This window comes from Ruegeria sp. R13_0, from assembly GCF_017743995.1.
In the GTDB taxonomy this organism is placed as follows: domain Bacteria; phylum Pseudomonadota; class Alphaproteobacteria; order Rhodobacterales; family Rhodobacteraceae; genus Ruegeria.
On sequence record NZ_JAGHRB010000006.1, the window covers coordinates 1 to 57,671 of the forward strand.

Annotated in this window: 51 protein-coding genes, 1 tRNA gene and 1 pseudogene (1 of these 53 running past the window's edge); 30 read left to right on the forward strand and 23 right to left on the reverse strand. The window is 59.4% G+C overall.

Features of this window, described 5'->3' with window-relative positions; all coding sequences use genetic code 11:
• On the forward strand, nt 1-256 hold a 256-nt coding region (locus J7394_RS09060), incomplete at its 5' end, for a hypothetical protein (RefSeq protein WP_209252493.1).
• 249 nt (nt 257-505) lie between these two features.
• On the opposite strand, the gene katG is transcribed toward J7394_RS09060, so the two are convergent.
• Entirely contained in the window at nt 506-2,707 is a 2,202-nt protein-coding gene (gene katG / locus J7394_RS09065; RefSeq protein WP_209252495.1) for a catalase/peroxidase HPI, read from the reverse strand.
• Between the two features lie 358 nt (nt 2,708-3,065).
• Between katG and J7394_RS09070 the strand changes: the two genes are divergently transcribed.
• Nucleotides 3,066-4,682: a GMC family oxidoreductase gene (locus tag J7394_RS09070; RefSeq protein WP_209252496.1), complete on the forward strand. Its 1,617-nt coding sequence runs from the start codon at nt 3,066-3,068 to the stop codon at nt 4,680-4,682.
• On the opposite strand, the gene J7394_RS09075 is transcribed toward J7394_RS09070, so the two are convergent.
• Nucleotides 4,666-5,520, reverse strand: a complete 855-nt coding sequence (locus J7394_RS09075) for an SDR family oxidoreductase (RefSeq protein ID WP_209252497.1) — start codon at nt 5,518-5,520, stop codon at nt 4,666-4,668. The two genes, J7394_RS09070 and J7394_RS09075, sit on opposite strands and share 17 nt — an antisense overlap.
• Nucleotides 5,521-5,608: 88 nt before the next feature.
• Between J7394_RS09075 and J7394_RS09080 the strand changes: the two genes are divergently transcribed.
• Complete coding sequence (locus J7394_RS09080; RefSeq protein ID WP_209252498.1) at nt 5,609-6,241, forward strand: class I SAM-dependent methyltransferase; 633 nt, start codon at nt 5,609-5,611, stop codon at nt 6,239-6,241.
• A gap of 21 nt (nt 6,242-6,262) precedes the next feature.
• On the opposite strand, the gene J7394_RS09085 is transcribed toward J7394_RS09080, so the two are convergent.
• Together J7394_RS09085 and J7394_RS09090 are read right to left on the reverse strand one after the other, a co-directional pair.
• Complete coding sequence (locus tag J7394_RS09085; RefSeq protein WP_209252845.1) at nt 6,263-7,252, reverse strand: sterol desaturase family protein; 990 nt, start codon at nt 7,250-7,252, stop codon at nt 6,263-6,265.
• Nucleotides 7,253-7,275: 23 nt separating this feature from the next.
• Nucleotides 7,276-8,031, reverse strand: coding sequence for a class II aldolase and adducin N-terminal domain-containing protein (locus J7394_RS09090; RefSeq protein ID WP_209252499.1), 756 nt, complete (start codon nt 8,029-8,031; stop codon nt 7,276-7,278).
• Between the two features lie 121 nt (nt 8,032-8,152).
• Between J7394_RS09090 and J7394_RS09095 the strand changes: the two genes are divergently transcribed.
• The 5 genes from J7394_RS09095 to J7394_RS09115 all read left to right on the forward strand — a co-directional run bounded on the left by J7394_RS09095 (nt 8,153) and on the right by J7394_RS09115 (nt 13,940).
• Nucleotides 8,153-9,013: a LysR family transcriptional regulator gene (locus J7394_RS09095; RefSeq protein ID WP_209252500.1), complete on the forward strand. Its 861-nt coding sequence runs from the start codon at nt 8,153-8,155 to the stop codon at nt 9,011-9,013.
• A gap of 155 nt (nt 9,014-9,168) precedes the next feature.
• Nucleotides 9,169-10,971 carry an adenine deaminase gene (ade, locus tag J7394_RS09100; RefSeq protein WP_209252501.1) on the forward strand — a complete coding sequence of 601 codons (1,803 nt, stop codon included), beginning with the start codon at nt 9,169-9,171 and terminating at the stop codon, nt 10,969-10,971.
• Entirely contained in the window at nt 10,968-12,428 is a 1,461-nt protein-coding gene (locus tag J7394_RS09105; protein ID WP_209252503.1) for an AMP nucleosidase, read from the forward strand. The genes ade and J7394_RS09105 overlap by 4 nt, the downstream gene beginning before the upstream one ends.
• 130 nt (nt 12,429-12,558) lie before the next feature.
• The gene (locus tag J7394_RS09110) at nt 12,559-12,846 is read left to right on the forward strand and encodes an HU family DNA-binding protein (RefSeq protein WP_050605937.1); all 288 of its coding nucleotides are present in this window, start codon (nt 12,559-12,561) and stop codon (nt 12,844-12,846) included.
• A gap of 206 nt (nt 12,847-13,052) precedes the next feature.
• Nucleotides 13,053-13,940 (forward strand): DMT family transporter, encoded by an 888-nt coding sequence (locus tag J7394_RS09115; RefSeq protein ID WP_209252505.1) that lies wholly within the window; start codon nt 13,053-13,055, stop codon nt 13,938-13,940.
• Here the strand turns inward: J7394_RS09115 and J7394_RS09120 are convergent.
• The gene (locus tag J7394_RS09120; protein WP_209252507.1) at nt 13,916-14,437 is read right to left on the reverse strand and encodes a glutathione peroxidase; all 522 of its coding nucleotides are present in this window, start codon (nt 14,435-14,437) and stop codon (nt 13,916-13,918) included. The two genes, J7394_RS09115 and J7394_RS09120, sit on opposite strands and share 25 nt — an antisense overlap.
• Nucleotides 14,438-14,583: 146 nt before the next feature.
• Between J7394_RS09120 and msrB the strand changes: the two genes are divergently transcribed.
• Nucleotides 14,584-15,033, forward strand: coding sequence for a peptide-methionine (R)-S-oxide reductase MsrB (msrB, locus tag J7394_RS09125; RefSeq protein ID WP_170380153.1), 450 nt, complete (start codon nt 14,584-14,586; stop codon nt 15,031-15,033).
• Complete coding sequence (msrA, locus tag J7394_RS09130) at nt 15,030-15,539, forward strand: peptide-methionine (S)-S-oxide reductase MsrA (protein WP_170480172.1); 510 nt, start codon at nt 15,030-15,032, stop codon at nt 15,537-15,539. The genes msrB and msrA overlap by 4 nt, the downstream gene beginning before the upstream one ends.
• A gap of 30 nt (nt 15,540-15,569) precedes the next feature.
• Here the strand turns inward: msrA and J7394_RS09135 are convergent, their stop codons facing one another.
• The 6 genes from J7394_RS09135 to J7394_RS09160 all read right to left on the reverse strand — a co-directional run bounded on the left by J7394_RS09135 (nt 15,570) and on the right by J7394_RS09160 (nt 26,459).
• Entirely contained in the window at nt 15,570-17,573 is a 2,004-nt protein-coding gene (locus J7394_RS09135; RefSeq protein WP_209252846.1) for a hydantoinase/oxoprolinase family protein, read from the reverse strand.
• A 71-nt stretch (nt 17,574-17,644) separates the two neighbouring features.
• Nucleotides 17,645-18,682: a tRNA epoxyqueuosine(34) reductase QueG gene (queG, locus tag J7394_RS09140; protein WP_209252509.1), complete on the reverse strand. Its 1,038-nt coding sequence runs from the start codon at nt 18,680-18,682 to the stop codon at nt 17,645-17,647.
• A 75-nt stretch (nt 18,683-18,757) separates the two neighbouring features.
• Nucleotides 18,758-19,423, reverse strand: coding sequence for a glutathione S-transferase family protein (locus J7394_RS09145; RefSeq protein WP_170380156.1), 666 nt, complete (start codon nt 19,421-19,423; stop codon nt 18,758-18,760).
• 58 nt (nt 19,424-19,481) lie between these two features.
• Nucleotides 19,482-20,222, reverse strand: coding sequence for a monofunctional biosynthetic peptidoglycan transglycosylase (mtgA, locus tag J7394_RS09150; protein ID WP_209252511.1), 741 nt, complete (start codon nt 20,220-20,222; stop codon nt 19,482-19,484).
• A gap of 151 nt (nt 20,223-20,373) precedes the next feature.
• Complete coding sequence (gene gltB, locus J7394_RS09155) at nt 20,374-24,906, reverse strand: glutamate synthase large subunit (protein WP_209252513.1); 4,533 nt, start codon at nt 24,904-24,906, stop codon at nt 20,374-20,376.
• Between the two features lie 119 nt (nt 24,907-25,025).
• The gene (locus J7394_RS09160; protein ID WP_209252514.1) at nt 25,026-26,459 is read right to left on the reverse strand and encodes an NAD(P)-dependent oxidoreductase; all 1,434 of its coding nucleotides are present in this window, start codon (nt 26,457-26,459) and stop codon (nt 25,026-25,028) included.
• Between the two features lie 229 nt (nt 26,460-26,688).
• Here J7394_RS09160 and J7394_RS09165 point away from each other — a divergent pair, with 229 nt between their 5' ends.
• Nucleotides 26,689-27,492, forward strand: coding sequence for an undecaprenyl-diphosphate phosphatase (locus tag J7394_RS09165; RefSeq protein WP_209252515.1), 804 nt, complete (start codon nt 26,689-26,691; stop codon nt 27,490-27,492).
• Here J7394_RS09165 and J7394_RS09170 read toward each other — a convergent pair whose 3' ends face one another.
• On the reverse strand, nt 27,493-28,476 hold the full coding sequence (locus tag J7394_RS09170) for a complex I NDUFA9 subunit family protein (RefSeq protein WP_209252516.1): 984 nt from the start codon (nt 28,474-28,476) through the stop codon (nt 27,493-27,495).
• 201 nt (nt 28,477-28,677) lie between these two features.
• On the opposite strand from J7394_RS09170, the gene J7394_RS09175 reads away from it, so the two are divergent.
• Nucleotides 28,678-28,764 (forward strand) — tRNA-Leu (locus J7394_RS09175).
• Between the two features lie 171 nt (nt 28,765-28,935).
• Here J7394_RS09175 and J7394_RS09180 read toward each other — a convergent pair.
• The 4 genes from J7394_RS09180 to J7394_RS09195 form a co-directional block, all read right to left on the reverse strand.
• Nucleotides 28,936-29,352 carry a hypothetical protein gene (locus J7394_RS09180; RefSeq protein ID WP_170470608.1) on the reverse strand — a complete coding sequence of 139 codons (417 nt, stop codon included), beginning with the start codon at nt 29,350-29,352 and terminating at the stop codon, nt 28,936-28,938.
• A 192-nt stretch (nt 29,353-29,544) separates the two neighbouring features.
• Nucleotides 29,545-31,032 (reverse strand): heme biosynthesis protein HemY, encoded by a 1,488-nt coding sequence (locus J7394_RS09185; RefSeq protein ID WP_209252517.1) that lies wholly within the window; start codon nt 31,030-31,032, stop codon nt 29,545-29,547.
• Between the two features lie 10 nt (nt 31,033-31,042).
• Complete coding sequence (locus tag J7394_RS09190; protein ID WP_209252518.1) at nt 31,043-32,347, reverse strand: hypothetical protein; 1,305 nt, start codon at nt 32,345-32,347, stop codon at nt 31,043-31,045.
• Nucleotides 32,348-32,401: 54 nt separating this feature from the next.
• Nucleotides 32,402-33,115: a uroporphyrinogen-III synthase gene (locus tag J7394_RS09195; RefSeq protein WP_209252519.1), complete on the reverse strand. Its 714-nt coding sequence runs from the start codon at nt 33,113-33,115 to the stop codon at nt 32,402-32,404.
• A 97-nt stretch (nt 33,116-33,212) separates the two neighbouring features.
• Here J7394_RS09195 and tsaD point away from each other — a divergent pair, with 97 nt between their 5' ends.
• Genes tsaD through J7394_RS09215 form a run of 4 tightly spaced genes read left to right on the forward strand, consistent with a single transcriptional unit; the run spans nt 33,213 to nt 35,962 of the window.
• Entirely contained in the window at nt 33,213-34,310 is a 1,098-nt protein-coding gene (tsaD, locus tag J7394_RS09200; RefSeq protein WP_209252520.1) for a tRNA (adenosine(37)-N6)-threonylcarbamoyltransferase complex transferase subunit TsaD, read from the forward strand.
• Nucleotides 34,307-35,269, forward strand: a complete 963-nt coding sequence (locus tag J7394_RS09205; RefSeq protein WP_209252521.1) for an NAD(P)H-dependent glycerol-3-phosphate dehydrogenase — start codon at nt 34,307-34,309, stop codon at nt 35,267-35,269. Before tsaD ends, J7394_RS09205 begins: the two co-directional genes overlap by 4 nt.
• Nucleotide 35,270: 1 nt before the next feature.
• Nucleotides 35,271-35,540 carry a YciI family protein gene (locus tag J7394_RS09210; protein WP_170380168.1) on the forward strand — a complete coding sequence of 90 codons (270 nt, stop codon included), beginning with the start codon at nt 35,271-35,273 and terminating at the stop codon, nt 35,538-35,540.
• Nucleotides 35,540-35,962, forward strand: coding sequence for an EVE domain-containing protein (locus J7394_RS09215; RefSeq protein WP_209252522.1), 423 nt, complete (start codon nt 35,540-35,542; stop codon nt 35,960-35,962). The genes J7394_RS09210 and J7394_RS09215 overlap by 1 nt, the downstream gene beginning before the upstream one ends.
• Nucleotides 35,963-36,281: 319 nt before the next feature.
• Here the strand turns inward: J7394_RS09215 and J7394_RS09220 are convergent, their stop codons facing one another.
• Together J7394_RS09220 and J7394_RS09225 are read right to left on the reverse strand one after the other, a co-directional pair.
• A complete protein-coding gene (locus tag J7394_RS09220) occupies nt 36,282-36,623 on the reverse strand; it encodes a DUF2853 family protein (protein ID WP_170380170.1) in 342 nt (113 codons plus the stop codon).
• Between the two features lie 115 nt (nt 36,624-36,738).
• Nucleotides 36,739-37,629, reverse strand: a complete 891-nt coding sequence (locus J7394_RS09225; RefSeq protein ID WP_209252523.1) for a LysR family transcriptional regulator — start codon at nt 37,627-37,629, stop codon at nt 36,739-36,741.
• Nucleotides 37,630-37,720: 91 nt separating this feature from the next.
• Between J7394_RS09225 and J7394_RS09230 the strand changes: the two genes are divergently transcribed.
• A complete protein-coding gene (locus tag J7394_RS09230) occupies nt 37,721-38,797 on the forward strand; it encodes an L-dopachrome tautomerase-related protein (protein ID WP_209252524.1) in 1,077 nt (358 codons plus the stop codon).
• A gap of 35 nt (nt 38,798-38,832) precedes the next feature.
• On the opposite strand, the gene J7394_RS09235 is transcribed toward J7394_RS09230, so the two are convergent.
• The 3 genes from J7394_RS09235 to J7394_RS09245 all read right to left on the reverse strand — a co-directional run bounded on the left by J7394_RS09235 (nt 38,833) and on the right by J7394_RS09245 (nt 41,401).
• Nucleotides 38,833-39,579 carry an extensin family protein gene (locus J7394_RS09235; protein ID WP_209252525.1) on the reverse strand — a complete coding sequence of 249 codons (747 nt, stop codon included), beginning with the start codon at nt 39,577-39,579 and terminating at the stop codon, nt 38,833-38,835.
• A 13-nt stretch (nt 39,580-39,592) separates the two neighbouring features.
• Nucleotides 39,593-40,981 (reverse strand): adenosylhomocysteinase, encoded by a 1,389-nt coding sequence (gene ahcY, locus J7394_RS09240; protein ID WP_209252847.1) that lies wholly within the window; start codon nt 40,979-40,981, stop codon nt 39,593-39,595.
• A 105-nt stretch (nt 40,982-41,086) separates the two neighbouring features.
• Nucleotides 41,087-41,401, reverse strand: coding sequence for a hypothetical protein (locus J7394_RS09245; RefSeq protein WP_170380174.1), 315 nt, complete (start codon nt 41,399-41,401; stop codon nt 41,087-41,089).
• 201 nt (nt 41,402-41,602) lie between these two features.
• On the opposite strand from J7394_RS09245, the gene J7394_RS09250 reads away from it, so the two are divergent.
• The 3 genes from J7394_RS09250 to J7394_RS09260 all read left to right on the forward strand — a co-directional run bounded on the left by J7394_RS09250 (nt 41,603) and on the right by J7394_RS09260 (nt 43,701).
• Nucleotides 41,603-42,196: an HD domain-containing protein gene (locus J7394_RS09250; RefSeq protein ID WP_209252526.1), complete on the forward strand. Its 594-nt coding sequence runs from the start codon at nt 41,603-41,605 to the stop codon at nt 42,194-42,196.
• A 116-nt stretch (nt 42,197-42,312) separates the two neighbouring features.
• Nucleotides 42,313-42,867, forward strand: a complete 555-nt coding sequence (locus tag J7394_RS09255; protein ID WP_209252528.1) for a tetratricopeptide repeat protein — start codon at nt 42,313-42,315, stop codon at nt 42,865-42,867.
• A 345-nt stretch (nt 42,868-43,212) separates the two neighbouring features.
• Nucleotides 43,213-43,701 carry a CHAP domain-containing protein gene (locus tag J7394_RS09260; RefSeq protein ID WP_371811996.1) on the forward strand — a complete coding sequence of 163 codons (489 nt, stop codon included), beginning with the start codon at nt 43,213-43,215 and terminating at the stop codon, nt 43,699-43,701.
• Between the two features lie 37 nt (nt 43,702-43,738).
• Here the strand turns inward: J7394_RS09260 and J7394_RS09265 are convergent, their stop codons facing one another.
• Together J7394_RS09265 and J7394_RS09270 are read right to left on the reverse strand one after the other, a co-directional pair.
• The gene (locus J7394_RS09265; protein ID WP_209252532.1) at nt 43,739-44,293 is read right to left on the reverse strand and encodes an ActR/PrrA/RegA family redox response regulator transcription factor; all 555 of its coding nucleotides are present in this window, start codon (nt 44,291-44,293) and stop codon (nt 43,739-43,741) included.
• 81 nt (nt 44,294-44,374) lie between these two features.
• Nucleotides 44,375-45,001 (reverse strand): SCO family protein, encoded by a 627-nt coding sequence (locus tag J7394_RS09270; protein WP_209252534.1) that lies wholly within the window; start codon nt 44,999-45,001, stop codon nt 44,375-44,377.
• A gap of 90 nt (nt 45,002-45,091) precedes the next feature.
• Here J7394_RS09270 and regB point away from each other — a divergent pair, with 90 nt between their 5' ends.
• From regB to J7394_RS09320, 10 genes and pseudogenes are all read left to right on the forward strand, one after another.
• Nucleotides 45,092-46,489, forward strand: coding sequence for a sensor histidine kinase RegB (gene regB, locus J7394_RS09275; protein WP_170480122.1), 1,398 nt, complete (start codon nt 45,092-45,094; stop codon nt 46,487-46,489).
• Nucleotides 46,490-46,555: 66 nt separating this feature from the next.
• Nucleotides 46,556-48,064: a PAS-domain containing protein gene (locus J7394_RS09280; protein ID WP_209252535.1), complete on the forward strand. Its 1,509-nt coding sequence runs from the start codon at nt 46,556-46,558 to the stop codon at nt 48,062-48,064.
• A 41-nt stretch (nt 48,065-48,105) separates the two neighbouring features.
• Nucleotides 48,106-48,579 (forward strand): tRNA (adenosine(37)-N6)-threonylcarbamoyltransferase complex ATPase subunit type 1 TsaE, encoded by a 474-nt coding sequence (gene tsaE / locus J7394_RS09285; protein ID WP_209252536.1) that lies wholly within the window; start codon nt 48,106-48,108, stop codon nt 48,577-48,579.
• A complete protein-coding gene (locus tag J7394_RS09290; RefSeq protein ID WP_209252537.1) occupies nt 48,576-49,580 on the forward strand; it encodes an aminoglycoside phosphotransferase family protein in 1,005 nt (334 codons plus the stop codon). The genes tsaE and J7394_RS09290 overlap by 4 nt, the downstream gene beginning before the upstream one ends.
• On the forward strand, nt 49,577-50,263 hold the full coding sequence (locus J7394_RS09295) for a nucleotidyltransferase family protein (RefSeq protein ID WP_209252538.1): 687 nt from the start codon (nt 49,577-49,579) through the stop codon (nt 50,261-50,263). The genes J7394_RS09290 and J7394_RS09295 overlap by 4 nt, the downstream gene beginning before the upstream one ends.
• Nucleotides 50,256-53,180 carry a double-strand break repair protein AddB gene (gene addB, locus J7394_RS09300; protein WP_209252539.1) on the forward strand — a complete coding sequence of 975 codons (2,925 nt, stop codon included), beginning with the start codon at nt 50,256-50,258 and terminating at the stop codon, nt 53,178-53,180. The genes J7394_RS09295 and addB overlap by 8 nt, the downstream gene beginning before the upstream one ends.
• A complete protein-coding gene (gene addA / locus J7394_RS09305; protein WP_209252540.1) occupies nt 53,177-56,536 on the forward strand; it encodes a double-strand break repair helicase AddA in 3,360 nt (1,119 codons plus the stop codon). Before addB ends, addA begins: the two co-directional genes overlap by 4 nt.
• Nucleotides 56,537-56,575: 39 nt before the next feature.
• A pseudogene (gene trxA / locus J7394_RS09310) lies at nt 56,576-56,917 on the forward strand (thioredoxin); the annotation flags it as partial.
• Between the two features lie 69 nt (nt 56,918-56,986).
• Nucleotides 56,987-57,337, forward strand: a complete 351-nt coding sequence (locus J7394_RS09315) for a Lin0512 family protein (RefSeq protein WP_209252542.1) — start codon at nt 56,987-56,989, stop codon at nt 57,335-57,337.
• Nucleotides 57,334-57,671 carry the 5' portion of a Lin0512 family protein gene (locus tag J7394_RS09320; RefSeq protein ID WP_170680598.1) on the forward strand. It continues 25 nt past the right edge of the window, so only the first 338 of its 363 coding nucleotides appear in the window; it begins with the start codon at nt 57,334-57,336; the stop codon falls past the right edge of the window. The genes J7394_RS09315 and J7394_RS09320 overlap by 4 nt, the downstream gene beginning before the upstream one ends.

Sequence of the window (57,671 nt, forward strand, 5' to 3'; positions counted from 1 at the left end):
TACAGACATTCAATCCGTCGAAACGAACCAAACCGCCCACATATCTCTTCAGTTATCCATCAATGTCAAAGAACATAACACCCAGAGCCAAAAACCAGACCGTTGCGCCAATCCCTCAGCGCGCCCGGCTAATCACCTTCCCAAGATGCCCACCGCCTCTCCGATGCGTCCGACCGTCTCTCCAGTCCGTCTCACCGTCTCTCCAGTGCGTCTCCAGCGCCTCAGCAGCGCCGGTGAAGGGGTATTTACGGATTAGGTCTGGGACCTGCAACCCCCATTTTGCAAAAACTTCAAATTTCTCGGCGGAATCTTTCTAATCTTAATGAAAACAACAGGTTATCTTCAATCTACTGGCGGTTTTTCCGCCTATATCCGCGCGGGTGGCTGACAAAGAACAGCCAAGCGCCGGAATCGTACCCAAAGCTTGGTATGCGTTCAGGACACACTAACAAAAACGCCGCCCGAGTCTCCTCGGACGGCGCTTTTTCGTGAGTGGTGTAGGCCTTTACTTCAGATCAAAGCGATCCGCGTTCATCACCTTGTTCCAGGCTGAGACAAAGTCACAGACGAATTTGCCCTCGGCATCTGCCTGACCATAGACCTCGGCCAATGCCCGCAGTTGCGAGTTCGAACCGAAGACCAGATCGACACGGGTGCCCGTCCACTTGAACTCGCCGCTCGTACGGTCACGACCTTCATAGACGCCTTTGCCCGAGGGCTTCCATTCTGTGCTCATGTCCAGAATGTTGGTGAAGAAGTCGTTGCTCAGAACCCCGACGCGATCTGTGAACACACCGTGCTTGCTGTCACCGAAATTCGCGCCCAAGACGCGCAGACCGCCCACAAGGGCCGTCATCTCAGGGGCAGACAGTGTCAGCAGCTGCGCCCGGTCGACCAACAGCTCTTCGGGTGAGACGGTATAGTCGGCCTTCTGGTAGTTGCGGAACCCATCTGCGATTGGCTCCATCACGGCAAAGCTGTCCACATCGGTCTGCTCTTGCGACGCATCGGTCCGGCCCGGAGTGAACGGAACCTCAACATCCTGACCACCTGCTTTGGCCGCCTGTTCGATACCAACGGCACCGGCCAGAACGATCACATCGGCCAAGGACACTTTCTTGCCGCCCGATTGAGCGTCGTTAAACGCGGCCTGAACGCCTTCCAACGCGCTCAGTGCCTTGGACAGCTTCATAGGCTCGTTGACGTCCCAGTCTTTCTGCGGCGCAAGACGGATACGGGCACCATTGGCACCGCCACGCTTGTCCGACCCACGGTAAGTCGAAGCCGAGGCCCAAGCGGTTGAGACCAACTCGGACACAGACAGCCCAGTCGCAGCAATCTTGGCTTTCAGGTCGGCCACATCCGCGTCGTCGATCAGATCGTGATCCACTGCGGGCACGTTGTCCTGCCAGATCAGCTCCTCAGCGGGGGCTTCTTCACCGATATAGGCCGAACGCGGACCCATGTCGCGGTGAGTCAGCTTGAACCAGGCGCGTGCGAACGCATCGGCGAACTCTTCCGGGTTCTCGTGGAACCGTTTGGAGATCGGGCCATAGATCGGATCCATGCGCATCGCCATGTCGGCGGTGGTCATCATGGTTTTGACCTTTTTCGACGGATCATGCGCCTGCGGGGCCATGTCTTCTTCTTTGACATTCACAGGCTCCCAGATCCACGCGCCCGAGGGGCTTTTGGTCAGGTTCCAGTCATAGCCGAACAGCAGGTCGAAATAGCCATTGTCCCATTTGATCGGGTTCGCGGTCCACGCGCCCTCGATCCCCGAGGTGGTGGTGTCGTCACCTTTGCCCGAGCCAAACTTGTTGATCCAGCCAAAGCCCATCTCTTCAATCGGGGCGGCCTCGGGGTCCGGGCCAACCAGATCGGGATCACCCGCACCATGCGCCTTACCAAAGGTGTGGCCACCTGCGACCAGAGCGACGGTTTCCTCGTCATTCATCGCCATACGACCGAAGGTGTCGCGGATATCACGGCCCGAGGCCAGCGCGTCGGGCTGTCCGTCTGGACCTTCCGGGTTCACATAGATCAAACCCATCTGCACAGCGGCCAGTGGGTTTTCCAGATCACGCTCGCCCGAGTAACGGCTATGTGGGTTGTCCGTCGGGGCCAGCCATTCGGTTTCCGAACCCCAATAGATGTCTTCCTCTGGGGCCCAGATGTCTTCGCGACCACCGGCGAAACCGAAAGTCTCGCCGCCCATCGATTCAATGGCGCAGTTGCCCGCCAGAATGATCAGATCGGCCCAGGAAATCTGGTTGCCATATTTCTGCTTGATCGGCCACAGCAGACGACGCGCTTTGTCGAGGTTGCCGTTGTCCGGCCAGCTGTTCAGCGGCGCAAAACGCTGGTTCCCGGTCGAGGCCCCGCCACGGCCATCTGCCGTCCGGTACGTACCAGCACTGTGCCACGCCATCCGAATGAAGAAACCACCATAGTGACCGTAGTCCGCTGGCCACCAGTCCTGCGAATCTGTCATCAGCGCATAAAGGTCCTCTTTCAGCGCTTTGTAGTCGAGCTTCTTGAACTCTTCTGCATAGTCGAAATCTGCGCCCATCGGGTTCGATGCCGGTGCATGCTGGTGCAGGATCGAAAGCTTCAGCTGGTTGGGCCACCAGTCGCGGTTCGACCGCGTGCCAGCGCCATGCATCACAGGGCAACCGCCTGCTTTGGGGTTATCACTTCCGTCCATATCGATCTCCAATCCTGGCTCAGGTCTTGCGGCTCAGCGCGGTATTAACTGTAACGAACAAGATTACAGAAAGATGTAGCCCTGATGGATTTCAAGGGTCGCTCGCCGAAATTGGCGCAGCCCCCACTCATCAGGGCGACTCTGCGCCCTTGTGTCGAGGGAAATTTAGCAAACCAGAGACATAGAGATAAGTTTTGTTTTCTCATAATAACCATAATCAAAAACTATGATATTCGGTTCCTCCGACCCGTAACCTTGGGTCACAACGCCCTCAGGCAGATTGTCTTCTTCCCTGTTCGCTTTCAGTCTGGCCCGAACAAGCGACCCAAGACCCCGAGCAGGACATAAGGACAGCAGGATGGAGTTTGACTATGTGATCGTCGGCGGAGGCTCGGCCGGATCGGTTCTGGCCGGTCGCCTGAGCGAGGACCCGAACATCAGCGTCTGCTTGCTTGAAGCCGGAGGCCCCGGAAAACACATCGGCATCCGCATGCCTGCCGCCGTGGTGTCGGCCCTGCCCGGACGCCCAAAGATCAGCAATTGGGCGTTTGAGACGGTCCCGCAAAAGGGCTTGAACGGGCGGAAAGGATATCAGCCGCGCGGCAAAGCCTTGGGAGGCTCCAGCGCGATCAATGCCATGCTCTATATACGCGGACAGCGGCAGGACTATGACGGTTGGGCCGATCTGGGCTGCGCGGGTTGGGATTGGGACAGCGTTCTGCCTTACTTCAAACGCTCGGAAAACAACGAGCAGGGCGCAGATGATCTACATGGCGATAGCGGCCCCCTGCAGGTGTCGGATCAGAAAGAGCCGCGCCCGATCACCCACGCCTTCATTGATGCTGCCAGCCAAATGCAGCACCGCCGCGCCGAGGATTTCAACCGCGGCGATAACGAGGGCGTCGGCCTCTATCAGGTGACGCAATTCCACGACCCGACCCGAAACGGCGAGAGATGTTCAGCCGCAGCGGCCTATGTGCACCCGGTCATGGATCGTCCGAACCTGACCGTCATCACCCATGCCCATGCCAAAGAGTTGACCTTCGACGGCAAACGCGCGACTGGAGTGATCTACAAGAAGAGAGCAAGAGGCGCAGATATCTCGGTCACGGCCAGACGAGAGGTATTGATCTGTGCGGGCGCGCTTCAATCACCGCAAATTTTGCAGCTGTCCGGTATCGGCGACGGGGAGGAGTTACGCCAGCACGGAATCGCAGTCCGTCATGACCTGCCTGGCGTTGGCAAGAACCTGCAAGATCATCTGGATTTCATTCTGGCTTACAAAACCAGGGACACCGACAATTTCGGCATCGGCCTGACGGCAGGCATGCGCCTGATGGGGCACCTGTTGCGCTGGCGCAAAACCGGGTCGTCGATGGCCTCGACCCCCTTTGCCGAAGGGGCCGCGTTCCTGAAGACCTCTCCTGAACTGGATCGTCCCGACATTCAGCTCCATTTCGCCATTGCGCTGGTCGATGATCACGCCCGCAAGCTGCACTATGGTCATGGCTATAGTTGCCACATCTGCAAGCTACGGCCCGAAAGCCGGGGCACCGTTGGCCTGCGCATCGCCGATCCCTTCGCCGCGCCTGCCATTGACCCAAACTTTCTGTCGGATGACCGCGATCTGCAAACCATGATCAAAGGTGCGCGGATGATGCGCGATATCATGCAGGCCCCCGCCCTTGCCCCTTACCGTCATAAAGAGATGTTCGGGACCGAAACCGCTGAAACCGACGCGGATTGGGAACGCCATATCCGCGCCCGCGCCGATACGATTTATCACCCCGTCGGCACCTGCAAGATGGGGCTGGATGAGATGGCTGTGGTCGACCCAGAGCTAAAGGTTCACGGGATCGAAGGGTTGCGGGTCGTCGATGCCTCGGTCATGCCGACTCTGATCTCGGGCAACACCAATGCGCCCACGATCATGATCGCCGAGAAAGCGGCTGACATGATCAAGGCTGATCAGTGACCTTCATCAGGGCCTCAAGCCCGACGCGGTAATTGGGGTAGAGCAGTTTGACCCCAAGCTCATCCTTGATCCGGTTGTTTCGAACCCGCTTGTTCTCGCTGTAGAAGCTGCGCGCCATCGGCGTCATTTCGGCCTCTTCAAACGGCACGGCAGGCGGTAGGGGCAGCCCCTGAAGCTCGGCCGCGTAGCCGATCACATCCTGTGGCGGTACCGGCTCATCATCGCAGACGTTATATACAGCGCCGGGATTGGGGGCCGCCATCGAGGCTGCGAGAACCTGCGCGATATCCTCCACATGGATGCGCGAGAACACCTGCCCCGGTTTGATAATCCGCCGGGTCCCACCGCCCTTGAGCTTGGAGAACGGCCCGCGACCGGGGCCGTAGATGCCCGCCAGTCGGAAGATATGGATCGGCAGGTTGGGAATGGCCGACCATTGCTCCTCGGCCAGCAGACGCCAGCGCCCGCGTTTGGCTGTCGGCGCAGGTGGCGTGGTCTCATCGACCCAGTTGCCCTGATGATCGCCATAGATCGCCGTGGTCGACAGATATCCAACCCATTTGAACTGCTCCGCGCGCGCGGCGATCTCGGCGCCCAGCGCCGCTAGAACCGGATCGCCATCCTCCTTCGGTGCGGTCGAGATTAGCAGATGCGAGACGCCGTCCAGATCCGGTACGTCTCCGGGCCAGATCAACGGCACAGCGCCCGAAGCGCGAATGGCGTCAGTCCCCTCGGCATCCCGCGTGGTGCCGACAACGCGCCAGCCCTCGGGCGTCAGGCGGCGCGACAGGGCCTGGGCAGAGTATCCGTGGCCAAAGGAAAACAGTGTGTTCGTCATGCCCTCTAGATGATCCGAGCAGACCGGGGATGCAAGCACCACGTCGATACACTTGATTCGAATCTCGCGATGCGCCTTTCTTTTAGGCATGAGCGAGAAAACCCCAGACCTGCACGCAGCCTATGCGCTGACTTCGCCGGATGACAACAAGCGCCTCTATGCCGAATGGGCGGGCGATTATGATGACTGTTTCGCCGCGCGCGAGGATTATCAGCTGTATATCCACACTGCCCGCGCCTTTGTCCGATCCGGAGGGCAAGGCCCGGTGCTGGATGTCGGCGCGGGCACTGGCCTGTGTGGCGCGGTTTTGGCCGATCTGGGCGTAGGTCCGATCGATGCCACGGATATCAGCGCCGAAATGCTCGATCAGGCCATGCGCAAGGACACCTATCGCGACGCGATCGAGGCCGACCTGACCCAAGGTATCCCGGTTCCGCGCCACAGCTATTCGGGTATCGTATCCTCTGGCACCTTCACCCATGGCCATCTGGGCCCCGAGGTCCTGCCCGCCTTGCTGCGCGTCGCGCGTCCCGGTGCGCAATTTGCCGTTTCAATCAACGCCAAACACTATGAGAAACTGGGCTTTGCCGACGCCTTCAGGCAGCTTCAGCAGGGTCAGATCATCAACCTGTCCTTGCCCGAGGTCCGCATATACGGAGACCTCGCCGCCGGTCCGAACAAGGACGACACGGCCTATATCGGCTTGTTCGAGAGGACCTGATCAGGTCTTTGACCAAAAACGTTATGTGTACATCTGTTTCTTGAACGCCCGCGTGCGCGTCGTCGCCTCGGCCGAACCGTCGTGATAGGTGCCGAACCACTTGTCGAACGGGATTTCCGAGGTGCCATAGTTGCACTCAAAATAGCGATGATGCAGCTGGTGGAAGAAATCGCCAGCGCGGGCTGCATCCGTCTCTTTCGCCCGCAGCTTTTCGAAACCGGAATGGGACAGAACCGGGCTGATCTGCTGGAAATATGTATGGAACAGCAGGTGCAGCGGGTGCGATGGGATGATCAGGTGAATGAAATAGGTCGTGAAGTAGAGGATGTTCTCATACCAATGGTTTGAGATTCCCGACCAGGGCCCGATATTGACGTTGCGGTGGTGCACCGCGTGGACGTGTTTGTAGAGCTTCGGGTGATGCTCCAACCGGTGCACCCAATAGAAATGCAGGCCGGACCACATGGGGATCAGCAACATCCACAGGACAAACCAAACCGGCGCGCTGGACCATGTCACAGTCGGCACATAATCATTCGCCATCGCCCAAAAGATCACCCACTGATAAACGGTCGCAACTGTCATCGCGCTTCCCAAGGTCCACCAAATATTGTCGAGGACCTGATTGCGGAAGGTGAAGTTGCCGTTGTCCCGGGTCAGATCACGGCGATCGAACTTTTTGTACATGCCCTGCCCTTTGCGCATGTAAAGCCACCAATGCAAACCGCCCGCGACCAGAATCTGAGGCACCATATTCAGCAGCCAAATCCGGAACATCCACCCCGCCGAAAAGCTCTTCATTGCGTCCAATCCGGGGAAGAAGAGCACATAGGCGATCACGGCCAGTGTCATGCACAGGGTCAGCGAGGTGATCTGCAACCACGCCCCGCCATACCATTTTACAACCGCCGCCGGGCGGAGCGGCCAAGTGAATAGTGGGTTCAATCCCACCGGTCCTTCCGGGTGATAATTCCAACGGGCGGCTTCCGGGTCCTGAGCGGTGTCGGTCATAGCAGTCACTTCTGTCTGATTGGTCACGTTGCGTAGTCCGAGCCTTCGGCGTCGAGCAGAGCTTTGATCTCACGCAGATGCGCCTGGGCTTGATCGGGGTAGTCGTCCAGCTCTTGCGCGGTCTTCTCGGCGATCTCATCGGATAGGACGCGCAACGGTTGGCCCGTTTGCAGCGCACGTATGTAGGTTTCGGCGGCGCGCTCGAAATAATAGAGTCTATTAAAGGCATCTGCCGGGTCGCTGCCGATGATCAGAACTCCGTGGTTGCCCATGATCATGACCTTCTTTTTCGGGTCCGACAGCATTGAGGCGCAGCGTTCCCCCTCGCTCTCAAACGCCAGACCACCGAATTCCTCATCAATCACATAACGGTTGTAGAAAGTGGCGGTGTTCTGGTCGATGGGGGGCATGTTGCTGTCCGCCAGCGATGCCAGCACGGTGGCAAAGATCGAATGCACATGCATAACGCACCGTGCATGCGGGCAGTGGCGATGGATCGACCCGTGAAGCCCCCAAGCGGTCGGGTCCGGTGCGCCGGGTTGGCTCATGACATCCGGATCATTGGCATCCAACAGCAAAAGATCCGAGGCCCGGATTCGCCCGAAATACATCTGATTTGGGTTCATCAGGAACTGCGTGCCGTCCTCGTTCACCGCAAGGCTGAAGTGATTGGCAACGGCCTCGTGCAAGTTCAGACGCTCGGTCCAGCGGAACGTCGCGGCCATTTCCACGCGTTCAGACCAATGGTCGATATTGGGGCGAAGATTGGCGACACTCATCGGAACGCTCCTTTGGCCTTTGGGCAACGGATTTGAACAAAGCCTGCCTTGGGTCCCCGGATTTGACCAACGAAAAAAACGCATCTATCCCATTAGTAAAACTTATGGTGAGGTTATGAAGATGCAGAATTCGCTGCCTCCTCTGGGCTGGCTGCGCACATTCGAGGCCGCGGCACGCCATCTGTCTTTCACCGGCGCTGCCCGCGATCTGAACATGACGCAAAGCGCGGTAAGCCAGCAGATCAAGTCGCTCGAGGGCCATCTCGGCCAGCCCTTGTTCCTGCGACGCCCCAAGGCGCTGGAGCTGACCGAGGCCGGAATCACCTACCTGCCCGTCGTGCGAGAGGCATTTCGCACGCTGGTGCGTGGTACACAGGCCGTAACCGGCGCTCAGCAAAACGCGGTTCAGGTTCAGTGCAACATCACCTTTGCCGTAAACTGGCTGGCCCCGCGCCTGCCGGCCTTTCGGGCTGAGCATCCGGATGTGCAATTAAACATCTTCACAGAGCTCTGGGAGCCGCAGGAAATGGCCGAAGGCGCTGCGGTCGAGATTCGCTTTTCCCTCAGGCCCGCCGATACGGTCCGAACCGAGCTGCTGCGGCGTGAACACTACTATCCTGTCTGCGCGCCCGGTTTCAGTGTGGACTTGGAGACGTTGCAGGAAAAGCCTCTGTATGATTGTTCAAACCTACTTTCGAATTGGGCCAGTTGGGCGGATGATCAGGCTCTAATATGGGGAAAACCGAACATCACTTACGCCACGACCTATCTGGTTTGTTTGTCAGCGGCGATGGCTGGGGGCGGCTTGTGCCTCGCGCATGATACGATCGCAGACCGGTTAATCGAGCAGGGCTTGCTGGTGGCCCCTTTTGAGCATCGCGCAGAGATGCCCGAGGCGTATTACCTGTTGCTTTCCCCCCAGGCCGAGGAAACGCCTGGCGCGGTGGCCTTTGCCAATTGGATACGGCGCGAGATCGGGTGAGGGGACCTCTCCCGCCCATCGTCGCGGCCCCTTTTCGGGGCAGCTTCTCTGGTTGGGCCGGGCAGCGCTGGCGCGCTGCGGGCGGGATTTGTGATGATTTCATGATACCGGATTACCGGGGTTGCACCTGGCAACACATTCAGGAAAGTTGAGACATGGAATACTCACCCTTCCCAAGCTGGCCCGATGTCGCCCCCCGTTTAATCGCTGTTGCTGCTGGTCGCGAACCCGCGGATTTGGTGATCCGCGGTGGTATCTGGGTCAATGTTCACAGCCGAGAGCTGCTGCCCGATCACTCCGTCGCCATCGCTGAAGGGCGGATTGCCTTTGTCGGGCCTGATGCCAGCCACTGTATCGGTCCCGACACGCAGATCATTGACGCCAACGGGCGGTACATTCTGCCCGGCCTGTGCGACGCGCATATGCACATCGAATCGGGGATGCTGACACCGGCTGAATTCGCGCGGGCCGTGATCCCGCATGGCACGACCTCGATGTTCACCGACCCACACGAGATCGCAAATGTGCTGGGCCTAGACGGCGTGCGCATGATGCATGACGAGGCGATGATGCAGCCGGTGAATATCTTCACTCAGATGCCCTCCTGCGCGCCATCGGCCCCAGGATTGGAGACCACCGGCTATGAAATCTCGCCCGAGGATGTGGCACAGGCGATGAGCTGGCCGGGTATCATCGGGCTGGGTGAGATGATGAATTTCCCCGGTGTGATCAACGGCGATCCTAAGATGCTGGCCGAGATTGCAGCCACTCAACGGGCCGGGAAAACGGTCGGCGGACACTATGCTTCGCCTGATTTAGGGTCTGATTTTTCCGCTTATGTTGCTGGCGGCCCGGCGGATGATCACGAAGGCACCTGTGAGGCTGACGCCATCGCGCGGGTCCGGCAGGGGATGCGGTCGATGATGCGGCTGGGGTCTGCGTGGTACGATGTGGAGACCCAGATCACGGCTGTCACTGAGAAAGGTCTGGACCCACGTAACTTCATTCTGTGTACCGACGATTGCCACTCGGGCACCTTGGTCAATGAGGGCCATATGAACCGGGTAGTGCGCCATGCCATCGCCTGTGGGTGCGAACCTCTGGTCGCTTTGCAGATGGCCACGATCAACACCGCCACGCATTTCGGGCTGGAGCGCGAAATCGGCTCGGTCACGCCCGGGCGGCGCGCGGACATCATCCTCAGCTCGGATTTGACTGATTTGCCGATTGAGACGGTCATTGCGCGTGGGCAGGTGGTCGCTGAGAACGGAGCCATCACCGTCGAATGCCCGCATCTGAACTGGCCGGACAACGCACGCAATACGGTGCATCTAGGGCATGAGCTGACGGAAGGCGACTTTGAAATCCAGGCCCCCGCAGGCGCGAACCGGGTTCAGGCCAATGTCATCGGTGTTGTCGAAAACCAGGCCCCGACCAAGGCGCTCAAGGCCGAATTGCCCATCATCGGCGGTCTGGTCGAGGGGGAGGGCGAGGTCTGCCAGATCGCGCTGGTGGAACGCCATCGCGCCACCGGAGGGGTCACGAACGCGTTCGTCTCGGGCTTTGGCTATCAGAGCAACATGGCGATGGCCTCGACCGTGGCCCATGACAGCCACCACATGATCGTCGTCGGCACCGACCGCAAACAGATGGCGCTGGCCGCCAACCGTCTGGCCGAGGTCGGCGGTGGTATCACCCTGTTCCGGGACGGCCAGGAACTGGCGCTGGTGGAACTGCCCATTGCCGGGCTGATGTCCGACAGCCCTGCCGCCGAGGTCGCGGCAAAAGCCGAAAAGATGGTCGAGGCTATGGAGGCCTGCGGCTGTCAACTGAACAACGCTTATATGCAACACTCTCTGCTGGCCCTCGTCGTGATCCCCGAATTGCGGATCTCGGACCTTGGGTTGGTGGATGTCCGTACGTTTGAAAAGATAGAACTTCTGGAACCCCTGGCATGACAATAATAAAAACACCTGACACACCTGCTGCGGAAGACTTCTCCGACCCCGAGGCAGCCGTCGCGCGGCTTGAACTTCTCTACAATCAGGCCACCGATTTCCTGTGCGAGGGCTTTTCGACGGCCATGCAGGAGGGGGCACCTTCGGCTCGTATCAGAGCCTATTACCCGGAAATTCGTATCAAGACCTCAAGCTACGCGCAGGTCGATAGCCGCCTGAGTTTCGGGCATGTCTCGGAACCTGGCATCCATGCAACCACCGTGACGCGGCCTGACCTGTTCCGCGCGTACCTGACGCAGCAGATCGCGTTGCTGATCAAGAACCACGACCAGCCGGTGACCATCGGTGCCTCCGATACGCCGATTCCGGTTCATTTTGCAGTCGCCAACAACCCGGATCTAGTGGTGCCGCATCAAGGTGCTGCGGGTTTCACACTGCGCGATGTGTTCGACGTACCCGATCTGACAACAACCAATGACGACATCGTCAATGGCGTGCATGATCATACCGAGGTCGGGCCGCTTGCTTTGTTCACTGCCCAGCGCGTCGATTACTCTCTGGCGCGGCTGGCGCACTATACCGCGACGGATGCGGGGCATTTCCAGAACCACGTTCTGTTCACAAACTACCAGTTCTACGTGTCCGAATTCGAAAACTACGCGCGTGAACAACTCGCCGATCCGCATAGCGGCTACACCAGCTTTGTCTCGACCGGGAATGTCGAGATCACTGATGCAGATGCGCCACTGGAACAGCCGATGAAGCTGCCTCAGATGCCGACCTATCACCTGAAACGGGCGGATGGATCCGGCATCACTCTGGTCAATATCGGCGTCGGACCGTCGAACGCCAAAACCGCCACCGACCACATCGCGGTACTACGTCCGCATGCCTGGCTGATGGTCGGACACTGCGCCGGTCTGCGCAATACGCAAGCCTTGGGCGACTTTGTACTGGCCCATGCCTATCTGCGCGAAGATAAGGTTCTGGACGATGACCTGCCGGTCTGGGTCCCGATCCCACCGCTGGCCGAGATTCAGGTGGCGCTGGAACGCGCCGTGGCCGAGGTCACCGAACTTGAAGGGTATGAGCTGAAGCGGATCATGCGGACGGGCACTGTGGCATCGGTCGACAACCGCAATTGGGAGCTGCGCGATCAATCCGGCCCGGTGCAGCGGCTCAGCCAATCCCGTGCGATTGCGCTGGATATGGAAAGCGCAACGATCGCTGCAAATGGCTACAGATTCAGGGTCCCTTACGGGACTTTGCTGTGCGTCTCCGACAAACCTTTGCATGGTGAATTGAAGCTTCCCGGCATGGCGTCGTCCTTCTATACCACTCAGGTCAGCCGCCATCTGGCGATCGGAATAAAGGCGATGGAGCATCTGCGCGGCATGCCGTTGGAACGCTTGCACAGCCGGAAATTGCGTTCATTTGACGAAACGGCCTTCCTCTGACGTAAAAAAGCAACGTTTTCCCCATATTTTTAGGGTTTTCCGCGCTACTATTCGTTGTGTTCGTCCACAATATCCCGTTACAGTTACGCGGTGAGGCCCTATAGATCGGGCACGTTAAGGAGACCAAGAAATGGCAAAGCCTATGACAAAGACTCAGCTGGTGGCTGCTCTCGCTGAGGAAATGGGAACCGACAAGAAATCCGCGAACGCGGCGCTGGAGGCTGTGACCGGCCTGATCACCCGCGAAGTTTCGGCCGGTGGCGCAGTAACCCTTCCCGGTGTCGGCAAAATCTACTGCCGCGAACGCCCCGAGCGTCAGGTTCGCAACCCGGCCACTGGTGAGACTTTCACCAAAGAAGCCGACAAGGTTGTGAAGATGACCATCGCAAAAGCTCTGAAAGACAGCGTGAACGGCTAAGCCGCGACGTCATGTTGACAGAATGCGGGGCTGCCGGAAGGTGGCCCCTTTTTCTTGCTAGGCGACCCGTTCAAAGCGTTTTGCGTTTTATCTGAAACAAAGCTATCGAAATGCGCGTTCGACCGCAGGGAGAGGCAGCGTATTTCGATTCAAATCAAACGCAAAGCGATCTAAGAAAAGCACACCGCCCACCCAAGGAGATGGAAATGGATCTGCGCGCCATCGCAATGGGGCTCACCTTTGCCCTGATCTGGTCGTCGGCTTTTACGTCGGCGCGGATCATCGTTGCGGATGCATCGCCTCTGTTTTCTCTGGCGTTGCGCTTTTTGATTTCCGGCATCATCGGCGTTGCGATCGCGCGGGCCATGGGCCAATCCTGGCACCTCACACGTGAGCAATGGCGCGCGACCATATTGTTCGGAGTGTGCCAAAATGCCCTTTATTTGGGTCTGAATTTCTATGCGATGCAAACGGTCGAGGCCTCGATCGCGGCGATCATCGCCTCCACCATGCCGCTGCTTGTCGCACTGGCGGGCTGGGCCTTTCTGGGTGAGCGTTTGCGCCCCTTGGGGATTGCCGGGCTACTGGCTGGATTTGTTGGTGTTGCCCTCATCATGGGCAATCGCATCGGCGCAGGTGTCGATCTGTTCGGAGTGGCCCTTTGTGGAATCGCAGCCCTCGCCCTGACCTTTGCGACTCTGTCCGTGCGTGGGGCCACGTCGGGCGGCAATTTCATGATGGTAGTTGGTTTACAGATGTTCGTGGGTGCCGCGATTCTGTTTGTCGCGGCTCCGATTTTTGAAACGATCCGCATACATCTGACCCTGCCGCTGGTTCTGGCGTTCAGCTACACAACGCTGTTCCCCGGCCTTCTGGCGACGTTGATCTGGTTCATGCTACTCAACCGGATCGGGGCGACTCGAGCGGCCACGTTCCACTTCCTCAACCCCGTGTTCGGCGTCGCCATTGCCGCGGTTCTGCTGGGTGAGAAGCTGGGGCCGCTGGATGCGCTGGGTGTTGTGATCACGACGCTGGGCATTCTGGCGGTGCAACTGTCGCGTCAGCCTGGTCAGGGTAGCAGTGCATCGACCTGACGGGTTAGTTTCGGCGATGACGGCTTAACACCTGAACCAAAAGTAGCCACGATCTCACCTTCCGAATCCAGCAGAATTTTGTTGAAGTTCCACTGCGGCACAAAACCGGTTTGGTCCGCAACGGCCTTGTAGAACGCATGCGCCTTTGGCCCCTTGACCGGAGTGATATCGGCCATCGGCAGTGTCAGGCCGTAGTTCATCTCGCAGAAGGCTTTTACTTCGCTTGCTGTTTCCAATTCCTGATTGAAGGAATCCGACGGGACCGCAAGCACCACCAAACCGCGTTCACCGTAGGTGTCATGCATCTTCTGCAAATCCGCGTATTGACCAGTGAAGCCGCATTGCGATGCAGTATTGACCACCAGAACCGGCTGACCGCGCCATTCCTCAAGGGACAAAACACCCCCGTCGATCGACGCAAACTCGGCTGCCAAAGGCGCCGCTTGCACAGCACGGCCGATCAACAAAAGAACGCTCAGCAGCAACACACGAAACATCGCAAAACCTCCTTGGTAAATCGGATACGGTCAAAACCGCCTTCCGGATCAACCGCACATGCGCGCGAGGGGTTTGAAATATGATTTTGATTTCCAGAAAATTATGCCCAAATACTACTCAACCATTCCAATTGATCGGAGGAGCCATGTCCCGCTACACCAAGGACCCCGCGGTCGTTGCCGCTCTGTCCCCCGAGGCGTTTCACGTCACCCAGCGCAGCGGCACCGAACGGCCCGGAACCGGCGCATATCTGGGCAATAAAGAGCCCGGCATCTACGTGGATATCGTATCGGGCGAGCCTCTATTCGCCTCGACGCACAAATACGAATCCGGCTGCGGCTGGCCCAGTTTCACAAAGCCAATCATCCATGAACATGTGGAAGAGTTTCGCGACACCACCCATGGTATGATCCGCACCGAGGTCCGCTCAAAACACGGCGACAGCCATCTGGGTCACGTCTTCCCGGACGGCCCGCGCGAACATGGTGGGCTGCGCTATTGCATTAACTCTGCCGCCCTGCGGTTCATCCATCGCGACGAGATGGAGGACGAAGGTTACGGCGAATACCTGATTCATGTGGAGGACATCCAATGAGTATCGAACGCGCTGTTCTGGCCGGTGGCTGCTTTTGGGGCATGCAGGATTTGATCCGCAAACTGCCCGGCGTGTCCCGCACGCGTGTCGGGTATACCGGCGGCGACGTGCCGAACGCCACCTATCGCAACCACGGCACCCATGCCGAAGGGATCGAGATTTTCTTTGACCCCTCTCAGATCACATACCGCGATCTGCTGGAGTTCTTCTTTCAGATCCACGACCCGACGACACCGAATCGTCAGGGCAATGATCTTGGCATGAGCTACCGTTCAGCGATCTACTATGTAGATGACGCGCAAAAACAGGTGGCTCTGGACACAATCGCAGATGTGAACGCCAGTGGATTGTGGCCCGGCAAGGTCGTCACCGAACTGGAACCCGTGGGTGATTTCTGGGACGCCGAACCCGAGCATCAGGATTATCTGGAACGCATTCCAAACGGCTACACCTGCCACTTCCCGCGCCCCGATTGGGTCCTGCCCAAACGCGACGCGGCTGAGTAACGCTTGGCCCCCTTCGGGTTTCGAAGAGGGTTAACCCGTGGCGACACGCGGTCTCCCGCTGGCCTCGACGGTCAACATCGCCTCGACAAACACCTCACGCTCTTCCACGCGGGCGGTTCGGATATCGCGGTCGACAACCACTCGGATATCTTCGGCACCCGCCTCGCGCACGGCGCCTTCCGCCTCATCTCGGAGGATCTTTTCCAGCAACGCCAAAGCCTCATCCGAGGCGTTGAAGTCCTTCGGGCCGTCTTCCAGATGAGCGCGATACTGCCCCTCGGCGGGCGAGGTAATAGTGCCCGAGCGCCGCAGAGTCAGCCGCCCAACCACCGCCCCGATGGCGTTGGCCACACCAGCATGTTCGGGCAGTACCATTTTGCAACGCAACCGCTCCCCGACCGCTGGATAGTAGCTGGGGGCCGAGGCACCCAGACCCACCACATCCACATTCAACGCCGCATCCAGCGCCAGCAAGCCTCGGTGCTGTGCCAATCCGCGTTGGGTCAGGACATGCCTGGCAAGCTCCTTCGGAGGCAAACCGAAATCCTCGCACTCTTCGGCAAAAGCAGTCTCTAACAAGGTTAAACTGGTCTGTTCTGTCAGTTGGTCGATAATCATCTGCGCCAGTTGTTCCGGTGTCGCCGCCAGCATGTCACCCGACCCAACCCGTTTGCGCGCCACCAGTTCCAGCGCTTTGCGTGCGGCATCTGCGTCCCAGGCCTCAACCCGGCCCAGAACATGGCTGGCATCAGATGGCGTGATGCCCGAAACCTGTAGGATTCCGCGATCCACTAAGCGGGTCAGCGCGCCATTCTCCATCCGCGTCCGCAATAGTCCACTGAGAGCCAGGACCTGATCACCCAGCCGGTCCAGCAACGCCTCTTCCCGCACGCCGATCCCATCGGCATGCACCCCCGGAACGCGGCGTGCGAACCGTGTGTCATGCTCGCCCACCGTGGTTGAGCGCAGCTGCTCGTCGAGTATCGCATGCACCACTTCGGGCGCCTCGGACGCGATCAGTGAAACCGGCAGCACCCGCCGTGGCCCAAGGAAAACGCCGCCCTTCAAGCCTTCGGTCATGACATGAACCTGGCTGTCGCCGCCCAAACCATGAGTCCGCATCGCGACGGCCTCAACCATTGTGCGGAATCCACCAACCTGCGCGCCCGCCGGATCAATCGCGGGCTTCCCATCGCGGATCAGCGCCACATCCGTCGTCGTACCGCCGATATCAGAGACCAGAGCATTCTCTGCCCCCGTCAACCACCGCGCCCCGACGATCGAGGCGGCAGGACCACTCAGAATCGTTTCAATCGGCCGCTCCCGCGCCTGCTCCGCGCTCATCAATGCGCCATCCCCGCGCACGACCATCATCGGAGCGGTAATGTCCAAAGCCAGCAATTGATCCTGAGCCCGCCCGATCAGGCGATCAATCATCCCGATCAACCGTGCATTCAAAACGGCAGTGACGGCGCGCTTTGGCCCGTTCAACTTGGCGGACAATTGGTGCGAGCAGGTAACCGGCGCTCCGGTCTTTTCGGTTATGATCCGCGCCGCTTCCAGCTCATGCGTCGGGTTGCGCGTTGCGAACTGAGCCGCCACGGCAAAGCCAGAAACCCCTGTGTGAGAGTCTAAAAAGGCCTCTAAGGCTTCAACATCCAGCTTTGTGACCTCACCGCCCGCATGGCTGTGTCCACCTGCCACGACAAGCGCCGGATCGCCTTTCAAAGCATCCCTCAGACCATGCTTCTCAAGATCGCTTTCCTTGAACCCGATATAGATCAAGGCCACGCGACCGCCCTGCCCCTCGACCAGAGCATTGGTGGCCAGCGTCGTGGACAGAGACGCCATCGAGATCTGATCCGGCGTCACCTGCGCCTCGTCCAAAACGGCCGAGATCGCCTTACCCACCCCAATCGCCAGGTCCGCCCGAGTGGTCAGGGACTTGGCCGAGGCGATCACCTCACGCTCATCCCGGATCAACACCGCATCGGTATAGGTCCCGCCCGTATCTACCCCCAAAGCCAGCGCCATCGGGTCCTCCATCTGTTCGCTGCAGATGGGTGTAGCGGTTTGGACCGACACGTCCAGCCTATTTGCGGCATTTAACCTAGCTGTTCCACCGCCCAGCGCGCGGCATCGGCCACAGTCGGATCGGGATCATCCGCCAAGCCCTGCGCCACAGCCCGCAATTCGGCCCGACCCGAGTTGCCAATGGCATAGAGAACATTGCGTACGAACCGGTCTCGCCCGATCCGCTTGATCGGAGAGCCCGAGAATTTTGCCCGAAACGCGGCATCATCCAACACCGCCAGATGAGCCAGGGCCGGAGCCTTCAGATCATCTCGCGCCGCATATCGAATGTCGCCAGCCGCCACGGCAAACTTGTTCCACGGACAGGCGGCCAAACAATCATCGCAGCCGTAAATCCGGTTGCCCATCTTGCGGCGCAGTTCATCGTCAACCGGGCCTTTGTGCTCGATCGTCAGGTAGGAGATGCACCGGCGCGCATCCAGCTGATACGGGGCGGGAAAGGCATCCGTCGGACAACTGTCCAAACAGGCACGACACGACCCGCAGTGATCAACTTCCGCCATATCCGCCGGAAGGTCCAAAGTCGTAAAAACAGAGCCTATAAAGCACCAATTGCCCCAATCCCGACTGACCAGATTGGTGTGTTTACCCTGCCACCCTAACCCGGCTGCTTGACCCAAGGCCTTCTCGGGAACCGGGGCCGTATCGACAAACACCTTCACCTCACCACCCGCTTCCGCAATCAACCAACGGGCCAACCGTTTCAGCCGCTTCTTGACCAGATCGTGGTAGTCCTTGTTCTGCGCATAGACTGAAATCGCCCCGCGTTCGGGATGGGCCAAAACCTCGGTCGGATCATGCTCGGGCGTGTAGCTTTCGGCCAGCATGATCACCGATCGCGCCTCGGGCCAAAGGGCCGCCGGATCCCCACGCCAATGCGTGCGTTCCGCCATCCAGCCCATTTGCCCGTGATACCCGGCCTCCAAAAAGGCCTCCAACCGCGCAGGCACCTTTGGCACGTCCCATGGGCGACACACCCGGCACGAGACAAACCCCTCGGCCAAAGCCTGCGCCACCAGTTTTTCCTTTAAACCTGATCCGCTCTTCATCTGGCTAAAAATATCCTCGGGGGGAATCGCGCCTCTGGCGTGATGGGGGGCAGACAGCCCCCCTTTGCCACCCTATCAGAAATCCAGATCGGCGTAATGGGGCGGAGGCCGAAACCCCGGCACCTGATCCGCCAGAATCGACCGGAACGCCGGCCGCGATTTGATCTTGGCGTACCAATCCTTCACCGCCGCGCTGCGATTCCAATCCACGTCCGAGATATAGTCCAGCGCCGACAAATGTGCCGCCGCCGCGAAATCCGCCAGTGTCATCTGATCTCCGGCCAGCCAGCGACGATGATCCAGCAACCACGCCATGTAGTCCAAGTGATACTTGATCGCCCGCGCGCCTTCCTTGACGTTCTTACTGTCCGGATAGCCCTGCCCGGTCATCTTCTTGTTGACCCGCTCGTACAGAAGTTTCGAGGTCACCTCGTGATGAAACTTGTCATCGAACCAGCCCACCAAGCGCCGCACCTCGTACCGCGCCTCGGCGGTCTTGGGCATCAAGGGCGGTTCAGGGCGCGTGTCCTCGATATACTCACAAATCGCCGCGCTCTCGGACATGATCTGCCCGTCCAACCGCAGCACCGGCACTTTGCCAGCCGGGTTTCGACGCAGGAAATCCGGATCTTGCTCCCAATACCGCTCTTCGACCAGCTCAACTTCGATCTTCTTCTCGGCCAGTGACAGCCGAACCTTGCGACAGTAGGGAGAGAGGGGAACGTGAAACAAACGCGCCATGGACTTCCAATCAAACCAATGAGTACCCCTCAGCTTTAGCCTTGGCAGGGCGTGGGATTCAATCCTCGAAACAATCCGCGCGACCATCTGCGCGGATGGTAGCCGCCCCTTGCAGGATGGCCGCCGCCCGCCTGCGCGTGAAAACCGACGGGTCCGTCACCGAGCGCTTGCGGGGCGAGGGCAGGATCGCCGCAAGCCGTGCCGCCTGCGTCGGGGTCAGTTGCGCCGCGCTGACACCAAAGTTCCGTTGCGCCGCGGCCTCAACGCCAAACAAGCCCGTCCCGGTTTCCGCTACGTTCAGATAAACCTCAAGAATGCGCTGTTTGCTCCAAAAAATCTCGACCACTGGCGTGATCGTGGTTTCCATCGCCTTGCGCACCCAGCTGCGCCCCTGCCACAGAAAGACATTCTTCACCACCTGCTGCGTGATGGTCGAGGCCCCTCGGGTCCCGCCCCCCTCCAAAGCGTCGCGAATGGCTTCGACGTCAAAACCCCAGTGCAGACAGAAATTCGCATCTTCAGCCGCCACGACCGAACGCGCCATGATTGGAGCGATCTCATCCATCGTGACCCACTCGCGCTCGACCTTTCCTAGGCGACGCCATTCAGACCAGATCGTATGCGTGATCGGAGGGTTCACGACCGAGTACAGAACCACCAAAGCCGCCAGAAACGCCGCAACGCCCAGCGCGGAATAGATCATCCATCGCCGGATACGGGACCAGAGCGACCGTGTCTTTTGCCCCTTGCCTGCCTTACTTTTTCTGCCGCTTTTCTTGCGGGCTGCTTTCTTTGCCATGGTTTTGCTATACGCCGCCGCGCCGTTCTTGGGAACGGCGGAATTCCTGATAGGCGGATTGGGCCGCGCGACTGTGTCCGCCGCGAAATACAAAAAGACCCGCGTTCCACTTTAGAAACGCGGGTCCTTCTTATTAATGTCAGCGCCCAGCTTATTCAGCCGGAACCGCAGCCACTTCGTTTGTCAGAGGATGGCTGAGATTGTTCAGCATCTCTTTCGGGCAGACCTGCAGGAAGTTCGCCTTTTCCACATCCCAATGCTGCAGGATGTCCGAGGCTTTCCGGCTGAAGGTTTCCGCCGCATGACGCTCGATCAGGGTTTTCAACTGATCTTCCCAATGGTCGACAGTCACCGGGCAGGTCACCAGCGTTTCCATGTTCATCAACGCCTGCGCCTTGCCCTCCGGGTCATACAGATAGGCCATGCCGCCGGTCATACCTGCACCAAAGTTGGCCCCGATATCACCCAGAATCACCGCGACGCCGCCGGTCATGTATTCACACCCGTTCGAGCCACAACCCTCGATCACCACTTTGGCGCCCGAGTTTCGTACAGCGAACCGCTCACCCGCGCGACCTGCAGCAAACAGCTGCCCGTCGGTTGCGCCGTACAGAACGGTGTTGCCTATAATCGTGTTGTCATCTGCCTTCAGCGGGCTGACCTGCGGTGGGCGGACAACGATCATGCCACCCGACAGACCTTTGCCGACATAGTCGTTGGCGTCACCCGACACTTCCAGCTTCAGACCCGGTGCCGCAAAGGCCCCCAGCGACTGACCGGCCGAGCCCTGCAGTTTCACATGCAGGTGGTCGTCCTGGAACGTGTTCCGCATACCAAAGTTCTGAACGATATGGCTGGAGACGCGTGTACCAACGGTCCGGTGCGTGTTCTGGATCGCGTAAGACAGCTGCATCTTTTCGCCGTCTTTCAGGAACCGCGCCGCATCACGCACGATCTCGGCGTCCAGCGTATCCGGCACTGCATTCCGGTCCTTGCGACGGTCATAAACGATGTCATGCGCGCCATCGACGGTGATCAGCAGCGGGTTCAGGTCCAGATCGTCCAGATGCGCCGAGCCACGGCTGACCTGCGCCAGCAGATCGGCCCGACCGATGATCTCATCAATCGAACGCGCGCCGAGGCTGGCCAGCAGCTCGCGCACTTCCTGCGCGTAGAAGGTGATCAGGTTGACGACCTTATCCGCGTTGCCGGTGAACTTGGCGCGCAGGTCTTCGTCCTGCGTACAGACACCGACCGGGCAGGTGTTCGACTGGCACTGTCGCACCATGATACAGCCCATCGCGATCAGGGCGGCGGTGCCGATACCGTATTCCTCGGCCCCCATCATCGCGGCCATGACGATATCGCGCCCAGTGCGCAACCCGCCATCCGTCCGCAGGGTCACGCGGTCGCGCAGGTTGTTCATCGCCAGAACCTGATGCGCCTCGGTCAGACCCATCTCCCACGGAAGACCGGCGTATTTGATCGAGGTCGCAGGCGATGCACCCGTGCCGCCATTGTGGCCCGAAATCAGGATGATATCCGCTTTCGCCTTAGCCACACCGGCAGCAATCGTGCCAACGCCCGACGATGCCACCAGTTTCACCGTCACCTTACAGCGCGGGTTGATCTGTTTGAGGTCGTAGATCAGCTGCGCCAGATCCTCGATCGAGTAGATGTCATGGTGCGGCGGGGGCGAGATCAGCGTCACCCCCTTGGTCGAATGCCGCAGACGCGCGATGAGGTCGGTGACCTTCATGCCGGGCAGCTGACCACCCTCACCGGGTTTCGCACCCTGGGCGACCTTGATCTCAAGCTCTTCACACTGGTTCAGATACTCTGCGGTCACGCCGAACCGGCCCGAGGCCACCTGTTTGATCTTGGCCGACGGGTTGTCGCCATTTGGTTCCGGCACAAAGTGTGCTGGGTCTTCACCACCTTCACCCGAGTCGGATTTCGCACCAATCCGGTTCATCGCCACGTTCAGCGTCTTATGCGCCTCGGGCGACAGCGCGCCCAGTGACATACCCGGCGTGACAAAGCGTTTCCGGATTGAGGTAATCGATTCGACCTCTTCGATCGGCACTGGTTTGCCCAGCGGTTTGAAATCCATCAGATCACGCAGATGGATCGGCGGGTTCGACTGCATCTTGGCCGAATACTGCTTCCACAGTTCGTAAGACGCCTTGTTACACGCCATTTGCATCATGTGCATCGAGGTCGCTTCCCACGCATGGGTCTCGCCCGATTGCCGGGCTTTATAGAACCCACCGATGGGCAACACGTCTAGGCCGTTGTCCCATGCCTTGGCATGGATTTCCTCGACCTTGGCCTGAATACCGGTGACACCGATACCGGAAATCCGGCTGGTCATCCCGGGGAAGTATTCGGCCACCATGGCACGGCTAAGGCCAACAGCCTCAAAGTTCAGACCGCCGCGATAGGATGAGATCACCGAGATGCCCATCTTGGCCATGATCTTCAGCAGACCCTGATCGATGGCCTCACGATAGCGCGCGACGTTTTCCGTCAAGGTGCCGTCCAACAGACCACGGTCAATTCGATCGGCCAGCGAATCCTCAGCCAGATAGGCGTTCACCACGGTCGCACCACAGCCGATCAGAACCGCAAAGTAGTGCGGATCAACACATTCGGCCGAGCGCACGTTCAGCGAGCAGAAGGTCCGAAGCCCTTGCCGCGTCAGATGCGAATGCACAGCGCTGGTCGCCAGGATCATCGGCATGGCCACACGGCCCTCGCCCGAGTTCATGTCGGACAGCACCAGATGCCCAGCGCCCGAGCGCACAGCCTCTTCTGCTTCGGCTCTAACACGGGCCAAAGCGGCGCTCAGCGCGCCACGACCGGGCTCAAAGCTACAGTCGATTTCTGCCAGAGGAGAGCCGAAGGTCTCAACCAGTTTGTCCCACTGCGCGTTGCCAACAAAGGGGCTACCCAGCACAACAATTTCGGTCTGGCTGCTGTCTTCGTCCAGCACGTTTTTCAGGTTACCGAACCGCGTTTTCAGCGACATCACGCGGTATTCCCGCAGGCTGTCGATGGGCGGGTTTGTCACCTGGCTAAAGTTCTGGCGGAAGAAATGGCTCAGCGGGCGGTACTGCTTGGACAGCACGGCCGAGGGCGTGTCATCCCCCATCGAAGCCAGCGACTCTTTGCCGTCCTCAGCCATCGGAGCGAGGATCTGCTCCAGCTCTTCGATCGAATATCCCGCAGCGATCTGACGCTTGCGCAGCTCCTCCCCACGGAACTTGGCGGTCTCAGTCACGCCGGCCAGCGCGTCATCCAGATCGTTGATCTTGTTGACCCACTCACCAAACGGCAGAGCACGGGCCAATTTGTCCTTAATCTGTTTGTCGCGGTAAAGCTTGCCGCGCTTCATGTCCACGGCCAGCATCTGACCCGGACCCAGCGCGCCTTTTTCGGTCACGGAGGCCTCATCAATCGGCACCATCCCGGCCTCGGATCCCGCGATGACCAGACCATCGCCCGTCACCACATAGCGCATCGGGCGCAGACCATTCCGGTCCAGACCGGCACAGACCCAGCGGCCATCGGTCATGGCCAGAGCGGCAGGGCCATCCCATGGTTCCATCACCGAGTTGCAGTAGGAATACATGTCACGCCACGACTGCGGCAGCTCAACTGCCTGCTTGGACCAGCTTTCCGGCACCAGCATGGTTTTCGCCATAGGCGCCGAGCGGCCCGCGCGCACCAGAACCTCAAAAACCGAGTCTAATGCGGCCGAATCCGACGATCCACCTGCGATGATCGGCTTGATATCTTCGGCATAGTCACCAAAGGTCGAGGACGCCATGCGGATCTCATGGCTCTTCATCCAGTTGATGTTGCCCTTCAGCGTGTTGATCTCACCGTTATGCGCCAGCATGCGGAACGGCTGGGCCAGCCACCATTGCGGGAAGGTGTTGGTCGAATAGCGCTGGTGATAAATTGCAAAGGCCGACTCAAAACGTTCGTCCATCAGGTCGGGGTAGAAAACCGCAACCTGCTCGGCCAGCATCATGCCCTTGTAGATGATCGAGCGGCAGGACAGCGAGGCCAGATACAGACCGGAAATCCCAGCAGCTGCGGCCGCTTTTTCGATGCGACGACGGATGACATACAGCTCACGCTCGAACGTCTCTTCGTCCACACCTTTCGAGTTCGAGATCAGGATCTGTTCAATCTCAGGACGGGTCGCGTTGGCCTTGTCGCCCAGGCAGGTGACATCAACCGGCACGTGACGCCAACCGTAGATGTAATAGCCCATCCGCAGAACTTCAGTTTCCACGATGGTCCGGCATTGCTCCTGCGCTCCGAAATCGGTGCGAGGCAGGAAGACCTGACCAACGGCGATCAGTTCATCCAGATTGGGTTCATGGCCGGTACGGCGGATCTGGTCGTAGAAGAACGGAACCGGGATCTGAACATGGATACCCGCGCCGTCACCTGTTTTGCCATCCGCATCGACAGCGCCTCGATGCCAGATCGCTTTGAGCGCGTCGATCCCCGCATCAACAACCTTGCGCGAAGGCTTACCATCGACGGACACCACAAGGCCCACACCGCATGAGGAATGCTCTTCCTCTTCGGAATAAAGACCGTTTTCCGCCATCCACTTGCGCTTGGTTTCCTCGGCGCGCACCCAATCGGCATCAAATTTGGTCATTCGCTGTCTCCTGCTTCCAAGGGGGCACGGATTGCCGGATCCCTGGTTTGGTCTTTGGCTGGCGTTCTGGATCGAACGCGTATCCCTTAGGGAAAATGTTGAACTTCGATGATGGGCGGTTATTCGGCCGCGACCACCGCCTTGGCATTGAACCGCTCGATGATGGCGTCGGCACAATCACGGCCATCCCGGATCGCCCAGACGACCAGAGAAGCGCCGCGCACGATGTCACCAATGGCGTACACGCCATCCATCTCGGTCTCACCGGTCTGGAAGGCCGCTTTGATGGTGCCCCAGCGCGTGACCGGCAGATCGGGCTGACCGAACAACGTGGGCAAGTCTTCGGGCTCAAAACCCAGCGCCTTGATCACCAGATCTGCGTCCTCGACATAGTCGGCACCTTCGATCACCTCAGGGGCCTGACGGCCCGACGCATCCGGTTGTCCCAGGCGCATCTTCTGCACCATCACGCCGGACACCTTGTCATCACCGACAAAACCTTTTGGCGCGCTGAGCCATTCAAACACCACGCCTTCTTCCTCGGCATTCTGCGTTTCTCGCTGCGAGCCGGGCATGTTGGCACGGTCACGGCGGTACAGACATTTGACCGAGGTCGCGCCCTGACGGATCGAGGTGCGCACACAGTCCATCGCCGTGTCGCCACCACCGATAACGACAACTTTCTTGCCGTCGGCGTTCAGGCGACCATTGTCGAAATCTTCGACCGCGTCACCAAAGCTTTTGCGGTTCGAGGCGGTCAGGAAGTCGATCGCTTTCTCGATACCCGTCAATCCGCTGCCCGGCATGGACAGATCGCGCGACTTGTAAACGCCGGTTGCGATAATCACGGCGTCATGCTTGGCGCGAATTTCGTCAAATTTGGCGGCGTCCACGTCGCAGTTCAGAACGAACTCTACCCCGCCATCGGCCAACAGGTCATTGCGGCGCTGGACGATATCTTTCTCGAGCTTGAAGCCGGGGATCCCGTACATCAACAGGCCGCCCGCTCGGTCATAGCGGTCATAGACTGTGACTTGGATACCGGCACGACGCAGCATATCGGCTGCGGCCAGACCACCCGGGCCTCCGCCGATGATGCCAACACTTTCGCCGCGTTCAGCAGTCGGAACAACGGGCTTCACCCAGCCTTTGTCCCATGCGGTGTCGGTGATGTATTTCTCAATCGTCCCGATGGTGACCGTACCGTGACCCGACTGTTCGATCACGCAGTTGCCCTCGCACAAGCGATCCTGAGGGCAGATACGACCACAGATTTCAGGGAATGTGTTGGTGGCCTGACTGGTCGCGTAAGCCTCTTCCAGACGGCCTGTCGCGGTCAGACGCAACCAGTCGGGGATGTTGTTGTGCAGCGGGCAATGCGACTGGCAATAGGGCACACCACATTGGCTGCAGCGGCTGGCTTGCTCTTCCGCCTTGGCCGATGCGAATTCCGCGTAGATTTCGTCAAAGTCTTCTTTGCGGTCATCGGCGGCACGCTTTTCAGGCATGACACGATCAATCTGCACAAATTTCAACATCGGTTGCTTTGCCACGGGTCTGACTCCATGAATTGGCTTGGAAGCACCTCTTTATGAGATGGCATTGGATATGAAAAGTCATACATGCTGACCTAATACTGGAAAATATCCATTGGTCGACCAAAATTTTGCAATTCTTGGGTTATTTTTATGTCCGATTCGGACTTATATCACGACTTTCCTTTTCGACACCACCAGAATACCCATAAACCCAAAGCAATTTGACGGCAGTGCGGCAGGGTAAATGAGTCTCTTTCACTTGATTCTCGTAGCGATCATTCAGGGGCTTACTGAATTTCTGCCTGTCTCCTCGTCCGGCCATCTGATCCTGCTGCCCAACCTGACCGGGATGCGGGATCAGGGCCAAACCATCGACGTCGCCGTTCATGTGGGCACGCTGGGCGCGGTTGTTTTGTACTTCTGGTCCGACGTGAAACAAGCAATCCGAGGGCTGCCTGCGGCGCTGACCGGGCGCACCGACACAGCGCAGGCGCGGCTGGCGCTGGGGTTGATCGTGGCAACGATCCCGACAGTCCTCGCCGGGCTGGCCCTTTACCTGACCGGCCTGACCGAGGCACTGCGATCCATCGCTGTCATCGGCTGGACCATGCTGCTGTTTGGGCTGCTGCTCTATTGGATGGACCAGAAAGGTCCCCAGACCAAGATCGCCGCCGATTGGAGCCTGCGTGACGCGGCCATCATGGGCCTGTGGCAGGCCATCGCTCTGATTCCGGGGACATCCCGGTCGGGCATCACGATCACCGGGGCACGGCATCTGGGCTATACAAGGGAAGAAGGCGCACGCATCGCTATGCTGATGTCGATCCCAACCATCATCGCCTCTGGCGTGTTGCTTTCCCTTGACGTAGCCCACCAGGCCGACGCGCAACTGGCCAAAGACGGAGCGATCGCCGCCCTCTTTGCCTTTGTGTCGGCCCTGTTAGCACTCAGCCTGATGATGCGCCTGCTGCGCAGTGTCAGCTTCACGCCCTATGTCATCTATCGCGTCATTCTGGGCGCGATCCTTCTGGTGATCGCCTATAGCTGATCAGGTCCGCAGGTTTTTAGCCGAGTTCTGAATGTCGTCATACTGACCTGAGGGGCGGAATTTCCACAGGTATTCGTGCAGAACAGCATCCAACGTGGTGGGCACAATCCCCAGATCCGCAAAGCCCTTGGCGCTGTCACCGGCTACATTGTCTTGTCGAAGGTTCTTCAGCTGATCCCGCGTCAGGATCGGGTTCGAGAACAGCTGGAAGCTGACGAACTTCAGAATGTCCAACACGCCGGCCATGATCTTGGCGACAAAGAACGGCACACCCAGAATCACCCGGCGCCGATGAATGACCTCCAGCATTTGCTGCATCAAAGCCCGGAAGGTTTTCACCTCTGGGCCGCCCAGCTCATAAATGCCCGAGGCCGCTTGCCCCAAAACACCCTGCTCGGCCGCTTGCGCTACATCATCCACATAGACCGGCTGAAACCGCGTCTCGGCCCCGACAAGAGGCAAAAACGGCCCGAACCGCGTCATCGCGGCGAACCGGTTGAAGAACTGATCCTCGGTCCCAAAAACGATCGAGGGGCGCAGGATTACTGCATCGGGCATATGAGCCAGAACTCCGGCCTCGCCCGCCGCTTTGGTGCGGGAATAGGCGCTGGACGACTCGGCATCCGCTCCAATGGCCGAGATATGAACCATCCGCTCCACGCCATTCTCGGATGCCAGACGCGCAATGCGTTCGGCCCCTTCGGCCTGCACCGCATCAAACCCGTTCTTGCCCAGTTCGTTTAGAACACCCACGCAATTCACAACCGCATCCGCACCTTGCATGGCCAACTGCACCGAGGCATCATCCCGGATATTGCAAAACACCGGCTCGACCTGACCCACAACGCCATAGGGTTTAACGAACATGGCCTCGTTTGGGCGTCGCACGGCGACTCGGACACGCCATCCCTTGGCCGCCATACGGCGCGCGATGTAGCGCCCGACAAACCCTGACCCTCCGTAGATCGTGACCAGTTTCGACATTCGATGGCTCCTGCTGCATGGCTCTGACGTAGAAGTAGCGCCCGAACCCCTTTGAAACAAGGCATCAAATCGCCGCGTGTGTTGCATCGAGACCCGCTGTGAAAAGGGGCCGAGCAGCGTGGTTCAAAAAACTTTCAAAAATCTGTCCGAATCTGGTTGACCCTCCCCGCCGCTGGGCTTAAACGCCCCCTCACGACACCTGCCCAGGTGGCGGAATTGGTAGACGCGCTAGCTTCAGGTGCTAGTGTCCGTATGGACGTGGAGGTTCGAGTCCTCTCCTGGGCACCAAATCCCCCTAAATTGTATTGATTACTCGCATTTGAGGCGTGGAAATAGCCCGTGTGTTTGGGGAATTTAGTCTCAGATTCCAACCACACGCACAGCATTTCATGCCTTGAGCGATGACGTCAGGGCCTCGCAAAGCACTTCTCTGCGTAGGCCCCGTACTTTGTCCCAGACTTACTTGGCTTTCTTTTCAAGGTTTTGCCAGAACTTCAGCTTTTCGTCGAAGGTCTTTTCCATTTGCTTCGGCTTCGCTTTCGGGACGGCCTGTTGCACCACATGCGTTGCCTCGTGACCGATCAATTTCTTGGCCGCCGATGCAGTCTTGGCAGCTTTCGACACCTGAACCAGAAGGTCTTTGTTGGCCTTTTCGTCCATACATTTTTTCTTCTTCGCAGTCGAAATGGCCTTCTGCGCAGCTTTGCCTTGCTTCATCGCCACTGCAATCGCCTTCTTCAACGGTGCAAGTGTTTTCTTCGCGACCGGAGACGCCTTTTCCGCCTGATCAATAATTTTGGACTGCTGGACAATCGCCGCCGCGAGCTTGTCCGCTTCTTTCTCAAATTTATCCAGGCCTTTTTCATCAATTTTCATTTGGTTTCTCCTCAATCTAAGACGCTTGGTCGATTCATCGAGAGAATGCCGCAAATGCTGCCGGAGAGTCAGTGAAACCCGTCACACTGGCGTTAAATACCCCAGAACTGCGCCGTTTTGAGGGGCGCCACAGACTCACACTTTCATCTTTTGCAAAGCTGATGCGGGCCGGAAAAGATCAGGCCGTTTGGGTTAGGCCTGCTTCTCTGCGGTCTCATCGACCGTATCGGCGTTCAGCTCGATCACCTCAGCAGGGACATCCTCTTCGGTCTCGGGTTCTTCTTCGGCAGAGGCTTTGTCTTCCAGCGCGCCCACAATCAAAGGCAACATATGCACACCTGTGGCCGTGGCGATCTCGGGAGTCTGAGGCGTCTGCCAGCTGAGCGTATCGAAGCTGCCGCAATTCTGGCAGACCGGGGCCCATTCGGGCTGAATGTCGTGACAGTTCTCGCAGACCCATTGCGGCCCACGCGGTGCGGTCAAGGCCTTGGCCAGCCAACCCTGAACAACAGCGTCCGAGGCACCTTCGCCGCGTTCGATCGCCGCCATCAAGGTGTATCCACGCGCGTCGGCCTGTTTTTCGACCAAATCGCCCAAAGCGCGACGCGCTTCGGGAAAGTCCTCGGCGACGATATTCAGCTCGGCCAGAATCAGACGGGTTTCCATGTTCTCAGGGTGGATACGGGTCAGCGCGGTGAACCGCTTGATACGGTCCTGAGCCGACTCGTCCGGTGCAATCTCGGCAAAGGCATGGGCGAGGTCGGGGTGGGGCTGAACCTCCCACGCTTTCTTGAGGATCTTGGTGGCCGCGCGTGGTTTGCCTTTTTCGATATAGGCCCGCGCAGCCATGGCGGCGGCAGGCACCAGATCGGGTGACAGGCGGTTGGCCTCGATGGCTTGTTCTTGCTGCTCGACGCTCGCGCCATCGTCCAGAATACCCTTGGCCTCGGACAGGGCCAGAACCGCGTCGCGTCGTTTGAACACATCGCGCGGCAGGTATCCGGCTTTCAGCTTCGACGTCAGAGTCGACCGTGCTCCGGCCCAATCCTGTGCCTTGGTCTGCAGGTTCAGCAAAACATCCTGCGTTTCCTCATGGCGCGGCTTCAGCGCCAGGGCTTTCTCGGCCAGTTTGCGCGCGGTTTCGTCATCGCCCTCGACCAGCTTCTGTTTCATGATACCGCGCACACCGACAAAGCGCGTGGCACTATTGGTCACCAGCTTTTTGTAGGTTTCCGAAGCCTTTTTGGTGTCGCCCGTCATCTCGGCCGCTTGCGCGACCAGCAAGTTGGTCAGTTCCGGCTTGTTCAGCAGTTTCTCGGCCTTAGAGGCCTTGGCCATCGCCATGCGACCTTCGCCCGATGCCAGCGCCATGAGACCGTCGGACAGCGCCTCATACCCGCGCCGTTCGCGGCTGCGGTCGAAATGGCGTGACAAGGCGGTTTCATCGCCGTTGAGGAATTTCAGTGTCGCGATCAGCAGGCTCAGCAGCTTGAAGAACAACCAGACGCCAAAGACCAGCACGCCGAGCGCGATCACCGATTGCAGCGGCCCCAGCGTGTATTCCACTCCGGCGACGGTGATCTGAACCCCGCCACTGGTTTGCATAAGGAAGTGACCACCCAAAGCCAGAAGGCCGATAATCGCAACAAAAACAAGGATCTTAAACAATGACCACAGCATGGCAGGTCCTTCAGTTCGAGTTCAGGTTGGAAGCAAGCGTATCGGCGGCCTCAACCGCCGCGACCCGGGTCTGGGCGGCTTGTTCCCAATCGGCCATTGCGGTCTGCGCCGCTTCTGGCAGAGATTTCAATTCAGTCAGGGCAGAGGCGACATCACCATCGGCCAAGGCCGCCTGAGCACGCGACAGCACGGCATCCGGGCCATCCCCATCCTGAGGGGTCACCGATCGCGCGCCGGTCTGGCGTTGCAAAAAGGCGATCACGCCCGTGCCTTTGTCCGCATCCCGCGCATCCGCCAAAGCGGTGCGCGCCGCCGCAGGGAATGAGGCCCGCAAGGACGACAGCGTCTCAACCCCTTTGTCTGCAGGCGTTGAAAGCGCATCCGGCACCGTCACACCCCCCGCTTGCAGTTCACCTACAAGGTCCGAATAGGGCTGACCGGCATCCAATTGCCCGTGCAGGCGGGACAGGATGGCAAGGTTGGTCGCGGCTTGCGCTTCGGCCGTTGCTTTCGCCTCAAGCGCCTGCGCATCGGCGACCATTTTTTCGACCTCACCGCGCTGCGCCGCAAGTGAGTCCTGCAGCTTTTTCAATTCAGCTTCAAAAGCAGCGGTCGCTTCGGGCGAGGCGTTTGCCGCAATGGGCGCCTTCTCAAGCTCGGTCAGCCGGTCGGCCAGAGGCGCAATCTGACCCGTCAGAGATTCGACGCTGGATTTCACGGCGGTGAGATCTGCGTCAACAGGGTCCAGCTTTTGCGACAGCGCCTGAACCTGATCCGTCAGGCCCGACACGTCCGGCGCATCCGAGAGTTGCTTCGTCAGCGCTTCGATCTGATCGGATTGTTCCGAAACCTTCGCCTCAAGCGCCGCAATCACCTCCGAGTTATCCGACCCACCAGACGAGATCAGCCCCGTTTGAGCCGCCGCAAATCCAAGACCCGCGGCAATCACACCACCTATCAAGGCCGGAACAAATCCGCCGCGTTTTTCCTCGGTCGGTTCAGCAGGTGTCTCTTTCGCTGGCTCAGGGTCCGATGGTTCATTGGCCGCTTCGGCTTCGGCTTCGGCTTCGGCTTCGGCTTCGGCTTCGGCTTCGGCTTCGGCTTCGGCTTCGGCTTCGGCTTCGGCTTCGGCTTCGGCTTCGGCTTCGGCTTCGGCTTCGGCTTCGGCTTCGGAAATCAGCTCCTCATTCGGCGCTTCTTCGTCAACAGGCGACCCTTCGGTTTCACCACTGGGTTCAACGCTTTTATCTTCGACCACATCGTCTGTTTTCGGGGTTTCCACCGGTTCCTGATCGGATTTCTTTTTTCCCGCCACCGTCAAATTCCCCTTATCGATTCTAAAATCACCAGAACTACAGACTGGTCCAAGTTAATCTGCACCCGGCTCTCTCTCAACCCGCAACGCGTGTTTCACAAGCTTTTTAACGGCCTTACGCATCTTCTTGGGCGTCGGTTCCTTGGCGATCTTCAGGCGCTCATATCCCAAGGATTTAAGGGGTTCCGCCGTTGCCTCGCTGATTGCGGCCAGCCATAGCGGGGCAGTGCCCGCCCAGATGTCGGCAAATTGTCGCGCGGTGCGAGGTGAGAAAATAGGCGCGATCACTGGCCTGTCGCCCTCGGATGCGGCCTTTGCCTCGGGGCTGAGCGGCAGCAGAAGTTGCTGATACACCGCCTGTTCGCGCGTGGTTACGCCCATCTCGGTCAGACGCTCGGCGATGTTGCCCCGGCTGTGTTCGCCGCGCAGATGCAAAAGCGGGCTGTTTGGTCTGATCTGCAAGAGACCGGCCACAAGCTCTTCTGCCGTGCCACCGACCATGTGCGCATCCCAACCCGCGCCTTCGGCGGTCGCAGTCGTGGTCGAACCCACGCAATAGGCGGGCAAATCCCGGCGCACACCCGCCGAGGCCGCCGCATTCACCGCATTGGAGGACGTGAAGATCAGCCCCTGCGTCTCGGCCGTACAAATCGGAGCCGCCAGCGGTTTGATTTCCAGAATGGGGGAATGGATGACCTCAACACGCGATCTGACGCGGGTGGGAAGCTGCGCAACAAACCTCTCCGAGGCGGCGCGAGGGCGGGTCATCAACAAATACAACTATCGGCGCCTTCGGCCTTGGGATTGTTTGCGTCCGCGCAGGGTGGTACCCCGCTTGGCAATCATGATGCAACGGATCACGCCAATGGTGCAAACACTTACCGTCCTTGGATTGGAAAGCAGCTGTGACGACACAGCCGCCGCCGTCGTGCGCCAAACCGACGGCGAAGAGGCCGAAGTGCTGTCGTCGATTGTCCATGGCCAAACCGAGCTGCACAGCGCGTATGGGGGCGTCGTCCCCGAAATCGCTGCACGTGCCCATGCGGAAAAACTAGATATCTGCGTCGTACAGGCGCTAGAGGTTGCGGGTCTAACCTTGGCCGATATGGACGCCATCGCGGTCACCGCCGGGCCCGGCCTGATCGGAGGGGTCATGTCCGGCGTCATGTGCGCCAAGGGGATCAGTGCGGCGACCGGCCTGCCTCTGATCGGGGTAAACCACCTGGCCGGTCACGCCCTGACCCCGCGCCTGACGGATGGAGTAGCCTTTCCGTACCTGATGCTGCTGGTCTCGGGCGGGCACTGCCAATATCTGATCGCCCACGGACCCGAGCAATTCACCCGTCTGGGCGGCACTATCGACGATGCCCCCGGTGAGGCTTTTGACAAAACCGCCCGTCTTCTGGGCCTGCCGCAACCCGGTGGACCCTCTGTCGAGGTAGAGGCGCGCCAGGGCGATCCCAAACGGTTCCGCTTTCCCCGGCCCCTGCTGGACCGGCCCGGATGTGACCTGTCTTTCTCGGGGCTGAAAACCGCGCTGATGCGAATGCGGGATCAGATCGTTGCGGAAAAAACCGGCCTGACCCGACAGGATCGCGCCGATCTATGTGCCGGGTTTCAGCAGGCAGTCGTGGATACTTTGGCCGAGAAAACACGACGCGCCATGGATCTGTATTTGGCCGAGACCCCCTCGGACCCTGTCATTGCCGTCGCGGGCGGTGTGGCTGCCAATTCGGCCATTCGCACCGCGTTAGAGTCTGTATGTGCCGAAAAAGGCGCGCGTTTCACGGCCCCGCCCCTTGCACTTTGCACCGACAATGCCGCCATGATCGCCTATGCGGGGATGGAGCGTTTTCGCACCGGCGCGCGCGACGGTTTGGATCTGACAGCGCGACCTCGTTGGCCCTTGGACCAGACCAGCCCCGCCATGCTGGGTAGCGGTAAAAAGGGCGCAAAGGCATGAGCGTTTCGGTTCTCGGATCAGGGGCGTTCGGTACGGCTCTGGCGATTTCGCTGGCCGGAAACGGGCCTGTCACCCTGTGGTCGCGCAGCGCCGAGCAAGCGAAAGCTATGCAGAATAGTCGGATCAACAAGAGCCGATTGCCCGATGTGATCTTGCCCGATGCCATCACCGTCACCTCTGATATCGAAGTAGCGGCGGCAAAGGATGTCCTTCTTGTGTCTGTGCCGATGCAACAGCTGCGCCATGCGCTTCGGGAACACGCAGCGGTGCTGGCCGGAAAAACGTTAGTTGCGTGCTGCAAGGGGATTGAACTGTCGTCGGGCCTCGGCCCGATTTCCGTAATCCGCGAAGCCATTCCGGATGCACGACCAGCGCTTCTGACTGGTCCTAGCTTTGCGGATGACATCGCGCGTGGCCTGCCGACCGCGCTGACCTTGGCCTGTGCAGATGCTGATCTGCTCGAAACACTGCAATCCGAGCTGACCACCGCCAATCTGCGCCTCTATCGCACCACCGATGTGATCGGAGCGGAACTCGGCGGCGCATTGAAAAACGTTATGGCTATCGGATGTGGCGCTGCCATCGGGGCCGGTCTAGGCGACAGCGCACGCGCTGCACTGATGACGCGCGGATTTGCTGAGATGCAGCGCTTTGCCCTCATGCGCGGCGCACAACCAGAGACGCTGATGGGGCTCTCTGGCCTGGGCGATCTGGTACTCACCTGTTCGTCCGAGCTGTCCCGAAATTATCGTTTTGGCTTGTGTTTGGGTCGAAATGAGCCCTTCGACACCACAACAACTGTCGAAGGCGTCGCCACCGCCCGGGCCATGGCCGACATCGCCAAGGCCGAACGATTGGACATGCCCATCAGCGCCACTGTGGCCGACCTGAGCCAAGGCGCCTACAGTGTGGCGCAAGCCATCGAAACCCTGCTCAACCGACCCCTCAAGGAGGAATAACATGCTGATCGCCCTCATCGCCCGTGACAAACCCGGCGCGCTGCAAACCCGGCTGGACAACCGCTCGGCCCATTTGGCCTATATCGAAGAAACCGGCGTTGTATCGCAGGCCGGCCCGCTGTTGGACGGAGACGCGATGATCGGCTCGCTGGTTGTTCTCGATGTCGAAGATTTGGCCGCTGCACAAAGTTGGGCCGACAATGACCCCTATGCTAAGGCAGGCCTATTCCAGTCCGTTGAACTCATCCCATGGAAAAAGGTGATTGGCTGATGGCATTCTGGCTGTTCAAATCCGAGCCATCGACCTGGAGCTGGGATCAGCAGGTTGCCAAGGGCGAGGCGGGCGAAGAATGGGACGGCGTGCGCAACTATCAGGCGCGCAATTTCATGCGGCAAATGGCAATCGGTGATCGCGGATTCTTCTACCACTCGCAAAAGGACAAGGCGATCGTCGGCATCGTAGAGGTGTGCTCCGAGGCCCATCCCGACAGCACCACCGATGACGAACGTTGGGAATGCGTGGACATCAAGGCGGTAAGGCCGTTTGAAGTTCACGTGACGCTGGACCAGATCAAAGCGGATGAACGTCTGGGTGAGATGGTGCTGGTCAAAAACTCTCGTCTGTCGGTGCAGCCGGTCACCGAGGCGGAATGGCAAGTGATCTGCGCCCTGGGCTCGACTGAGGCCGACTAGATCGCTTTGCGTTTGATTTGAATCGAAATACGCTGCCTCTCCCTGCGGTCGAACGCGCATTTCGATGACCTTGCCTAGGGCAAAACGCAAAACGCTTTAAAATAGAGGGAAGGCCCTGCACGGTGCAGAACCTTCCCTACCCCACGTGCTCCCTACTCACCACACGCGTATTGGAATCTGTTGGTTCTGACCGTCCTGGCCACATAAGGACCCTAGCCTGTTTTCTCAGGCCGCTTCAAACACCAAGTCCTTAAAATATAACTCAAAACAAAAACGCCCGCCGATGGGGAGGCGGGCGTTTGGGTGGAAAACGTAACGTTTAGCCGTAGACGGATTCTTTGCCGAAATGCTTGGTCAGCATGTAGTAGACCACGGCGCGGTACTTGTTGCGCTCGGACATGCCATAGGTTTCCAGCACCGAGTTGATGGCCTCCATCAGCTCAGGACCGTCGGCCAGACCCAGCTTTTTGATGAGGAAGTTGTTTTTGACGGTCTCCAGCTCTCCGTCCTGGCTGGCCGCCACGGTCGACGCGTCGGCGTCATAGATCGCCGGGCCACAGCCGATGGTGACCTTGGTCAGCAGGTCCATATCGGCATCCATGCCGCATTTGTTTTTCAGATCATCGGCGTATTTGGCGATCAGATCGTCGCGTTTTCCCATAAAACAGTCTCCCTATCAGCAGTCCTGGCTGCGGTTACTCAAATCCTAAAAACAGGTGTCGGAAGCCTAGCCATTCCTCCTTTTTCCACAAAGGGAAAAATTCCGCGCTTTCCCCCTAAGCGGAGGAGCGCCTTTGCCGCGCGCCTTGAAAGGCTCGATCTGCAAGGTCCGAAAACGCGCGCACCTTGCGCCCCGGCGTGCTGCTGCCCGCGTGAACAAAGGCAATCGGTGCAGAGGGGGATTTCATCACACCCGGCAAAACCTCGACCAGCGTACCCTGCTGCAACTCTCGCTGAACGGCCAGACGGGATTTGACCGCCAACCCCAGCCCCTGCACTGCGGCTTCGGTCAGCATGTCCGAGTTGGAAACGGCAATACGCCGCGTGACGGACAGTTGCCCCTCATGGGTGTCGAACCGCGTCTGCCAAGGCAAACACGCCCAGCGCATCTTGCGCAGGTCTTCGACGGAACTGGGCATTCCGTGTCGCGCAACGAAGCCTGGCGCTGCGCAGATGATCCGGTCATTGTCGCAGAGCTTGCGCGCCTTCAGTGTGCTGTCGGCCAACTGTCCGACGCGAATGGCGCAATCAACGCCCTCATCGACCAGAGAGACATAGCGGTCGACGGCCAGAAACTCGATCGTCAGGTCCGGGTGATCCTCCTGAAAGCTGTCCATCAACGGCATGATAAACCGAGACAGGATCCACGGGGATAGGGTCACACGTAGATGGCCGCGCAACGCACCCTTGCCGCTTCCGGCCTCCAACTCAGCCTCACGCAGATCGGACAGCACAGGCTCGATCCGATCCAGAAAGATCAGGCCTTCTTTGGTCAGCTGCACCCGGCGACTGTTGCGGTGAAAGAGTTCGAGGTTCAGCACCTCCTCGAGCTTCGCAATCCGGTGGCTGACCGTCGCCGCCGAAATACCCAGCGCCTTTGCAGCCGATCCAACCCCTCCGGTTTTGGCGACAGAGACAAAGGTCAGCAGGTCATTCACATGGTACATTCGAAAATTCCTAACACTGGTTTTGAAATTGAGACAGTTATCCGCGAAAATTTCAAATGATATCTGATCTGGTACATCAGAGGAGGACCCGATGAAATCGCTCTATGCAGCTACATGCGCCTTGGCGCTGGCCTTGCCCGCCGCGGCAGCCGAATTGGAAACGTATCTTGAGTTCGAGAAGGCCATGCCTCCGGGCAATCTGGCGATCGGACCAGATGGGCGCATGTTCATGTCGGTGCATGAATTCTACGGGCCCGAGTTGCGCGTGGTCGAAGTGATGCCCGACGGGTCAACCAAGCCCTACCCGACCGAGGACTGGGCCCGCGCCCCGCAAGATGATGCGGATGGATTGAACGGCGTTTTGGGCCTGCGGGCGGATCGGGACGGTATTCTATGGATGCTGGACGGTCAGGGTGAAAACCAGACCGGGCGCATTGTAGGTTGGGACACCAAGACTGAGACGCTGCACGCGATCCACTATATCGGCGCCCCTGTGGCTCGGCCGACCTCATTCCTGAACGATCTGGCCGTGGACCGTGATCATGGGGCGATTTACATCTCGGATACGGGTGACGGTCAGAACTCGGCCATTATCGTGGTTGATCTTGAAACGGGCCGCGCGCGGCGCGTTCTGGAGGGGTCCCAATACACGATCCCCGAAGATACCCCCATGGTGATCGACGGGCGCGAGATCACGCTGGGCGGTAATCCGGCCAAGATCGGCATCAACCCGATCACTGTCGATCCGACCAATACCTGGGTCTATTTCGCGCCGATGACCGCAAGTGCGATGTACCGCATCCCCACGGCGGCATTGCTGGATGAAAGCCTGTCTGATGCTGATCTTGAGGCGCAGGTCGAACGCTATGGCGACAAGCCGATCTCGGATGGTTCGACCGTGGATACCGGCGGCAATGTCTATATCACCGCGATGACGGATAATGCACTGGGCGTCACCAAGCCGGATGGCAGCTATGAGGTTCTGTTCCAGTCGGATGATGAGTTGCCGTGGCCGGACGGGTTCTCGATCGGTGCGGATGGGTATGTCTATGCCACGATTAACGAGTTGCACCGCTCACCCGCTTTGAACAATGGCGAGGATGCCTCGAAGGGGATCTACAAGATCGTCCGGTTCAAGTCGCTGGCGGATGCGGTCAGCGGACGCTGATCCTGGCCCGGCCCTGTTCTGCGGGGCCGGGATACCTATCTGCAATAGCCCCAACCGGGGCCTTGCAGGTGAAAATGATCCGCGTGCAGTCGGTTGAAATTGGGGCCCAAAACCACGCGGAACCAGTCACAGGCCCCCTGCCCGATCCGGTGTAGAAACGCAGCCTCAGCCCCCGGCGTGGACCAATCCTGAAGCAGGCTGAGCGTCCGCCCATCCGCCAATTCCACCCCGGTGATATCTATCGAATCCGCAGTTGCGTGGCTGCTCCAGCCGCTGTTTTGCCCCTGCGCGGTCCGCATGCGGCGGCAATTGTAGCTGCCCAAATGCCGCAGGGCGCGCACTTGTGTACCCAACAAGTCCTGCGCGGCGGGTTGGACCACGTGATACTCCCACATCGCCAGACGCAGGGCGGTTGTACAACGGGTCTCGACCCCGCCCACCCGGGCACGGACCAAGCGGGACAGCTCACCCCGCCCGGAGATGCCGCAGTTCTGGTCGACCACCAGATCCTCCATCTCTGAGAACGCGACACCGGCCTCAGACAGCGTGGCCCGGCACTGCGCCTCATCCGCCAATGCCCGGTTCAACTGATACTTGGTGACGAGCGTAACCGGCGCGGTCAGGGTCAAATCCCGAAGAGGATTCCAGTGGTCGGGCAGCGGCGATTTGGGATGCGACAGCAGCACATACCCGGCCGATCCAACAAGAAATAGAAATACGATGATCGAAAAGAAAGACGCCGCCAGATACATGATCCGGCGGCGTCCTGAACGTTTGGTCATACCCGATCCGCGATCAGTAGCGGTAATGCTCGGGCTTGTAGGGGCCTTCGGGCTTCACGCCGATATAGGCCGCTTGCTCATTGTCCATCTTGGTCAGTTTCACGCCGATACGATCCAGATGCAGACGGGCCACTTTCTCATCCAGATGCTTGGGCAGGATGTAGACCTTGTTTTCGTACTGGTCACCCTTGGTGAACAGCTCGATCTGCGCCAGAACCTGGTTGGTGAACGAGGCCGACATTACGAAGGACGGGTGACCGGTGGCGTTGCCGAGGTTCAGCAGACGGCCTTCGGACAGCAGAATGATACGGTTGCCCGAGGGCATCTCGATCATGTCCACCTGTTCCTTGATGTTGGTCCATTTGTGGTTCTTTAGGCTGGCCACCTGAATTTCGTTGTCGAAGTGACCGATATTGCCGACGATAGCCATGTCCTTCATCGCGCGCATATGCTCGATGCGGATCACGTCCTTGTTGCCGGTGGTGGTGATGAAGATATCGGCTGTCGCGACTTCGTCTTCCAGCAGGGTGACTTCGAACCCGTCCATCGCGGCTTGCAGCGCGCAGATCGGGTCAACTTCGGTCACTTTCACGCGGGCACCTGCGCCACGCAGCGAAGCAGCCGAGCCTTTGCCCACATCGCCATAGCCGCAGACCACGGCAACCTTACCAGCCATCATGGTGTCGGTGGCGCGGCGGATGCCGTCGACCAGCGACTCTTTACAGCCGTATTTGTTGTCGAATTTCGACTTGGTGACCGAGTCGTTCACGTTGATCGCCGGGAATGGCAGGTGGCCGTCTTTCACCAGTTGATACAGACGGTTCACGCCGGTGGTGGTTTCCTCGGACACGCCCTGGATTTGGTCGCGCATCTTGGTGAACCAGCCCGGGCTAGCCGCCATACGCTTGGCGATCTGCTTCTTGATCACCTCTTCCTCTTCCGAACCCGGAACAGGGATGATGTCCTCACCCGCTTCGGCACGAGCGCCCAGCAAGATGTAGAGCGTCGCGTCGCCGCCATCGTCCAGTATCATGTTCGGGCCGTCTTCGAACAGGAAGGACTTGTCCAGATAATCCCAATGCTCTTCCAGCGTCTGGCCTTTGATGGCGAAGACAGGGATACCCGCCTCGGCAATCGCAGCGGCAGCGTGGTCCTGGGTCGAGAAGATGTTGCACGACGCCCAGCGCACATCCGCGCCCAGCGCAACCAGGGTTTCGATCAGAACGGCAGTCTGGATGGTCATGTGCAGCGACCCAACGATCCGCGCACCGCTTAGAGGCTTGCTTTCACCATATTCCGAACGCAGCGCCATCAGGCCCGGCATTTCAGTTTCGGCGATATCCAGTTCTTTGCGGCCAAACCCGGCCAGCGAAATGTCTTTGACGATATAGTCCCCGGCCATCAGGCGCTCCATTTTTGCGGTCAATCACAGTTCCGGCTGCCCCTAGCATCCCTTGGGGCAGGTGGCAATGTGGATGACCGAAAACGGGGTTATACGCCGCAAAAATCAGCTGGGCGTACCGTCAACCTTGACCTTCGGAATCGCTTCGAAAAAATCAGTGCCAACGGCGACAATACAACTTAAGCCGTTCGCATGGGTCACCAAAACGGTGTAGCTACCCGTTTCTCGTGAGGTCCAGACCTCCATGACCGACTGCGCGCCGCGTGTTTTTTGCAAACCCCCAAAAACCAGCTCTTCCGAGTAGCTTTTCTGCAGTTTATCAACCACATGCTCGCGCTCTGCACAATTCTGGGCAAAGGCGGGCGGGGCCGTGGCGGCCATACCAAAGGTCAGGGCGACTGCGAATATACGTTTGAACATAGCAAACTCCTTTCGTTTCACTTTGTGAGAGGAGCGCACCGGGAGAAGCCAGTGCCCCCCTCGGTTTAAATGTCGGGATCAGTTGGTGTGGTTTCAAAGCACGAATGCTCAAGAAAACGTTGGCAGCTGGTGATCCTGACAGGTACATCATAGCAGAAACAATTTGGTTTTATTGTGTCCCACTTCACAAGGCATGGCAGAATGGCAACACAACCCCGCGCATGGCAGAGGATGCTGTCGGGCCGCAGGCTGGACCTGCTGGACCCGACCCCGGTCGATATCGAGATCGAGGATATCGCCCATGGTTTGGCCTTTGTGGCGCGTTGGAACGGTCAAACGGCGGGGAACTTTGCCTATTCCGTGGCCGAGCATTCCCTTCTGGTCGAAGAGCTGTTTGGTCGTATTGCACCCAAAGCGCCCGTGAAATGGCGGCTGGCGGCTTTGCTGCACGACGCGCCGGAATACGTAATCGGAGACATGATCTCACCCGTCAAATCCGCCATAGGCCCGGACTACGGCGCACTGGATGACCGTCTGGCGGCAGCGATCCACATTCGCTTTGGGCTTCCCGCCGAGGTGCCAAAAACGGTGAAACGGCAGATCAAGAAGGCCGACAAGATCAGCGCTTGGATGGAGGCCACTCAGATCGCCGGGTTTTCCGAGGCTGAGGCGACGAAGTTCTTTGGTCGTCCAGATCGAGCGGTGATGGAGGGGTTGACGATCAGGCTAAGGCCGCCAGTTGAAGTAAGGACGGCTTACACGGAGCGGCATGCAGCACTGATAGGTGAGCTTTGATGCGATATTGACTGTAGCCGCGCGGCTTTCTCGGCGTGTGGCTCATGCTACCTACGACCATAACAGTAGTGATCGGAATCAAGACAAATGGTATCCTCATAGAAGGAGGACCCGGGATGAGACACCTTGCACTGGCGGCATGTTTGGTATTTTGCGCAAACTTGGTTCTGGCGGAACCGCCTGAAACCGTTGAAGACGATCTTGGTATTCTCAACCCACAGGATACGGGTCGTGAGATGCTAACCCGCAAAATCGAGATGGGCGTTATCGACTCAATTACCTGCTCGCTCGGTATCAATGTCACAAAGAACGACAACCACGAGTTGGCGAGACGGCTGACGAAGCAATGCGCGGATGCGGGCTATACCAAAGCTATGACCTGGATGAGTCAACTGGAAAACAATGGGTTGGGCGGCGAATACAACCCTGATGCCTCAGCCCAATGGGATCGCAAGGCGGCAGAAGCGGGTGACCCGGTGGGACGCTTCAATCACGGGCTGAACCTAATGCGTGGACATGGTGTAGTTCAGAACGAGGCTTTGGGTCGTCAGTATGTCGATCAGGCCGCAAGGGAAGGCCTTGCAATTGCAAAGCGTCTTCAGGATGCAGGCTACGATCTGGACGAGGTGACCCCGGATGCCGACAATTGGAAATACGCGCCGCTTTTCTAAAGGCAGGGTGACAAATGACTACCGGTGGCAGTGTCTCAACAGATTCTGCTGCGATGTCCGGCGGTTCATGATCAGACCCCGTACGGATTCGGACAATCTCCCGACGCGCAGAGACCAATACTTCGGTTGCAGATACGACTACAATCTCAATTGATTGTCCTACCGATGAAGCTGAGGACAGGCGAAATCTTGCCGTGTGCTTGCAAGCCTCTTTTCACAACACATCAGATGCCCCTAAAACTTGCATGTCTTCAAAATGGGCAGTGAAGATTCTTGAATACGGGCAAACGCAAAACGGACACGACTTGGCCGCGCTTATCCGGCGGCGCGCGAACCGCAGTTGCGGTGGGGCTTTTGACTCTGGTCTCTGCTTGTGCCCATGGCCCGACCGACGCACAACTTGATCCGGAACGTCAGTCAATGGCGTTGCAAGAGGTCTCGCAAAAGCAGGCTCGAGGGCAACGGGTTTGGTGCGTGCCTTACGCTCGTGACCTAAGTGGTATCCAAATTCGCGGCAATGCCAAGGACTGGTGGGGCAAAGCGCGCAGTGCGTTTGAGCGCGGCAACGAACCGGCTGTCGGTTCCGTAATGTCGTTTCGGGCAACGCGCGGAATGCCGCTGGGCCATGTAGCTGTCGTGTCCGATGTTGTGAGCGACCGAGTCGTCATCGTGAACCACGCCAATTGGCACCGCAACAAAGTGTCGTTGAAAATGGGCGTGAAAGATGTCTCCAAGAACAATGACTGGACACTGGTCCGGGTCGAGAGCGTGCCGGGGCAATATGGCAGCTTGTACCCGGTAAACGGGTTCATTTACCCTAAGTCTGGCGAATAACACTATCCTCTGAACAGACCAGTCAAAGCTCTGCCTGCTAACGCGGGCTACGTTTCGCCAAAATTCGCTGCAATGTCCGACGGTGCATGTTCAGCCGCCGTGCGGTTTCCGAGACATTGCGATCGCACAGCTCATAGACCCGCTGGATGTGTTCCCAGCGCACACGGTCGGCACTCATAGGGTTTTCCGGCGGCGGGGGCAGTTCGTCGCCCTTGGCCAGCAGCGCGCTCGTTATGTCTGTGGCATCAGCGGGTTTGGACAGGTAGTCCGTTGCGCCGATCTTGACGGCCGCGACGGCGGTGGCAATGGCCCCGTAGCCGGTCAGCACCACAACCCGGCTGTCCGGGCGCTTTTCGCGCAGCACTTCGACGACATCCAGACCGTTGCCATCCTCTAGCCGCAGATCGACAACCGCATAGGCCGGCGGGCGCGCGGTAGAAATGGCGCGGCCTGCGGCGACAGAACCTGCGGTTTCAACCTCGAAACCGCGTTTTTCCATGGCTTTGGCAAGGCGTCTCAGGAACGGCTCGTCATCATCCACCAGAAGCAGGGATTTATCGGGGCCGATATCAAGCTGGGAACTGTCTGCCATCGTTGAGTCTTTCCGCTATTTCATGCCTTTGGCGTTACCTAGAAGTAATAGCAGCGCGGGGCCAAAGGTCAAACCGGCTTGTCAGGAGCCGGCTTGATCCAAAAAGCAGCCAACCTTGTCCGCCATTTGCTGCGCTGTGTCTTCACGTTTGAAGAACTCAAGAAACCCATCTTCGGGTGTGACCAGATAGGTGAAGGTGGAATGGTCGACCAAGTAGTATTCGTCGCTTTTGTCATGGGCCTTGTAGTAGGTCTTGTAGGCCTGGCTAGCGGCCTTGACTTGCTCGGGTGAGCCGGTAAGGGCGATCAGACGTTCATGCAGGTTGAAGGCGTAATCTCCGACCACTTCAGGCGTGTCGCGATCGGGGTCGATCGAGATGAACAGCGGTGTCACGGATTGCCCACGCTCGGCCAGAATGTCCACGGCCTCGGCGTTGCGGGACATGTCAAAGGGGCAGACATCGGGGCAGAACGTATAGCCGAAATAGACCAGTGTCGGCTCAGTGATCACATCCTTGTCAGTGACCGTCTCCCCCTTGCCATTGACCAATTCGAACGGACCGCCAATCGCTGCCGTTCCGCCCGCGATCTGACTGGACCGGCATTGCGCGTATTTGTCGTCCGACCCGGACCCCATTGTCAAAAGCCACATGGCGCCAAGGCCGATGGCAAGAATGACAGCTGCGAGAATAGCATACAGGCGGGTCATGATCGTTTTCCGTGTGCAAGGGGTTGTTGATCGTATCAGCCGGGACACCTATCAAGATGATCAGCCGATGCAACAGGACATAAGTGACCAATGGCAGAATCCAACCAGAGTTTATGGGGCGGCCCGGAACGCAGCAGCTGGATCAGGCTGCGCACCCTTATCCTGCTGCGCTGGGTGGCCATCTTTGGCCAGATCACGGCTATTACGGTGGCTCAGCACAGCTATCATGTGCAACTTGAGGTTACGCTCTGTTATCTGGCGATCGGCGTTTCGGTGATCGGCAATCTGACGGCCAGCTTCCTGTTCCCACAAAACAAACGCCTGACCGAGTTTCAGAACTTCCTGATGGTGCTGTTCGACCTGTTTCAACTGGCGATCCTGCTGTACCTGACCGGCGGATTGAACAATCCATTTGCCCTGCTGTTGCTGGGTCCGGTCACGATCTCGGCCAATGTCATGAGTACCCGCTCAACGCTGATCGTGGGGGCCGTGGCGATTGCGTTGGCCACCCTTCTGGCTGAGTTTCACCTGCCCTTGCGGACCGAGATTGGCCTGGTCCTGCAGATCCCCGACATTCTTCTGTTCGGCAACTGGGCCGCGATCATCATCGCCATTGTCTTTATCGGGGCCTACTCGCATCGGGTCAGCTCCGAGGCGCGTTCGATGTCCGAGGCGCTGGCGGCCACGCATATGGCGCTGGCGCGCGAACAGAAGCTGACTGATCTGGGCGGTGTTGTCGCCGCCGCCGCGCATGAGTTGGGGACCCCTCTGGCGACGATCAAACTGGCCAGTTCCGAGTTGATCGAGGAACTCGACGACCGCCCCGAGCTGAAAGAAGACGCCGCCCTGATCCGCGAGCAGGCGGATAGATGCCGGGACATTCTGCGCGATATGGGACGCGCCGGAAAAGATGATCTGCATCTGCGTCAAGCGCCCTTGTCCACGGTGGTCCATGAAGCGGCTGAGCCGCATATCGACCGGGGCAAAACCGTGCATTTCGCCGAAGGACCGGTGCTGGATGGGGACGTGCAACAACCTTCGATCCTGCGTAAACCCGAGATCATTCACGGTTTGCGCAACCTGATTCAGAACGCGGTGGATTTCTCGCGCGCGAATGTCTGGGTCGAGGCGGAGTGGACCTCGGACAAGATCACCGTCTGTATCATGGATGACGGGCGCGGTTATCCCTCGCATCTGATCGGACGGATTGGTGATCCCTTGATGCGGCGTAGACGGGCCGAGACCGACCAGCGCGCGCGCCCTGAATATGAGGGCATGGGTCTGGGCCTCTTCATCGCCAAAACCCTGTTGGAACGCAGCGGGGCGGATCTGGAATTTGCCAACGGCTCGGACCCGTATCAGCACCTCTCGGACAAACCCGACCGCCGAGGCGCCATCGTCAAGGTCGAATGGCCGCGCAAACGCATCGACGCGCAACAGGGCGACACCCCGGTACCCTCCGGGCGCAACCAGCATATCCAGGTCTGAGTTAAGACACCGTTAACCATTCTCGCCATAATTTACCGTGGGGTTCCGCAACTGTGAGGGGAGAAGATGGCAGACTGGATCATTCTGGCCGCGATCAGCCTGGTCTCGTGCTGTTTTGCGGTCATGTGGCTGCTGCCGCGTCGGGCTCGGCGGGACAACAGCTATGGCATGTTCACCGCAAGCTCCCTGTTCGACGCCGTTTTTCTGTTCGATGGCGACCGTCTGATCAGCCACTCTGACATAGCGCTCGCCGGTTTCGAACATGTTGCGGACTGGAACGATTTGCGGCGTTTGCTGCAGCGCGACTTTCCGACCTTCCCGGAAACGCCCGAAATCGTGCGCGATCAGGGCAATCTGGTTGTCTCAGCCATCGACTGCACGGTTGAGCGTGAGGTTCTGTGCGAATGGATCGACGGGATCGTTCGGATTCAACTGCACGAACCGACGAGAGAAAAGAAAACCAAGCTGCGGGATCCGAATGATCCGATCCGGCTGGCGATGGATCAGGCCCCCTATCCGGTCTGGCTGCTGGATCAGAACGCAAGCGTGCGCTGGTGCAACGCGGCCTATGTCGCCCTTGTCCGCAAAGCGCGCGGGCTGGATGCCGACCTGACCCTACCCCTATTCCCGGATACAGGGGCCGAGCCGCGGCGCAGCGGGAAATCTCGCGTCTCGATCGACGTGGCCGGAAGCGACAGCAAATTGTGGTTCGATCTGACGCAGGTGGACCATGCCGAGGGTCGCCTGTTCTATGCGGTTGATATCAATGCGATTGTGCAGGCCGAAACCGCCCAGCGCAAATTCGTGCAAACGATGACCAAGACCTTCGCGCAACTGTCGATTGGGTTGGCTATTTTCGACCGCAACCGTCAACTGGCCCTGTTCAACCCGGCGCTAATCGACCTGACCACTCTGCCGCCGGATTTCCTCAGCTGCCGTCCCAATATTTCCAGCTTTTTTGACCGGCTAAGGGATCAGCACATGATGCCCGAGCCCAAGAACTACCGGTCATGGCGCAACCAGATGAACGATCTGCTCGAAGCGGCCGAGGACGGGAACTATCAGGAAACGTGGTCCTTGCCCTCGGGCTCGGTCTATTCGGTCAGTGGCCGCCCGCATCCCGATGGCGCCGTGGCGTTTCTGTTCGAAGACATCACCGCCGAAATCACTCTGACCCGGCGGTTCCGGTCCGAGATGGACCTAATGCAGTCGATCCTCGACAAGCTGGCCGACGCAATCGCAGTCTTCTCCGAGGACGGCACATTGGCCCTGACCAACTACGCCTACCAGCGGCTCTGGGGAACCCAGGACGAGGCCGGATTTCACAGTGAGACAGTGACCGAGGTCACACGCATCTGGCAGGATCATTGCGTCGCCACCCCGGTCCTGGGAGAGATCCGCGATTTCGTGGATATGCGCGATGATCGCACCGAATGGAGCGCCGAGATTCGGATGCGCAACGGCACCGCGCTGGACTGTACCGTCATGCCCATGCAGAACGGTGCTACGATCGTGCGCTTTGCAACGGCAAGCAATTCTCTGACCGCCGAACCCATGGCCCAGATCAGCGCCTGAACCGGGTTGCAGCCGCTGGGGCGCAGGTCCATTGTGGCGCCATGACTTCGGCACCTGTTACTCTCACCCTGCAAAGCCCTCAGGACACCGCAGATTTTGCGGCACGTCTTGGCGCGACCCTGAGACCTGCGGATGTGGTACTGCTGCAAGGTGAGATCGGCAGCGGCAAGACCCACTTTGCCCGTAGCCTCATCCAGTCGCTGATGAACCCGCCCGAGGATGTGCCCTCACCGACCTTCACGCTGGTGCAGGCCTATGACACGCAGATCGGCGAGATCTGGCATTGTGACCTCTACCGGCTGACCTCGGTAGATGAGGTTGACGAGCTGGGCCTGACCGAAGCCTTCGACACCGCGCTCTGTCTTGTGGAATGGCCTGACAAACTTGGGCCGCTGACCCCCGACACCGCATTGACGCTTGCCTTCCAAACCGACCCGATTGAGACCGAGACACGCCATCTGACCCTGTCCTGGTCCGATCCGAAATGGCTTGGGAAACTGGAGAATACTCTATGACCGATCGTACTGTGCTGGCCGACGCCCTGATTGCACAGACGCCATGGGCCAATGCCACGCGCGCGCCTTTGGCCGGGGATGCCTCGAACCGCAGGTATGAACGTCTGACAGATCCGACGACCGGTCGCACAGCGGTTCTGATGGACGCCCCGCCGGATCGCGGAGAGGATGTCGAACCCTTCGTCCGGATCGCGAACCATCTGCGCGCGGTGGGCCTCAGTGCGCCCGAGATTTACGCCGAAGACAATCAGAATGGCTTCTTGGTGCTGGAGGATCTGGGCGATGATCTGTTTTCACGCGTTCTGACCAAAGACCCGAGCCAGGAACGCCTCCTGTATGAGGCAGCGACGGATGTTCTTCTGCACCTGCATGAGGCCCCGATCCTGCCTCTGCCCTCATACGACCCCACTTTGATGACCGAGCTGGCCGCTCTGGCCTTCACCAAATACACGCACGCCATTCTGGGCGACCATGATGAAGACGCGCGCGAGAGGTTCGATCTGCGCTTCGCTGATATCTTGCTGCAGGAGACCTCGGGCACCAAAGTCGTCGTGCAGCGGGACTACCACGCCGAAAACCTGATCTGGCTGCCGGAACGTGAGGGCGTGCAGCGCGTCGGGCTTCTGGATTTCCAACTGGCGATGCTGGGGCACCCGGCCTATGATCTGGTCTCGCTCTTGCAGGATGTGCGGCGGACCGTGCCGACCGGAATCGAAATGCAGATGGTCAATCGCTATATCGCGGCCTCTAGCATGGATGACCATGACTTCCGCACCGCCTACAGCGTTCTCGGCGCGCAGCGAAACCTACGTATTCTGGGTGTTTTTGCCCGACTGGCGACGGATTACGGCAAGCCACATTACGTCGATCTGATCCCTGCCACATGGGCGCATCTGATGCGCGATCTGGAGCATCCCGCGCTGATCCCGGTTGCCAACATCCTGCGCGACGCCCTGCCTGAACCAACCGCGGAAAACCTTGCAAGGCTGAAAGCGTCATGAGCCAATCTCCCGACGCCGTGATGCTGTTTGCCGCCGGGTTCGGCACCCGGATGGGTGCGTTGACGAAGGACTTGCCAAAACCTCTGATCGAGGTCGCCGGACGCCCGCTGATCGACCACGCGCTAGCATTGGTGGATGCCGTTCATCCGTCCCGTGTGGTTGCTAACCTGCACTATCACGCCGATCAGTTGCAGGCGCATCTAGCGCCCAAGGGCATCCTGCTCTCGCATGAAACGCCTGAGATTCTGGAAACCGGCGGCGGTTTGCGGGCGGCTTTGCCTCTGCTTGGCACAGGCCCGGTTTTCACCATGAACACCGATGCAATCTGGGCCGGACCCAACCCGCTGAGCCTGCTGCAACGGGCATGGGACCCGGACCGGATGGATGCGCTGTTGATGTGCGTCCCGATTGGTCAAACCATCGGGCATGCGGGCGAAGGGGATTTTACCGCCGATGCCGATGGTCGGATCACGCGCGGGCCCGGTCTGGTCTATGGCGGCGTGCAGATTCTGAAAACCGACGGTCTGCACCACATCCCGGAACAGGCCTTCTCGCTAAACCTGTTGTGGAACCAGATGCACGACCGCAAGCGTCTGTTCGCGCTGAAATATCCCGGCCGTTGGTGTGACGTCGGACGCCCCGAAGGGATCGCTCTGGCTGAGGGGATGCTAGCGGATGTTTGACCCCAGCACGCATCCACGGGTGTTCGCCGTTCCGCCGGGTACGGATTTTCCCAAAGCGCTGGTTTCCGGGCTGCGGCAGCGCGCCTCTGGCCCGCCCGAGGCGTTGGCCCGCGCGCAATTGGTGGTCAACACGCGCCGCATGGCCCGACGGGTACGAGACCTGTTTGATCAGGGGCCGCCCTGCTTGTTGCCTCGGCTTTCTCTGGTCACCGATCTGGGCGAAAGCGTTGATCTGGCACAGATTCCACCCGCCATACCCCCGCTGAGACGACGGTTGGAGCTGACCCAGCTAATCTCAAAACTGCTGGACCAACAGCCTGATCTGGCCGCACGGGCCTCGCTGTTTGACCTGTCCGACAGTCTGGCCGCCTTGATTGATGAGATGCAGGGTGAGGGCGTGTCCCCCGACGCGATCCGCCAACTGGATGTCAGCGATATGTCCGGCCATTGGGCCCGCGCACAGGCGTTTATCGGCATCGCGGACCATTTTGTTGATGCAAGCGATCACGCGATGGATGCACAGGCGCGGCAACGTCGGGTGGTCGAAAACCTGATTGACAGCTGGCAGGAGGCTCCGCCGCAACATCCCGTCATTCTGGCTGGCTCGACCGGATCGCGCGGCACCACGCTGATGCTGATGCAAGCCGTCGCGCGCCTGCCACAAGGGGCCTTGATCCTGCCGGGCTATGATTTCGACCAGCCGCGCGCCGTTTGGGACCGCCTAGACGAGGCGCTGACCTCGGAGGACCACCCGCAATATCGGTTCCGCAAACTGATGCGAGAGCTGGGGTTGGAGCATGATCAGGTCCTGCCCTGGACGGATGAACAACCGCCCTCACCCCCGCGTAACCGGTTGGTTTCGCTCGCTTTGCGCCCTGCCCCCATCACCGACGCGTGGATGTCCGAAGGCCCATGCCTGACCGAGTTGGATCGGGCCACGCGCGACCTGACACTGGTCGAAGCGGACTCGCCCCGGTCCGAAGCCCTCGCCATCGCCCTTCGACTACGGCAGGCGGCTGAGACGGGCCAGACCGCCGCCTTGATCACGCCTGACCGGATGCTAACCCGGCAGGTCAGCGCGGCATTGGATCGCTGGAACATCCTACCCGATGATAGCGCTGGTCTGCCGCTGCAACTGTCTCCGCCCGGCCGGTTTCTGCGCCATGTGGCGGGCCTGTTTGCGCGCCGTCTGGAGGGCGAGGCGCTGCTGACGCTGCTGAAACATCCCCTATGCCATGACGGGGGGGAACGCGGGGCTCATCTGTTGCATACCCGCGATCTCGAGCTGGACCTGCGCCGCCATGGCCCTCCATTCCCGGACCAAACCAGCCTAAACGCATCTGCGATCCGCACCGAAGCGCCCGAAGGATGGGTAAGCTGGGTCAACGCGCATTTCTGCGATCAGCATATCGTAGGGGAACTGCCCCTGACCGAATGGGTCGACCGATTACTAACTCTGGCCGAGTCGATCTCGGCCGGACATGCGGGTGACCAAGGCACCCTGTGGGACAAGAACGCGGGCCAAAAGGCCCTGTCGGTGTTGACCAATCTTCGGGATGAGGCGCATCACGGCGGTCCCATGACCGCCCATGACTTCGCCGATCTGCTAGGCGCGCTTCTGGCCGGAGAAGAGGTCCGCGACCGCGACGCCCCGCATCCGCATATCATGATCTGGGGCACCCTCGAGGCCCGGGTGCAGGGTGCAGATCTGCTGATCCTCGGCGGTTTGAACGAGGGCAGCTGGCCCGAAGCCCCAGCCCCGGACCCGTGGCTGAACCGCCAGATGCGCGACAAGGCGGGATTGTTGCTGCCCGAACGGCGGATTGGGCTTTCGGCGCATGACTTCCAACAGGCCATCGGCGCGCCCGAGGTCTGGCTGACCCGCGCCACCCGCTCGGACGATGCGGAAACCGTGCCTTCGCGCTGGCTGAACCGTCTGACGAACCTGTTGCAGGGCCTGCCCGACCAAGGCGGCCAAACGGCGCTATCAGATATGCGCGCGCGCGGTCGAACCTATCTAAACTGGGCCAAAACACTGGAACAGGCACCCCGGATTGAGGCAGCGCATCGCCCCTCGCCCAAACCTCCGGTTGCCGCCCGACCGCGACGCCTTTCAGTCACCGAGATCAAGCGCCTGATCCGCGACCCTTATGCGATTTACGCCAAACATGTGCTGCGTCTGAAACCCCTCGATCCGCTTGTGCAAGCCCCCGATGCCTTGCTGCGCGGGATCGTGATTCATGAAATCCTTGAGCATTTCGTTAAGGACAGCGTGCTGGATACCGCCTTGCTAACCCGCGAGAACTTCCTGAAACGCGCCCATGATCTGCTTGAAACACACGTCGCTTGGCCAACCGCCCGCAAACTGTGGTTGGCGCGGTTGGAACGGATCGCCGACGACTTTCTGAGTGCCGAGGTCAATCGCCGGGGCGACGGTGGCCCGGTGGCGTTTGAGGCCGCGATGAAGCTGGTGTTGGAGCCTCTGGATTTCACCATCGCCGGTCGTGCCGACCGGATCGATTGCAACAGCCGGGGGGCGTTGCGGATTGTGGATTACAAAACCGGCGCACCTCCGACCGAAAGCCAACAGGCCAAGTTCGACAAACAGCTGCTGATCGAAGCCGCCATGGCCGAGCAGGGCGCCATCGAAGGGATCGACCCCACCGACGTGGCCGAGGCGATCTTCATCGGTATGGGCGGCAGTTACAAAGAGGTCGCAGCTCCGCTTGCCAAAGAACCCACCGACAAGGTGTTGGCTGAGCTGAAAGAGCTGATTTCTGCTTATTTAGAGCCTGATAAGGGCTTCTCATCACGCCGCATGCTACACAAGGACACCGATATCGGCGACTACGATCATCTGGCCCGGTTCGGGGAATGGGACCGCACCGCCGAAACCCTGCCTGAGGACCTGACATGAGCGCCCGCAACGACGCCACCGAACGGCAAGTGCAGGCCGCGCGTCCCGATGCCTCGACCTGGCTTGCGGCGAATGCCGGGTCGGGCAAAACCCGCGTGCTGACCGACCGCGTGGCGCGGCTACTGCTGAGCGGGGTGCAGCCGCAGCACATCCTGTGCCTGACCTATACCAAGGCCGCCGCCAGCGAGATGCAGAACCGGCTTTTCAAACGGCTTGGGGAATGGGCGATGTTGGGGGACGCGCCGTTGCTGGCGCAGCTGACGGATCTGGGCGTCGAAGGAGCAATTGATTTGGACCGACTTGCGCAGGCCCGCACCCTGTTTGCCCGCGCGATTGAAACGCCGGGTGGGTTGAAAATCCAGACCATCCACTCTTTCTGTGCCTCACTGCTGCGTCGTTTCCCGCTTGAGGCCGGTGTCAGCCCTCAATTTGCCGAGATGGAGGATCGCGCCGCCGCCTTGCTGCGTGAAGAGATCATCGAGGATTTCGCCGAAGGCCCTCAGGCCGGGCTGATCGAAGATATCGCGCGGTTCGTCACCGATACCGGGTTTGACAGGCTGACCGCGGCGGTGACCCAGAAACGGAACCTGTTCGCGCAGCCCTTGCAGCGCTCGGACCTGTTGCAGAGATTTGGCCTACCGGAGGGATTTGAGGACGACACCCTTGCTGGACAGGTGTTTCTGGGCGGTGAGGTTGATCTGATCCAATCCATGTTGCCCGCGCTGATCGAAAGTGGCGGCAACAATGCCAAGGCCGCCGCAAAACTCGCAACATTCACCGAGGCGAAACTGGCCCATCTGCCAACGCTGGAAGGCGTGTTGCTGACGGGCAGGGGCGCGAAGGAGCCGTTCACCGCCAAGATCAACGTTTTCCCGACCAAAGCCCTGCGCGAAGGGGTTCTGTCAGATCGCATGCCACAGCTGGAATCGCTGATGTTGCGGGTTGAGGCCGCGCGCGAACAACGGCTGGCTTTGGTCGCAGCGCAAAAAACCACCGTTTTGCATCGCTTCGCTGCAGCTTTCCTGCCGGAATATGAACGCCGCAAACAACTTCGCGGTTGGCTGGACTTTGACGACCTCATCCTCCGCGCGCGACAGGTGCTGAACGACCCAGCGGTGGCCGAATGGGTGTTGTACCGGTTGGACGGCGGCATCGACCACATTCTGGTGGACGAGGCGCAAGACACCAGCCCGGATCAATGGGACGTGGTCGAGAAACTGGCGCAAGAATTCACCAGCGGGGAAGGGGCCCGATCCGAGGTTGAGCGCACGATCTTTGTGGTCGGCGACAAGAAACAGTCGATCTATTCCTTCCAGGGCGCCGACCCGCAGGCCTTTGACCGGATGCAGGCCGAGTTTGGGCGAAAGCTGGAAGAATCAGGCTCTAAACTGTGGGGTTCGACGCTTGAATACTCATTCCGATCCTCCAGCGCGATCCTGTCATTGGTTGATCTGCTGTTCGAAAATCAGGCCGAAGCCGGGTTTCACAAGGAAAGCCAGCACCGTGCGTTCAAGGCAGACCTGCCGGGACGCGTAGACCTCTGGCCCGTGGTGGAAAAGGTCGAGGATGACGAGGATGGCGATTGGACCGATCCGGTGGATCGGCCCGGGTCGCGCCACCACACTGTCATTCTGGCCGAGCAGGTGGCGCAGTCGATCAAGCACATGATCGACACTGGGGCTACCATTCCCGAAGACGGTGAAACGCCCGGCACATTCGTGCGCCGTAAGGTTCAGCCGGGGGATTTCCTGATCCTGGTCCAGCGCCGTTCGGACCTTTTTGCCGAGATCATCCGCGCCTGCAAAGCGCTTCATTTGCCCATCGCCGGGGCCGACCGTTTGAAAGTCGGCGCGGAACTGGCGGTCAAGGATCTGGCCGCATTGCTGAGCTTTCTGGCCACGCCCGAAGACAGCCTGTCGCTGGCGACGGTCCTGAAATCCCCTCTGTTCGGTTGGTCCGAGCAGGCGCTGTTCGATCTGGCCCATCGCCGGCAAGAGAAATTCCTGTGGGCCGCGCTTCGCAATCGCTCGGACGAGTTTCCCGAAACGCTTGCGATCCTCAACGATCTGCGTGGACAGATCGACTTTCTGCGGCCCTATGACCTGATCGAGCGTATCCTGACCCGCCATGACGGACGGCGAAAGCTGCTGGGTCGACTGGGGGCCGAGGCCGAGGATGGGATCAACGCGCTGCTCTCGCAGGCTTTGGCCTATGAGCGGACCGATATTCCCAGCCTGACCGGCTTTCTGGTCTGGATGCAGACCGACGACCTAGAGATCAAACGCCAGATGAGCGGCGTGGGCAACATGATCCGCGTGATGACCGTGCATGGCTCAAAAGGATTAGAAGCGCCGATCGTGATCCTGCCGGATACCGGCAAACGGCAAGCTCCGCGCGATGCCGAGATCATGGTCGCGGGCGGAACGCCCCTGTGGAAGGTTCCCGCCGATGCCTCGCCCAAGCTGATCTCAACTGCCCGCGAGGAGGCCCGAAACCGTGAGGAGAATGAACGCCTTCGACTGCTATATGTGGCTCTAACACGGGCGGAAAAGTGGTTGATTGTGGCGGCGGCGGGGGATGTCGGAAAGGACGGAACCAGCTGGTATCAGATGGTCGAAGCCGCGATGGAGCGCGCGGGCGCGACACTGATGGAGGGGTCTCAGACACGGCGACTGGCCCATGGCGATTGGGAGGGGTTGCCGCTGGTTGAACGCAGCGAACACGTCGAGCCAAGTCAGGACCTGCCCGCGTACTTCCAGCGTCCCGCCGAGGATCCGCCCTCAGAACCAGAAACCCTCAGCCCCTCAGATCTTGGCGGGGCAAAGGCGCTGCCCGGTGATGCGGGGCAGGATGAAGAGGTCGCAAAGCTGCGCGGAACACGATTGCACTTGCTGCTGGAGCATCTCCCAAGCGCGCCCCGGGATGACTGGCCCATGCTGTGCGCTCGGGTTCTACCCGATATGCAGGATCAGGAGCGAACCGAGTTGTTGTCTGAGGTCACCAAGGTCCTGACAGCGGATCACCTGAAACCAGTCTTCGCGCCGGATGCGCTGGCCGAGGTCCCCGTTTCAGCCAAACTGAACGGGCGGCGCATGCATGGTGTCATCGACCGGCTGATCATAACGGATACCGAAGTGCATGTGGTTGATTTCAAAACAAATGCCACAGTGCCCGACCAGCCAGAAGCCTGCCCCGAAGGCCTGTTGCGGCAGATGGGGGCCTATGCGCAGGCGCTAAGCCAGATTTACCCAGACAAGACCATCCGAACCGCCATCCTGTGGACGCGGACGGCCGCGTTGATGTGGCTGCCACACGATCTTGTGACGCAAACACTGACCCGCGCCCAGATATCTTGACCTTACCCGACGCGGCACCTACGTTCCTTTCCCGAGTTTACCCCATTCAGGAGACAGAATATGTCGACCGTAGCCGTTACAGACGATACCTTTGATGCCGAAGTCAAGAACTCGACCGTTCCCGTGGTTGTGGACTTCTGGGCGGAATGGTGTGGTCCTTGCAAACAGATCGGCCCCGCACTGGAAGAACTGGCCGCTGAGTATGGCGACAAGGTGAAAATCGCCAAGGTGGACGTGGACAGCAACCCGAACGCAGCCGCTGCGATGGGCGTACGCGGCATCCCGGCACTGTTCATCTTCAAGGACGGTCAGGTTGTCTCGAACCGCGCGGGCGCGGCACCCAAAGCGGCGCTGCAAAGCTGGATCGACGAATCCATCTGATCCGGATTGGAATGCGAATGATCAAAGGCGCCCCGAACCGGGCGCCTTTTTTATGACCCGGAGACTTTGATGGCAAAAACACGAGTACTTGTGGAATTTGGTATGGGCACGTCCCTGCGGCGTGAGGATTATACCGAGGCCGCCTTGCGCGCGATCAAGGATGCACTGTGGCACAACTCGGTCAATATGGCTGAGCTGTTCGATTTTCCCAAAGAGGCTATGATCATTGATGCCGAAATCGGCGTGCAGCAACCCGATAAAGTGGACCGTGAGGCGTTAAATGCCGTGTTCCCATACGGTCAGCCGAACATCACAGTCACCCGCGGTGGGCTAGACATCGACAAACCGCATGCCGATGGCCACACGGTGATCGCAAACGCCGCCATTATCGTCTCATTCGACATGGAGCCCGCGCAATGAGTGAGAAACGTATCATTCTTGAGATGGGCACCGGCAACGACCTCTACGGTCAGGACTATACCAAGGCCGCACGGCGGGCGGTACAGGACGCGCTGCATCATTCCTCAATCACTCTGTTTTCGCGCTTGGGCGTGGACCACAAGGAGATGCGCGTCGTGGTGACAATTGGCGTGCAACAGCCCGAGGCCGTGGATTGCGATCTGGTCGCGCAGGATTTGCCGCGGGGCAGGGCCGAGGTGCGGGCTGTGTTAGGTGGGCTGGACGTCGAGGACAGTGATGCAGGCACCCGCCACGTCATCGCAACCGCAGCGGTTGAGGCCTATCTGCCTGATAT

Bases quoted from the DNA above. Each gene is read 5' to 3' on its own strand.
- addA (WP_209252540.1), top strand. From the start codon at position 53,177: ATGAGCGCCCGCAACGACGCCACCGAACGGCAAGTGCAGGCCGCGCGT.
- regB (WP_170480122.1), top strand. From the start codon at position 45,092: ATGGCAGAATCCAACCAGAGTTTATGGGGCGGCCCGGAACGCAGCAGC.
- J7394_RS09170 (WP_209252516.1), bottom strand. From the start codon at position 28,476: ATGTCGAAACTGGTCACGATCTACGGAGGGTCAGGGTTTGTCGGGCGC.
- gltB (WP_209252513.1), bottom strand. From the start codon at position 24,906: ATGACCAAATTTGATGCCGATTGGGTGCGCGCCGAGGAAACCAAGCGC.
- J7394_RS09250 (WP_209252526.1), top strand. From the start codon at position 41,603: ATGGCAACACAACCCCGCGCATGGCAGAGGATGCTGTCGGGCCGCAGG.
- J7394_RS09230 (WP_209252524.1), top strand. From the start codon at position 37,721: ATGAAATCGCTCTATGCAGCTACATGCGCCTTGGCGCTGGCCTTGCCC.
- J7394_RS09210 (WP_170380168.1), top strand. From the start codon at position 35,271: ATGCTGATCGCCCTCATCGCCCGTGACAAACCCGGCGCGCTGCAAACC.
- J7394_RS09245 (WP_170380174.1), bottom strand. From the start codon at position 41,401: ATGTTCAAACGTATATTCGCAGTCGCCCTGACCTTTGGTATGGCCGCC.
- queG (WP_209252509.1), bottom strand. From the start codon at position 18,682: ATGAAGAGCGGATCAGGTTTAAAGGAAAAACTGGTGGCGCAGGCTTTG.
- msrA (WP_170480172.1), top strand. From the start codon at position 15,030: ATGAGTATCGAACGCGCTGTTCTGGCCGGTGGCTGCTTTTGGGGCATG.
- J7394_RS09185 (WP_209252517.1), bottom strand. From the start codon at position 31,032: ATGCTGTGGTCATTGTTTAAGATCCTTGTTTTTGTTGCGATTATCGGC.
- J7394_RS09090 (WP_209252499.1), bottom strand. From the start codon at position 8,031: ATGAGTGTCGCCAATCTTCGCCCCAATATCGACCATTGGTCTGAACGC.
- J7394_RS09080 (WP_209252498.1), top strand. From the start codon at position 5,609: ATGAGCGAGAAAACCCCAGACCTGCACGCAGCCTATGCGCTGACTTCG.
- J7394_RS09110 (WP_050605937.1), top strand. From the start codon at position 12,559: ATGGCAAAGCCTATGACAAAGACTCAGCTGGTGGCTGCTCTCGCTGAG.
- J7394_RS09265 (WP_209252532.1), bottom strand. From the start codon at position 44,293: ATGGCAGACAGTTCCCAGCTTGATATCGGCCCCGATAAATCCCTGCTT.
- J7394_RS09120 (WP_209252507.1), bottom strand. From the start codon at position 14,437: ATGTTTCGTGTGTTGCTGCTGAGCGTTCTTTTGTTGATCGGCCGTGCT.
- J7394_RS09145 (WP_170380156.1), bottom strand. From the start codon at position 19,423: ATGGCGCGTTTGTTTCACGTTCCCCTCTCTCCCTACTGTCGCAAGGTT.
- tsaD (WP_209252520.1), top strand. From the start codon at position 33,213: ATGGTGCAAACACTTACCGTCCTTGGATTGGAAAGCAGCTGTGACGAC.
- J7394_RS09315 (WP_209252542.1), top strand. From the start codon at position 56,987: ATGGCAAAAACACGAGTACTTGTGGAATTTGGTATGGGCACGTCCCTG.
- J7394_RS09075 (WP_209252497.1), bottom strand. From the start codon at position 5,520: ATGACGAACACACTGTTTTCCTTTGGCCACGGATACTCTGCCCAGGCC.
- ahcY (WP_209252847.1), bottom strand. From the start codon at position 40,981: ATGGCCGGGGACTATATCGTCAAAGACATTTCGCTGGCCGGGTTTGGC.
- J7394_RS09070 (WP_209252496.1), top strand. From the start codon at position 3,066: ATGGAGTTTGACTATGTGATCGTCGGCGGAGGCTCGGCCGGATCGGTT.
- J7394_RS09195 (WP_209252519.1), bottom strand. From the start codon at position 33,115: ATGACCCGCCCTCGCGCCGCCTCGGAGAGGTTTGTTGCGCAGCTTCCC.
- J7394_RS09180 (WP_170470608.1), bottom strand. From the start codon at position 29,352: ATGAAAATTGATGAAAAAGGCCTGGATAAATTTGAGAAAGAAGCGGAC.
- katG (WP_209252495.1), bottom strand. From the start codon at position 2,707: ATGGACGGAAGTGATAACCCCAAAGCAGGCGGTTGCCCTGTGATGCAT.
- mtgA (WP_209252511.1), bottom strand. From the start codon at position 20,222: ATGGCAAAGAAAGCAGCCCGCAAGAAAAGCGGCAGAAAAAGTAAGGCA.
- tsaE (WP_209252536.1), top strand. From the start codon at position 48,106: ATGACTTCGGCACCTGTTACTCTCACCCTGCAAAGCCCTCAGGACACC.
- J7394_RS09295 (WP_209252538.1), top strand. From the start codon at position 49,577: ATGAGCCAATCTCCCGACGCCGTGATGCTGTTTGCCGCCGGGTTCGGC.
- J7394_RS09215 (WP_209252522.1), top strand. From the start codon at position 35,540: ATGGCATTCTGGCTGTTCAAATCCGAGCCATCGACCTGGAGCTGGGAT.
- J7394_RS09235 (WP_209252525.1), bottom strand. From the start codon at position 39,579: ATGACCAAACGTTCAGGACGCCGCCGGATCATGTATCTGGCGGCGTCT.
- J7394_RS09115 (WP_209252505.1), top strand. From the start codon at position 13,053: ATGGATCTGCGCGCCATCGCAATGGGGCTCACCTTTGCCCTGATCTGG.
- J7394_RS09135 (WP_209252846.1), bottom strand. From the start codon at position 17,573: ATGGCGCTGGCTTTGGGGGTAGATACGGGCGGGACCTATACCGATGCG.
- J7394_RS09290 (WP_209252537.1), top strand. From the start codon at position 48,576: ATGACCGATCGTACTGTGCTGGCCGACGCCCTGATTGCACAGACGCCA.
- J7394_RS09225 (WP_209252523.1), bottom strand. From the start codon at position 37,629: ATGTACCATGTGAATGACCTGCTGACCTTTGTCTCTGTCGCCAAAACC.
- J7394_RS09205 (WP_209252521.1), top strand. From the start codon at position 34,307: ATGAGCGTTTCGGTTCTCGGATCAGGGGCGTTCGGTACGGCTCTGGCG.
- msrB (WP_170380153.1), top strand. From the start codon at position 14,584: ATGTCCCGCTACACCAAGGACCCCGCGGTCGTTGCCGCTCTGTCCCCC.
- J7394_RS09165 (WP_209252515.1), top strand. From the start codon at position 26,689: ATGAGTCTCTTTCACTTGATTCTCGTAGCGATCATTCAGGGGCTTACT.
- J7394_RS09105 (WP_209252503.1), top strand. From the start codon at position 10,968: ATGACAATAATAAAAACACCTGACACACCTGCTGCGGAAGACTTCTCC.
- addB (WP_209252539.1), top strand. From the start codon at position 50,256: ATGTTTGACCCCAGCACGCATCCACGGGTGTTCGCCGTTCCGCCGGGT.
- J7394_RS09220 (WP_170380170.1), bottom strand. From the start codon at position 36,623: ATGGGAAAACGCGACGATCTGATCGCCAAATACGCCGATGATCTGAAA.
- J7394_RS09085 (WP_209252845.1), bottom strand. From the start codon at position 7,252: ATGACCGACACCGCTCAGGACCCGGAAGCCGCCCGTTGGAATTATCAC.
- J7394_RS09270 (WP_209252534.1), bottom strand. From the start codon at position 45,001: ATGACCCGCCTGTATGCTATTCTCGCAGCTGTCATTCTTGCCATCGGC.
- J7394_RS09255 (WP_209252528.1), top strand. From the start codon at position 42,313: ATGAGACACCTTGCACTGGCGGCATGTTTGGTATTTTGCGCAAACTTG.
- J7394_RS09095 (WP_209252500.1), top strand. From the start codon at position 8,153: ATGCAGAATTCGCTGCCTCCTCTGGGCTGGCTGCGCACATTCGAGGCC.
- ade (WP_209252501.1), top strand. From the start codon at position 9,169: ATGGAATACTCACCCTTCCCAAGCTGGCCCGATGTCGCCCCCCGTTTA.
- J7394_RS09280 (WP_209252535.1), top strand. From the start codon at position 46,556: ATGGCAGACTGGATCATTCTGGCCGCGATCAGCCTGGTCTCGTGCTGT.